29 protein-coding genes are annotated in these 44,614 nt (G+C 44.3%); 19 read left to right on the forward strand and 10 right to left on the reverse strand.

The annotated features are described in order from the left end of the window. Together RH86_RS05170 and RH86_RS05175 are read right to left on the reverse strand one after the other, a co-directional pair. Positions 1-1,177 (reverse strand): diguanylate cyclase domain-containing protein (locus tag RH86_RS05170; protein WP_009385371.1); only part of this gene is annotated, 1,177 nt, incomplete at its 3' end. Positions 1,178-1,387: 210 nt separating this feature from the next. After that, positions 1,388-1,927, reverse strand: coding sequence for a DUF3332 domain-containing protein (locus RH86_RS05175; protein WP_174269665.1), 540 nt, complete (start codon positions 1,925-1,927; stop codon positions 1,388-1,390). A gap of 410 nt (positions 1,928-2,337) precedes the next feature. On the opposite strand from RH86_RS05175, the gene RH86_RS05180 reads away from it, so the two are divergent. From RH86_RS05180 to msrB, 12 genes are all read left to right on the forward strand, one after another. Beyond that, on the forward strand, positions 2,338-3,570 hold the full coding sequence (locus tag RH86_RS05180) for an OFA family MFS transporter (protein ID WP_005598456.1): 1,233 nt from the start codon (positions 2,338-2,340) through the stop codon (positions 3,568-3,570). A gap of 222 nt (positions 3,571-3,792) precedes the next feature. Continuing rightward, complete coding sequence (locus RH86_RS05185) at positions 3,793-4,440, forward strand: AcfA family outer membrane beta-barrel protein (RefSeq protein ID WP_009385372.1); 648 nt, start codon at positions 3,793-3,795, stop codon at positions 4,438-4,440. A gap of 60 nt (positions 4,441-4,500) precedes the next feature. Then, positions 4,501-4,839 carry a YgiW/YdeI family stress tolerance OB fold protein gene (locus RH86_RS05190; protein ID WP_009385373.1) on the forward strand — a complete coding sequence of 113 codons (339 nt, stop codon included), beginning with the start codon at positions 4,501-4,503 and terminating at the stop codon, positions 4,837-4,839. A gap of 174 nt (positions 4,840-5,013) precedes the next feature. Next, on the forward strand, positions 5,014-5,772 hold the full coding sequence (locus RH86_RS05195) for a response regulator transcription factor (RefSeq protein ID WP_009385374.1): 759 nt from the start codon (positions 5,014-5,016) through the stop codon (positions 5,770-5,772). Next, positions 5,769-7,103, forward strand: coding sequence for a sensor histidine kinase (locus tag RH86_RS05200; RefSeq protein WP_009385375.1), 1,335 nt, complete (start codon positions 5,769-5,771; stop codon positions 7,101-7,103). Before RH86_RS05195 ends, RH86_RS05200 begins: the two co-directional genes overlap by 4 nt. A 238-nt stretch (positions 7,104-7,341) precedes the next feature. Continuing rightward, positions 7,342-9,258 carry a TonB-dependent receptor domain-containing protein gene (locus RH86_RS05205; RefSeq protein WP_009385376.1) on the forward strand — a complete coding sequence of 639 codons (1,917 nt, stop codon included), beginning with the start codon at positions 7,342-7,344 and terminating at the stop codon, positions 9,256-9,258. A gap of 13 nt (positions 9,259-9,271) precedes the next feature. After that, positions 9,272-10,177 (forward strand): siderophore ABC transporter substrate-binding protein, encoded by a 906-nt coding sequence (locus RH86_RS05210; protein WP_009385377.1) that lies wholly within the window; start codon positions 9,272-9,274, stop codon positions 10,175-10,177. Positions 10,178-10,391: 214 nt separating this feature from the next. Continuing rightward, the gene (locus tag RH86_RS05215) at positions 10,392-11,591 is read left to right on the forward strand and encodes a sugar efflux transporter (protein WP_009385378.1); all 1,200 of its coding nucleotides are present in this window, start codon (positions 10,392-10,394) and stop codon (positions 11,589-11,591) included. Positions 11,592-11,715: 124 nt separating this feature from the next. Next, positions 11,716-14,073, forward strand: coding sequence for a fatty acid cis/trans isomerase (locus RH86_RS05220; RefSeq protein WP_009385379.1), 2,358 nt, complete (start codon positions 11,716-11,718; stop codon positions 14,071-14,073). Positions 14,074-14,111: 38 nt separating this feature from the next. Continuing rightward, on the forward strand, positions 14,112-14,297 hold the full coding sequence (locus RH86_RS05225) for a hypothetical protein (protein ID WP_005598439.1): 186 nt from the start codon (positions 14,112-14,114) through the stop codon (positions 14,295-14,297). A gap of 269 nt (positions 14,298-14,566) precedes the next feature. After that, positions 14,567-16,333, forward strand: coding sequence for a formate--tetrahydrofolate ligase (locus RH86_RS05230; protein WP_009385380.1), 1,767 nt, complete (start codon positions 14,567-14,569; stop codon positions 16,331-16,333). A gap of 159 nt (positions 16,334-16,492) precedes the next feature. Then, the gene (msrB, locus tag RH86_RS05235) at positions 16,493-17,659 is read left to right on the forward strand and encodes a peptide-methionine (R)-S-oxide reductase MsrB (protein ID WP_009385381.1); all 1,167 of its coding nucleotides are present in this window, start codon (positions 16,493-16,495) and stop codon (positions 17,657-17,659) included. Between the two features lie 87 nt (positions 17,660-17,746). Here msrB and RH86_RS05240 read toward each other — a convergent pair whose 3' ends face one another. Together RH86_RS05240 and RH86_RS05250 are read right to left on the reverse strand one after the other, a co-directional pair. Next, entirely contained in the window at positions 17,747-18,412 is a 666-nt protein-coding gene (locus RH86_RS05240) for a Qnr family pentapeptide repeat protein (protein ID WP_009385382.1), read from the reverse strand. A 365-nt stretch (positions 18,413-18,777) separates the two neighbouring features. Beyond that, positions 18,778-19,179, reverse strand: coding sequence for a cytochrome b562 (locus tag RH86_RS05250; protein ID WP_009385384.1), 402 nt, complete (start codon positions 19,177-19,179; stop codon positions 18,778-18,780). 531 nt (positions 19,180-19,710) lie between these two features. Here RH86_RS05250 and zwf point away from each other — a divergent pair. The 4 genes from zwf to RH86_RS20540 all read left to right on the forward strand — a co-directional run bounded on the left by zwf (position 19,711) and on the right by RH86_RS20540 (position 23,862). Continuing rightward, positions 19,711-21,213 carry a glucose-6-phosphate dehydrogenase gene (gene zwf, locus RH86_RS05255; RefSeq protein WP_009385385.1) on the forward strand — a complete coding sequence of 501 codons (1,503 nt, stop codon included), beginning with the start codon at positions 19,711-19,713 and terminating at the stop codon, positions 21,211-21,213. Then, a complete protein-coding gene (gene pgl / locus RH86_RS05260; protein ID WP_009385386.1) occupies positions 21,210-21,926 on the forward strand; it encodes a 6-phosphogluconolactonase in 717 nt (238 codons plus the stop codon). The genes zwf and pgl overlap by 4 nt, the downstream gene beginning before the upstream one ends. A gap of 51 nt (positions 21,927-21,977) precedes the next feature. Next, on the forward strand, positions 21,978-23,426 hold the full coding sequence (gene gnd, locus RH86_RS05265) for a decarboxylating NADP(+)-dependent phosphogluconate dehydrogenase (RefSeq protein WP_009385387.1): 1,449 nt from the start codon (positions 21,978-21,980) through the stop codon (positions 23,424-23,426). 274 nt (positions 23,427-23,700) lie between these two features. Then, positions 23,701-23,862 carry a hypothetical protein gene (locus RH86_RS20540; RefSeq protein ID WP_009385388.1) on the forward strand — a complete coding sequence of 54 codons (162 nt, stop codon included), beginning with the start codon at positions 23,701-23,703 and terminating at the stop codon, positions 23,860-23,862. Positions 23,863-24,044: 182 nt separating this feature from the next. Here RH86_RS20540 and RH86_RS05270 read toward each other — a convergent pair whose 3' ends face one another. Both RH86_RS05270 and RH86_RS05275 read right to left on the reverse strand, forming a co-directional pair. Then, positions 24,045-24,305 carry a hypothetical protein gene (locus tag RH86_RS05270; protein ID WP_009385389.1) on the reverse strand — a complete coding sequence of 87 codons (261 nt, stop codon included), beginning with the start codon at positions 24,303-24,305 and terminating at the stop codon, positions 24,045-24,047. Positions 24,306-24,504: 199 nt separating this feature from the next. After that, positions 24,505-36,768: an Ig-like domain-containing protein gene (locus tag RH86_RS05275; protein ID WP_009385390.1), complete on the reverse strand. Its 12,264-nt coding sequence runs from the start codon at positions 36,766-36,768 to the stop codon at positions 24,505-24,507. A gap of 362 nt (positions 36,769-37,130) precedes the next feature. On the opposite strand from RH86_RS05275, the gene RH86_RS05280 reads away from it, so the two are divergent. The 3 genes from RH86_RS05280 (at position 37,131) to arsB (ending at position 39,399) form a co-directional block, all read left to right on the forward strand. After that, positions 37,131-37,748 carry an esterase/lipase family protein gene (locus tag RH86_RS05280; RefSeq protein ID WP_009385391.1) on the forward strand — a complete coding sequence of 206 codons (618 nt, stop codon included), beginning with the start codon at positions 37,131-37,133 and terminating at the stop codon, positions 37,746-37,748. A gap of 128 nt (positions 37,749-37,876) precedes the next feature. Continuing rightward, positions 37,877-38,227, forward strand: a complete 351-nt coding sequence (locus tag RH86_RS05285; protein ID WP_009385392.1) for an ArsR/SmtB family transcription factor — start codon at positions 37,877-37,879, stop codon at positions 38,225-38,227. Positions 38,228-38,313: 86 nt separating this feature from the next. Beyond that, the gene (gene arsB, locus RH86_RS05290) at positions 38,314-39,399 is read left to right on the forward strand and encodes an ACR3 family arsenite efflux transporter (RefSeq protein WP_009385393.1); all 1,086 of its coding nucleotides are present in this window, start codon (positions 38,314-38,316) and stop codon (positions 39,397-39,399) included. A gap of 44 nt (positions 39,400-39,443) precedes the next feature. Here arsB and RH86_RS05295 read toward each other — a convergent pair whose 3' ends face one another. From RH86_RS05295 to pepT, 4 genes are all read right to left on the reverse strand, one after another. Further along, positions 39,444-41,474, reverse strand: coding sequence for an EAL domain-containing protein (locus RH86_RS05295; protein WP_009385394.1), 2,031 nt, complete (start codon positions 41,472-41,474; stop codon positions 39,444-39,446). A gap of 293 nt (positions 41,475-41,767) precedes the next feature. Next, a complete protein-coding gene (locus tag RH86_RS05300) occupies positions 41,768-42,613 on the reverse strand; it encodes a mechanosensitive ion channel family protein (protein ID WP_009385395.1) in 846 nt (281 codons plus the stop codon). Between the two features lie 73 nt (positions 42,614-42,686). Beyond that, positions 42,687-43,154: a DM13 domain-containing protein gene (locus tag RH86_RS05305; protein WP_175422550.1), complete on the reverse strand. Its 468-nt coding sequence runs from the start codon at positions 43,152-43,154 to the stop codon at positions 42,687-42,689. 53 nt (positions 43,155-43,207) lie between these two features. Further along, positions 43,208-44,437, reverse strand: a complete 1,230-nt coding sequence (gene pepT / locus RH86_RS05310) for a peptidase T (protein ID WP_009385397.1) — start codon at positions 44,435-44,437, stop codon at positions 43,208-43,210. Positions 44,438-44,614 lie beyond the last annotated feature (177 nt).

Raw genomic sequence — 44,614 nt, forward strand, 5'->3', positions numbered from 1 at the left:
CTTCCGCATAGTGAGAGGCTTCCTCAACCGTACTATTGCGACAAACCGCAGCAAATTCCTCGCCACCTATTCGGCCGATCAAATACGAGCTTTTTGAGACTTGCTTCACCGCTCTACCAACTTGTTGGATCACGACATCACCAACCTGATGACCGTAGGTATCATTGATCGTTTTAAAGTCGTCAATATCAAACAGCAATACACTCACGCTACTACCTTGAGCCACCGTCTTACTAAACTCTTGATAAAAGTGGCGTCGATTACTCAACCCTGTCAGTTGGTCTGTTTCAGACAAACATCTTAGTTCGCTATTGGCCTTCTCTAATTGTCGCGTTTTTGCTTTTACCGCCATTCTCAACATAATCATGTAGCTGATGATCGCGATAATCATCAACATAAGCAGCAGCGGCATTAAATAATTAGGGTAAACAGTTTCGATGTACATCCAACGATTAAATATACGATGCTTATCTTCTTCACTGATTAGGCTCATACCTTCCGCTATCTTAAGTAGCATTTCGCCATTGCCTTCCGCTACTGCGGGCCTCACGATTCCAGAATAGAGGTGAAAAACACTAGCGAATTGATCACTTCGCCCGACGCTTTGAAAATAGAAATTGGCCACTTGTAGATCAGCGACAAAAGCATCGATACGCCCTTCAAAAGCGGCTTTGATCAGTTCTTGGTTGTTGGAATAGTTGACTGTCGCCAATTTGGGAAAGTTCTTACTCGCATATTCTTGTTCAAATCCGCCTTCAACCACGCCAAGTGTAAAGTTATGCTCTCCCGTGATGAGTTCTGAAATTTCAAAACTAAGCAGTTTTTTATTCACAAATAACTGGGTGTCAATGGTCAGAATAGGTTGGCTAAAATCTAAATAGCGGTCTCGCTCTTTCGACAGTAATAAGCCTGCATGGAAATCGGCACGCCCATCAGCCACCGCTTTAAGCGAATCGGCCCAATCGAGTAATAAAAATTCAACGGGCTGCCCTGTGACACGAGAATACTCACGCCAATAGTCAATCAGTATTCCTGTAGGTTGACCGCTACTGTTGATAAATGAAAATGGTTTCCACGCTTTAGAGTTAGCGATGATAAGAGTTTCGCTCTGGTCGGTCTGTTCAGCAGAAGATGCTGATGCAATAACAAATAGAAGCAGTGATAGAAAACGAGACACAACAGCCACCAAAACAACAGACAACGGATCACTAAATGAGACTTAGCAATATGAATAGGAATTATTCCCTCCATGTATATAGTCTAAATACGCTAATCATTCGTTATGCTATTGAGTTTATACGACAGACATCACATACCTTTCTGGGCATTTTCCTGCGGGCACAAAAAAGCCCTCAATTTTTGAGGGCTTGAAATCCTAGCGCTTCAATTAGATTTGAGCGGAAGTAATGTAATCACTTAACTCTTGGTTAGAAACGGTTGTTACTAACTCATCATTCAAGTAAAAGTCTACACTTTCAGCACCTTTGACACCGCGCAACACTTTGTGTTGGCCGTCAATATAGGTAATGTCCATCTGCATGGTGTCTTCATCAATTTGCGACATGGTCGCATTCTCGATGTTATTGGTGCTGGTTAGCGGTACGCCCGTTAATGCAGGATCCAATTGACCATTCACTTTGATGTAGTTTTTGGTTGGCGTATCGACAACCGCTGGAGAGCGACCCGATACCGGGTTAGTACCAGTCCAAAATTCAATTGAGTTGAAGATGAATAGGTCAATCGTACCAGCCAAACCATATACTGGTGATAGAAGTAAGAATACACCTTCACGACCGTAGCGGTTGTCGACAATCTCAAGATTGAATTTCGACACAAGTCCAGTTGTCGCCATTTGACCCATACAGCCCGTTAGAGACGAAACGCTCAGCGCCGTTACCACCGCCATTGTTACTGCTTTTGCTTTCATTATTACTACCAAAATTTCAAATTCGGCGCGCATGCTACTCTCAGTCATCTATCTTGCAAAGAGATATAAGCCTTAATTGACAGAAAACTAACCAGTTTCAAATAGTGCTAACCGCCAGTTAATATCTCTTCATATAGAAATAAATACCGTAACTTATTCCTTTTTAGATGCATTCGTTTGGTTGATGAAACCAAGTCAATTCCACCCAGCCTTTAAAGCACAAAGAGGTAACATAAATACCAAATAGTTAACATACGGAATTAATTTTAAGAATCGCAGAAAAAGAGATTCCAATCACACTTCAATTGGTTATAATTCGCGCCCATTGCGCTTTATGTTGATAAACGCAAACTTATTTTTAATATATCGAGTGTTAACCATCCTCAGAAATGGGGACAAATGAGAAGAATATGAGCAAGATTGATAAAGCTTCACGTATCCTTTTAGCAGGATTCTGTATCAACCTTTGTCTTGGCATCCTGTATGCTTGGAGTGTGTTTAATAAAGCGTTAGTCACTGAATCTGGTTGGAGTGCTGCAGAAGCATCTGCACCATACGCAACAGCAACTATCACTTTCTCTATCTGTCTTCTTGTTGCAGGCATCCTTCAAGACCGTATGGGTCCTCGCATGATCCTTATCCTAGGTACAGTTCTTACTGGCCTTGGCATGATCGCGTCTGGCTTTGTTAATACACCAATGATGCTAAACATCACTTTCGGTGTAATTACTGGTGCTGGTATCGGTTTTGGTTACGCGTGTCTTTCACCTTCAGCGATGAAATGGTTCCACCCATCGAAGAAAGGTATGGTTAACGGTCTAATCGCTGCAGGTTTTGGCCTTGCTGCTATTTACCTAGCTCCAGTGACTTCTGCACTGATCGATAGCATGGGCATTCAAACCAGCTTTAAGATCCTAGGTGTTGGTATTTTGTTGATTGCAGTTCCTCTAGCGGCAACCATCAACAACCCAGCAGCAGATTACACGCCAGCTGAGCCTAAACTAAAAGAAGGCCAAGCACCTAAAGCGGTTAAGAAATCTGAAGACCTAACTTGGAAAGCAATGCTTAAAACACCACAGTTTTACTCACTGTGGATCATGTACGCACTTGCAGCGTCAGTTGGTCTTATGATCATCGGTAACATCACTACAATCGCAAGCGTGCAAGCTAACCTGCCAAACGCAGTTTACCTAGCTTCGCTTCTAGCAATCTTTAACTCAGGCGGCCGTGTTTGTGCAGGTATGCTTGCAGATAAGATTGGTGGTGTTCGCACTCTTCTTCTAGCGTTCGTTCTACAAGGTATCAACATGGTACTGTTCGCAACGTTCCAATCAGAAGTAACATTGATCATCGGTACTGCGGTTGCAGCAGTAGGTTACGGTACGCTACTAGCGGTATTCCCTACTCTAACCGCTGAATTCTACGGTCTGAAAAACTACGGTACTAACTACGGTGTGCTTTACACATCATGGGGTATCGGTGGTGCAATCGGCGCGGCAGTTGTTGGTTTCTCAATGACTAACGGTGACGGTTACGGCCTAGCTTACACAATCTCTGCAGTAATGATGGCTGTGTGTATTGTACTAGCACTTGTAACCAAACCACTTTCAGAAGCAAAAGTTGCTGAGCTGAAAAACGCATAATTGCGAATTGATTTAAAACGAAAGGCTTAACCTAATGGTTAGGCCTTTTTTACGTCTATATCTAGCTTGAACTTCTAACCTATTCATCTGCTGACTGTTTATTTGCGAAAGCATAAATTTCACCTCTTCAGATTATCTCAACAAGGCTTACACTTCTTCCTTCACGAACGCTTCACATTCTTGCACGCATACTATGCGCACAATAACTAAGAGAATGAAATCATGAAGAAAAGTTTACTCGGTCTGCTCGTTATCTGTTCTTTTTCTGCAACGGCAGCACCCTATGTTGGATTGGAATATGGTTTTGGTTCAAGCAATACCGATTTTGACAGCACTTTCAAAGCTGAAGGCATCAAACTCGAACCCAAATCAGATGATAGCATCATGACTGTATTTCTTGGCTACTCCGTTTCCCCTTCATGGGCCGTAGAGCTTGGTTACAGCCAATTTGACCTTGACGATAGCCAGTCGAAAAAACTGGGTATCGCCAACGTGGGAGGTAAAGATTATCACCATGAAATGGAATGGGATTCATCAGTAAAAGCAAAACAGATCTCTCTTGCACCTGTTTTCACCTATGCTTTAAACGATCGCTGGTCGACTAAACTTAAAGCCGGTCTAACCTATACTCAGTACAAGTCGAGTGAAAGCAAATCTGAAGAATACGAGCTGGTTACTAACGACGACATCGAAATGGACAACAACCTATTTCATCGTTCATCAGACAGTAATGAGATTGGAGCAATGTTTGCACTCGGCACCGAATACGCTGTTCTACCGCAATTAACTGTGGGTGCAAATGTTAAGTACCAGCTAGATAACTATGCCAACACGGCCTCATTCAACCTAGGCACAACCTATTACTTCTAAACTGATGCTTCTAAACTAATACTTCTAAATTATTACTTCTGAATAATAAGAGAAATCAAAATGAAAAAAATGCTCACACTCTCTGCTTTATTACTTGCTTCCAGTTCTGCTTTCGCGGCTTTCAACGGCCCTGAAGTTGCCTCAATCAATGCGGTAAACGAAGCTCTCAATGCAAAAGACGATAGCTTTGTCATCCTAACGGGCAATATCACCAAGTCTTTAGGTAATGAAATGTACTTGTTTGAAGATAAAACGGGTGAGATCCAGATCGAAATCGACGATGACAACTGGATGGGCGTTGATGTGACTCCACAAGATACCGTTGTGATTCGTGGCGAAGTCGACGGTGAGTGGACAACCACTACTATTGATGTTGATACTGTTCAAAAGCTCAAATAAGCGCCCACTCCAGCCCTGAACAACCCGCCTAGTGCGGGTTTTTTATGACAAGTTTGCTCAAAGGTGTCATATCACACGCAAAACTCATATTCACACAAGCTATTCTTTTGAGTAAATTGAAAGTTAACTAAATATAATTGATAATGCGAATCATATTCACTTAGGTAAATTATGATGTTTGATGCATTTCACTCAAGCCCGGTTACAAGCTCTTCATTGAGTCACGAGGATAGTACGTCTACCCGAACAATATTATTGGTGGAGGATGATCGTAATCTCAACCATCAGCTCACCGCACTGTTGCAAGCAAATGGTTACACCGTCACTAATCTAGAGTGTGGTGCGCAAGCGTTAACTCTATTGAAAATGCGTCAGTTTGATTTGATCTTATTGGATGTTAACGTGCCCAATGTTGATGGTTTTGGCTTGCTAAAATACGTCCGTTCTCACTCGCGAACCCCCGTCATTATGCTGACCGCATATGGGGCAGAAGAGCATAGGATAAAAGGATTGCGCAACGGTGCGGATGATTACATTAGCAAGCCATGCAATTTTGAAGAAGTGAAACTAAGAATAGAGGCTGTGCTTCGTCGAACCCAGCAATTAGCCGCTCCGACTTCCTCACGTTACCTTGTTTATCAAGAATTAACGCTCGACAAACAATCCTACCAAGTCACCGTGACCAAATATGATGGCGAAGAGCAATTAGTTCTCACCCCGATACAATTCAAATTACTTTGGACTCTGGTGCAGCATAAAGGCGCAGTACAGAGTAAACCTTTTCTCTATCAAGCTGTTTTAGAACGTGAATTTAGCCCTTATGACCGCGCACTTGATATGCATTTAAGCCGCGTGCGTAAGCAACTTTCTTCGCTTGGTATGGCGCAAGGACGCATCCAAACGGTTCATGGCAAGGGATATATCATCAAATGAAACGGACTTTATTTTGGCGCTTATTTATCATTCTTTCTCTTGGCGGAGTGATGTTCTTTTCATTGCTGCACAGCGCTGCATTGCTCTCCAATGAAAAAATGAGCTACATCGAAACACAGCACCAACAAGAAATACTTCAATGGGGAGATACTGCACAACAATTTATAGAACAAGGTGATACGCAAGGCCTGAACCAATGGTTAACGCAACTCGCTAACCAAGAACAAACCTGGGCGACCGTAGTGAAATCGCAAATTGACGTGGTAAGCGGCAATCCTCTCAATCAACGTTTTTGGTCAGGCTACGGCATTGGCCGGAATGTAGAGTGGAAAATCCATCTCGATTTCCCGGACAATCCCATAATGGAAGTGGCACTCTCGCCCAGTAATCATCACTTTTTGATTATATTGCCCGAACGTATGCGCCCAGGTAGTTATATGTCTCACGCTTTTTGGCTATTTCGCTTAGTGATCCCATTTATTGCCCTACTCAGTTTAACCATCTACCTATATCGTTACGTAATGCGTCCTCTGCGTAGCTTTCAAAAAGCAACCGATGCTTTTAGCCAAGGAAACTATCAAGCAAGAGTAAGCCATTACCTTACTCTGGGTAACGACGAGATGAGTCAGGTCGCGAAGACATTTGACATGATGGCAGAACGCACCGAGAACGTCATAGAACACAACCGCAATCTAATTGCTGAGATGTCCCATGAAATTCGTACTCCGCTCGCTCGAGTTGAAATGGCAACAGATTGTGTGGAAAGCCAGATTGATTCTTACACTATGGTTGAACGTATCCGCACCGAGGTTAAAAACATCCGTCATATGGCGGAAGATACCCTAACTCTGGCGTGGTTAGAAAACGAACACCCCAACTTATGCCAAGAGTCTTTCGACTTAGCTGAATTACTTGATGCCATCATTGAAGATGCTCGATTTGAATACCCAGACCGGACGATTTCCTGTCAAATGCCCGCGAGTATGATGTTAACTCACTCGAATCAACGTGCCCTTTCTCAAGCATTAGAAAACATCATCCGCAATGGTCTGCGTTACACACCTGCAGGGGAAATTTTAATGATTACAGCCGACAACTCAGAACACGCTATCAGCATTACCATCTCAGATTCCGGCCCCGGGCTTGACCCTTCACTGACCAAAACCATCTTCCGTCCTTTCTTTAAGGCCAATAACCAGAAAGATGCTCGAAAAGGCTTTGGGGTTGGGTTGGCATTGGCTAAACGCCATATAGAAGCGGTTAATGGTACCGTAGAGGCCAAAAATGGCAGAGGTAAGGGGCTCGATATGGTCGTACTACTACCCGCCTGAAATGATGAGATGAGAACGCTGAAAAGAGTGCCGATTTAACAATTTCACGATCACTCACAAACAGCTTAAACAGGCATTAAAGAACTATTTATCCGGTAATTTGCATGACAAACACAAAAGCTTTATAGCGTTCAGGGCATTGATTTGTAACAGTTGTAAAAGTCATTTACTCGATATGGGCAAATCTTCAAAATCCACAACCGATAATAATTCTCATTTAATTAAGGAGTTTGCGGGAATGGATACCGTATTTAAGTTAAGCCCAGTGGCAATTGCCCTCATCGCATTTTCAACATCCGCTCAAGAAACAGAAATTATTGAAGTCACGGGACAACAACTCATTGGGGTTGATACCATCATCACCGCTGAAGAGCTTTCTCAACGTCAAGCGAGTGATTTGAACGATGTCTTTCGTAACGATCCTGAAGTTACCGTCGGCGGCTCTTCAGGGATCAGTCAAAAAATTTATGTCCGTGGCCTTGAAGATACCATGCTCAATGTCACGATTGACGGCGCACAGCAAACAAGTAATCTGTTCCACCATCAGGGTCGTTTATCGATTGAGCCTGAACTACTAAAACAAGTCGATATCAGTGCCGGAGCAGGCCGTGCAACGAATGGACCTGGCGCGTTGGGTGGTGCAATCCAGTTCAAAACAAAAGATGCCCACGATCTTCTGCACAATGGCGATAAGTTTGGTGCACAAGTTAAAACAGGTTATTACACCAATAACAAAGGTCAAAAATACTCAGCAAGCGTTTACGGCGAAATCACTGAAGGGCTTGGCTTACTCGCAACCTACGGCTATGTCGATGGCGATAACATCAAAGATGGCAACGGCGACGAACAAGACTATACCGCCACAGAGCAGCACGTTGGCCTGATTAAGCTTTCAGGACAAATTAATCCCAATCACTACCTCTCTCTTGCGTATGATTTTCGTGATGACGATGGTACGCGCCTAACGAAACCGCACTTCCAACCTAGCTTTAAAAATACGCCGCTTGAACAAGAAGCCGATCGTAAAACCGCGACGTTAAACTACCGCTACACGCAAGGAAACTATATAGCGATTGACGCAACGGCGTACAATACCCGTTCACGAATTGCGCACCTCGACAATCCTCGATGGGGCACCAGCGATGGCACCATCGAGACCTTTGGCGGAAAACTGTTTAATACGGCAACAGTGCAACAACATACTGTCATCATTGGGGCGGACTACCGCGATGATGAATCAGAATTTGAAACCAACTGGGATGGCAATCGCTTTGACCATGAAAAAGGCAAAGTCTACGGCCTATTCATCCAAGATGATTGGCAGATTAACGACTCAGTGTTACTAAGCGCTGGTGCTCGTTACGATTGGTATAAGCTCACTGATAACATCGACCAAGAGTTTGAATCCTCGGGCTTTAGCCCTAATGTCGCTATCGATTACGAAGTGGCCTCTGGCGTGGTGCTTTTTGCTAATTATGCCGAAGCCTTTCGCGGCCAAACCGCTAAAGAGTTATTTATTATCGATTGGTATGAAAACGATCCTAATCGTGGACCAGAGCGCGCAAAAAACTTTGAGTTTGGTACCCGCGTAATGAAAGATAACTTCTTTGCCGGAATCACCGTGTTTGATAGCCGAATTAAAGATGTCGTCGACAAAGATGCCACCAGCGGTCATTACACCAACGTTGGTGAACTCATTACCACTGGCGTCACCGCCTATGTGGGTGGCCATGTTGGCCAATTTTCGACGCAGCTTGGTTACAATCAATCGAAGCCGGAGCTCAATGGCGTTCCTTTGAGTGATGGTGACAGTACATTGGGTACCTCAATCGGCGACACATGGGTGCTTGATCTCAACTATACCGTATCTCAAGCGCTGCAGTTTGGTTGGACATCCACCTTCGTTGAGCGCCTTTCAGATGTTGCGGATGAATCAACCTATCCGGAAAAGCCTGGCTACGGCGTTCATGACCTCTATGCGCAATGGCAGCCTATCACCAACGAAGAACTCATTCTCACTTTCTCTGTGAAGAATGTGTTTGATAAGCAATACTTCGATCATGGCTCTTACAAGGGCATTATTGGTAGTGAAGTCGCACAAGGCTACGCATCTGCTGGTCGTGATCTTCGATTCAACCTTAGCTACGCGTTTTAGAAAGGTACCGCCCATGTTTAACACAGCCAAGATATGGCTATTGACCGCCCTGATGGCGGTCTCTCCTTTAGCGACCGGCGAGACGATCACTATCGAACATCCTTTAGGTTCAACCTTAGTGACAACTCAACCAACTCGTATCGTGGTGCTTGGAATGGATGCACTCGATGTACTCGATTATCTTGAAATTAAGCCTATCGGCGTAGTCAAAAGGCCTATGCCTGAGTATCTATCCAAATATCAAGATCAAGACTATGCCAGTGTCGGGACGTTGCACGAGCCTGATTTTGAGACAATTTATTCCTTAAAACCTGATTTAATCATCGCCAGCAATCGCAGTTCCTCAGCCTACGAAGAATTATCTAAAATTGCGCCAACCGTTGTTTTCATGGTCGATTCACGTCGATTTTGGCCGACGACTCAACTGGCATGGCGCATGATAGGGGATATTTTTCAGCGCAATGAGGAGATCGAGAAAATCATCACGGCAACCGAGAGCAAAATCAACGCTATTGCCCATGTCGCCTCCGCAAAACAAGCTCGAGCACTAATGGTAATGGCCAATGGCGACAACATTACAACCTTTGGCGCGGGCTCTCGTTACAATGCCATTTTTGATGAATTTGGTTTCAAACAAGTGGTAAACAATAACGTGACTGCGGCTCATGGCGATTTGATCAGCTATGAATTTATCGCAGAAGCCAACCCCGATTATCTATTGGTGATCGACAGAGATAAAGCAATCGGTCGTCAATCAGGCTCAGCAAAACAAGGCTTTAGCAATGCACTGATTAATCAGACCAATGCCGGCAAGCAAAATCGTATCACGGAGTTAAATCCACAAGCTTGGTACATCTCTGCCAGTGGAATCACCGCCACGCAAATCATGATTCACGATATTACGATGGCATTAGAGTAGCAGCGATGCCATTTTTGCCGCGAGCGCCACCTCGCGGCCTTTTTCTTTATCGTTTGAGCACAAAATAAGGATTTGTCAGAACCATTTTATTGTGCGATTGAGTTCAATATTCCAACTAATTTATCAACTAATAAACAACCACTTAGCTTTACACTAGACGTTCTCATAACCTTTATCACTATACCCTACGCGGGTACAATCAGAGAGCACTCCCTTGGGTAATCTTCGCACATTATTACGTGGACAAAGCGGCGTTCTGTTCGCGATCAACTGTGTGACCGCACTTTCGTTTGCGTTTATGTTACCCGTCATGAGCCTATTTCTCATAACGGAACTCAATACCCCACCCGCCTATTTAGGAATCTACACCACTTTAACGTCGATCATCACCATTATGGTCAGCCAAAAACTAACCGGATTAATAGACCGAGGTGTTTCCAGTAAACGTCTGTTTTGTTTCGCGTTGTGCGGCATTATCGTTTCCGCGATCGGCTTTTCATATGCTGAAAACTTCTGGCACGCTCTCTTAATTGGTTGCACCGTTATGCCAATTGCTTCGAGCGCAATCCCACTGATTCTGACCATGGTCAGAAACTATGCCGACGCAAGCGGACAAAATAGCGCCAAAATCAATTCACAGATGCGCTCATCAGTATCATTATTGTGGATATTCGGTCCACCACTGGCCTTTATATCCGTTGATAAATTCGGCTTCACCACCAATTATTACCTATCTATTAGTTTCGCGCTGTTGGTATTACTCATCGTTACCTTAACGCTAAAGACGCCAACAACGAATAGAAGCAATCAGAAACCAACGGCCAATACTTCATTACCAAAACAAGTATGGTTTCTGGCCTTAATTGTATTGCTCGCAAATATTGGCAACAGCACTTATATCAATGGTATGCCGCTACTGGTCACTCGTGAACTTAATTTACCAACATCTTATCCTGGCTTTTTGTTTGGCCTTACCGCTGCGGTAGAAATTCCGGTGATGCTAATGGCGGTTAATTGGGCTGAGCGCTGGGGTAAACCTGCGATAATACGCTGGGGATTTCTCAGTGCCATTTTGTTTTATATTGGCATGTTGCACGCACAAACAATGCCAGCACTGTTAGCCCTCCAAATATTGAACGGCATCTTTTTCGGCATTTTTGTCGGTCTCGGTGTGACCATTATGCAGGATTATGCTCCCGGCAGTATTGGAAAAGCCTCAGCTATCTACACTAACGCCATGCTTGTTGGCACAATGATTGGCACGAGTTCTATGGGAGTTATCTCTCAATATTTTGGTTTTAGAATGATTCTATTTTCTAGCCTGGTAGCCATTAGCTGCGCTTTAATTGCCCTGACCGGATTCATACTAAAAAATCCTCTTCAAGATGATAATCAAGCATCAACAGTGAACTAAATTGTGAATTTGTCAGAAAAAACCTACATTTTCGCTTAAACACTAAACAGTTGTAATCTCATGACTAACCAGTTTGATAATCAGTCGTTATACTTACGATAACTTCAAACTACTACGATATACCATGAGTTTACGTAAAATATTCCTTCTTTGTCTGGTCACCATTTTTTCAGGCTGCGCCACCTATGCTGGCTTAAACTTCGACCAATTATTTGGTGAGCCTCAAGTTCGTGAACGCCGAGCTGATATAGGTAGCGAAGCCAGCAATCAATTTTTGGATGACGTAAAACCCATCATCAATAACCGCTGTGTCGTTTGCCATGCCTGTTATGATGCGCCATGCCAGTTGAAAATGAGTTCTGTCGAAGGGATAGATCGTGGCGCAAGTAAAGCACTCGTCTATGAGGGCACTCGTTTAACGGCCACAACACCAACACGTCTGTTTGAAGATGCTGACACCACTGAGCAGTGGCGAGCGCTTGGTTTTCACCCAGTACTCAATGAGCGTGATCAAAATTCTACCGCCAACATTGAAGCCGGTTTAGTCGCACGCTTGTTAGTACAGAAAGAAGAACACCCTTTACCCGATCAAGTGCAGTTAGAAGGATTTGATTTTGCCACCGATCGTGACCAAGTATGCCCAACCATTGAAGAGCTCGATCAATATCAAAATGATTACCCAACTTGGGGAATGCCTTATGGTATGCCTAACCTTTCTGAGCAGGAATACTCTACGCTAATCAATTGGCTAAATGATGGCGCCATCATGAATAAAGCGATTCCTCTGACGTTTGAACAACAAACGCTGGTTAAGGTTTATGAGACACTATTTAACGGTGATAGTCATAAACATCAACTGGTCGCACGCTATGTTTATGAGCACCTGTATTTGTCTCATCTCTATTTTTCAGAACTTGATGACGCGAAGCCCCGCTTTTTCACTTTAGTTCGCTCGGCAACTCCTCCAGGGCAACCGGTAAAGCGTATCGCCACTCGCCGCCCTTATGATGACCCACAAGTGGCACGTGTGTACTATCGTCTTATTCCTGAGCAAGGCACTATCGTTGATAAAACGCATATGCCGTTCTCTCTTAATGAACAACGCATGCGACACTGGCAAAGCTGGTTTTTCTCCGATGACTATCAGGTAGAAACATTGCCTAGTTATGATGCTGACGTCGCCGCGAATCCGATGACAGCTTTTACTGAACTTCCTGTGAAAGCACGTTTTAAGTTCATGCTCGATAACGCGCAAAACACCATTTCTGCCTTTATCAAAGGCCCAGTTTGTCGCGGACAACTGGCATTGAACGTTATCAATGATCACTTCTGGGTTTTCTTCTTAGATCCAGACAAGTCAGATTTACCAGAGGTCAACGCCTTTTATCGTTCTCAACAAGATAATCTCAAACTGCCAAGCGAGCTGGAAAGCAACACGCTACCGATCACTAGCTGGGTTTCCTATTCCCGTCAGCAAGCACGCTACTTAGCAGCTAAATCTGATTTTATTAACCAGACATTTAAAGATGGTCAGCACCTAGATACTAACCTTATCTGGACAGGCAATGGCACCAACCCTAATGCGGCTCTAACGATTTTTAGACATTTCGATAGTGCGTCAGTAGTACGCGGCATGGTAGGCGAACAACCTAAAACAGCATGGGTTTTAGATTATGCCTTGCTAGAGCGTATTCACTACTTATTGGTGGCTGGATTTGATGTATACGGCAATTTTGGTCATCAACTGATCACTCGCATGTTTATGGACTTTTTACGCCTTGAGGGTGAAAGTAACTTTGTTGCCTTACTGCCACGTGATGTGCGCCATAAAGAACAATCAAGCTGGTACCAAAACCAAAGCTCACAGCTCAGTGATTACTTACAGCGTAATGTAAAACCGTTTGATCAACCTACTCAAGTTCCTTATCACACCAACGATCCTAAGAAAGAGTTGTTCGATATTTTACAGCATAAACTCGAACCCATTCTCACGGATCGCTATGATATCGTTAGCACTGGCTTTAGTGCTGATAACCAAGCATTGCTGCGTCAAATTAGTCATATCCAAGGTGAAGGCTTACGCCCTATTCCGCAGATCATGATGCTAATGATTGAAAGCGATAAGGGCCATCAGCAGCTGTTTACGTTATTGCACAATAATGCGCATACCAACATCTCTAGCTTATTCGATGAGGAGAGCAATCGAGATTATGCGCATGATTCGCTAACCTTAGTAAGGGGAGTGATCGGCAGTTATCCTGCTGCGTACCTATCTCTTGAAGAGAGTCAAATCCCTGCCCTAGTAAATATGTTGAAAAATATGCGCAGCGAAGATGACTACGTTAAGTTATTGGATGCCTTCTCGATTCGCCGAAGTAATCCCGATTTTTGGTCTTTCAGTGACAGTGTTCACCGTTGGTACCAGCAAGATCAACCGATCGAATTCGGATTACTTGACTACAATAGATTTGAGAATAGGTAGAAATCATTAACTCTTCTTTCCTATTTGAGGAGGTGTGTATGAGCAGCCAAGATACGATACGATCTATCGAACAACAGATTTACGTGGCTTGTTCAGAAGGTGACTATGATACCCTTAACATGCTTGAACATCAGTTAGAACGGCTTCGCAGTAAAGCGGAACACCCTTTTGACGATGATCCTTATGCGCCAGAGGGAAAAATCTTCCCCGACGATGAGTGGTAAGTCGCCCTGCATATTTTAAAGCCCCAACTTGGGGCTTTTTGTTTGGGTGGTGTTTATTTGAGCCTATTCCCCACCAATACCCATTTCTACTTAGTACCAAGCACTCCCATTCGCTAAATTTTTCTTGTGGAATTTAACCACTGCGCTCATAGTGACTCTCTTTTGATGAGCTACGTGCTACAAACTATTCCTTTACAAAGCACAAATTGGCGCTATTATGCTTGCGCAAACGTTTGCTCATCCATTTATCTCGCAATATTGAGGGTTTTATGCTGTCGGATATCAACATTTGCCGAAGCGCGAACTTAGCACCAATTGGTGACGTTGCCATTCGTGCCGGCTTAAAAGAAGAAGAATTTCATAGCCAAGGCAAGTACAAAGCGAAAGTATCACTAAATTGCCTTAAACGTCTAAATGACCAGTCAAACACTGCAGCACAAAACAGCGGGAAATTAATCGTTGTGACTGCTATTACGCCCACCCCGCTTGGCGAAGGCAAAACGGTCACCACCATTGGTCTGGCGCAAGGTTTAGCGCAGTTAGAACGCTCAGTCATAGCGTGTATTCGCCAACCTTCGATGGGGCCAGTATTTGGCGTAAAAGGCGGCGCTGCCGGTGGCGGTTACTCTCAAGTCGCGCCGATGGAAGAACTCAATCTACACCTAACAGGTGACATCCACGCGGTTACCGCCGCGCACAACCTAGCCGCAGCGGCGATTGATGCACGTATCTTCCACGAGCAACGCAATGGTTACGACGATTTTGAACAGCGGAGTGGTTTAACCGCACTGCGAATTGATTCAAAACGCGTGGTGTGGAAGCGTGTCATGGATCATAACGATCGCGCTCTACGCATGGTGACTGTCGGCCAAAATGAGCTCGGTAAAACCATCAACGGCTACGAGCGCGAAGATGGCTTTGATATTTCAGCGGCGTCTGAGTTAATGGCGATATTAGCGCTGGCTTCCGATCTTAAAGATCTTCGCGCGCGCATTGGCCGCATTGTCGTCGCTTATAATTTAGAAGGTCACCCAGTCACAACCGAAGATCTCCAAGTGGCAGGGGCAATGACCGTTAGCATGCGTGAAGCGATTGAACCAACGCTAATGCAAACCCTTGAAGGTGTGCCGACGCTTATCCACGCTGGCCCGTTTGCCAATATCGCCCATGGTAACTCTTCAATTATTGCTGACAACATCGCGACCAAACTGGCTGAATTCACTGTGACTGAAGGTGGCTTTGGCTCAGATATGGGCTTTGAAAAAGCATGCAATATTAAAGCGCAAGTATCTGGAAAAGCACCAGATTGTGCGGTCATTGTGGCAACATTACGTGGATTAAAAGCGAATTCAGGTCTGTATGATCTTAAACCGGGCCAAGCAATCCCTGACTCACTATTTAGTGACGATTCTGCGGCGCTTGAAGCTGGTTTTGATAACCTAAAATGGCATATCGACAACGTCAGTAAATATGGCGTTCCTGCGGTTGTGGCAATAAACCGTTTCCCGCAAGACAGCGAACATGAATTGTCCATGCTTAAAACCATGATTGAAGCACTACCAAATCACGTTGAAGTTGCGATCAGTGAAGGTTTTGCCAGAGGCGGTAAAGGCACTCTAGAACTGGCGGAAAAAGTCGTTCAGCAGTGCCAAGTTGCTACGCAATTCAAACCGCTTTATCAACTAGAACAGACGACCGAAGAAAAGCTAATGGCGGTTGCTGAAGTCGGTTATGGCGCCTCAAGCGTCACCCTAAGTTACCAAGCACGCCAGCAGCTTGATGAATATCAGAAGCAAGGATTTGATAATCTTGCTGTCTGCTTAGCCAAAACACCGTTGTCAATTTCGACCGACGGGAGTGTGAAAGGCGCCCCAACTCACTTTAATGTGCCAATTCGAGAGCTCAAATTGTGCGCTGGAGCCGGCTTTATCTATGCTCTGTGTGGTAACGTCATGACAATGCCCGGTTTGCCTGAAAAACCCGCATTTATGAACTTAGACCTTGATGATGATGGAAACATCATTGGGTTGAGTTAGTTAAGAAAGCGAGCTAAGTAGCTCGCTTTTTTTTCGTCTATCCGTGACTGTTCTCTGGCATCATGAACGCATTACTACTCCCCTTTCTGAATATATCCTGTAATTTTTTGCTCGCTTAGCCGTTCTTATCGGTATAAAGGAAAAACAGATGAGGATGGTATGAAGAGAACATTTTCTACGCTATTGCCAATCATGGCTATTTTACTCGTCGTGGCGTCATTTATTGGCCGCGCAAGCAGTGATATGGATAACAACGCGAGTCAGCATAATGCTAAAGCGGCCGTGCCAGCAGGGACGAATATCGAGACAGCAACACTGGCCGGCGGGTGTTTTTGGTGTACGGAATCTGACTTAGAAAAGCTTCCGGGGGTGATTGATGTGGTTTCCGGATATTCTGGTGGCGCACAAGAAAACCCAACCTATAAGCAGGTTTCTTCAGGAACATCAGGCCATATTGAAGTTATTCAAGTCAAATATGACGCCAATGTGGTGAGTTATGAGCAGATCCTCGACCAATTGTTCCGTCACATTGACCCGACCGATGATAAAGGCTCATTTGTCGATCGCGGCGCGCAGTATCGACCAGCCATTTTTTATCATAATGCCGAGCAGCAACAGGTTGCTACGCAATTCATGACGGACATTGACCAATTGGGTGTTTTCAAAAAGCCGCTCAAAACAGAGCTTATTCAATTTGAGAAATTCTGGCCCGCAGAAGAATACCATCAAGATTATTACAAGCGTAATAAGGTCCGCTACAACTACTATCGCTACGCGTCTGGTCGCGACCAATACCTCGATTCAATCTTTGGCGATGACAGAGAAGCCAATTCAATCACTTTGCGTCAAATGATTGATGAGCATAATGGTCTCACCCAAGGTAAAACGTTCACCAAACCGAGCGATGAAGAACTCAAAAAGACACTGACAGAAATGCAGTATTATGTGACGCAAGAAGATGGCACCGAACGCCCTTTTGAAAACGAATACTGGGACAATAAAGAGATGGGTATTTATGTTGATGTCGTGACAGGAGAGCCGCTGTTTTCATCAACCGACAAATATCGCTCTGGCACAGGTTGGCCAAGCTTTACTAAACCAATCAACGACGCTTTTGTGGTGATCACCACCGATTACAAATTGATTTATCCGCGAAAGGAAGTACGCAGCCGATTTGGTGATTCTCACCTAGGCCATGTTTTTAAAGATGGTCCAGCACCAACAGGATTACGCTATTGCATGAATTCCGCATCAATGCGATTTATTCCTAAAGAACAATTGGAGCAGCAAGGTTACGGAGAGTATCTCTACCTATTTGATAGTTAATGGCGAGTCGGTTATGTGATCGACACTGTCACTCCGCCAACCTTAAATCAAAGCCCAATTTTTGTTGGGCTTTTTATATAGATAGAACTAAACAATAATCAGTCCTAAAGGCTCTAGCAATTGAGATTGTTGCCAGCTTAAAATCTTCACACCGGTCAGATCCACTCGCCTTGGATCCAATCCAGTTAAGTCACAGTCTGTCAGGTCACACTCTCGGATGCGCACCCCACTCCATATATCTTCTGAGAACTCTCCGCGACTTAAATCAGAGCCTTGCAATGACGTTCCTTGCAGGTTAGTTCCAATCCAGCGGTTCTCAAACAGCTCGCATTTTTCAATACACAAGCGATCCATGTTGGCATAAGAGAGGTTACATGCAGTGATATACGCTGAACAAAAATAGACATTATGGCTAATTTGGTTAGCAAAACGCGCCTGAGAAAAATTGACGCCTTTTAAATCACACTCTCGCATTTCAATGCCAAAGCAATTTGCACCCACAAATTGACTCATTGAGAGTTGGCACTGTTTAAAACTGGCATCGTGTAAATTGGCATAGTGGAAGTCGCAGCCTTCAATTTCACCTTGCTCGATAAAAGTGCAATGCTCGAAATGCGCTTCCACCATTTCGGCTCGGCTAAAATCACAACCATAAAATTTACAATGACTGAACTTGGCATAACTCAAGTTTTCACCAGCAAAGCTGTGATTTTCAAAAATCTGATGTTCGAATACGGTATCTTGGTAATGCATGAATAACTCCTTGATTTGATGCAAGGCTATCATTTCATTCCAAATTAGGCATTAAATAAAATTCTTTTAAAATCAACATGATAAAAACTCCATTTTCGCATTCAAAATGGAGCTTAATACCACCAACATAACGTAAAAATAAAACACGCCTACGCGAAGAAGGGAAAAATAGTTTTGCGCCGTTGTGAAGCGATTGAAGACTTATATGGACTAAATTAAGCAAGAGGCCTAAGTTGGCTTTTTCAAACCTAGTAATCATGTTCGGATACCGGTTTCTGTTGATCGTGCTTTGGCGATAAAAAAACACCGCCCTAAGGCAGTGTTCTTTCTCGATCGCATCGTGGCGAAAAACCGATTTAAAACGATCAGCCAAATAGCTTACTCCAGATACTTGGATTGCGTTTATCGTGGAATTCAACTCGCAGATCATCGATAGCTTTTAATTGTGCTTTGGCTTGTTCAAGGTTGCCCTGTTCAAGTTGTTTTTCGACGCCCTCAACGACCAAGTCTAGTTGTTCAAAACCTTCGGTATAAAGTGCTTGTTTTTCCGCTGGGAAACGAGCGTTTTGCAGTTGAACGAGCACTTGATTGAACGAAGTCATCGCCGTAGTCATCTCTTCTACGCTTTGCGCCTCCGCTGCATGCTTAAAATTCAGTTTCATTTCATTCATTGCCGATTTCATATCAAAAGATGAAGCAAACGATTGAGCGGCGAATATCGTCATAACGAACAACAAAGTACGTCTTAACACAGTGCGTATTAACATAGGGTTCTCTCAATTAGGCTAAATTTTGTGCATAGGGTTTGCAGCCAAACAGTGGCTTAAACATCGTTGTGTTTGCCCTTTCGCGTTCAGCATACTAAACATCAAGGTTAATGCAGAGTAATATTCGTCAACAAATTGTTTCAAACAGCCTGCCTAATGGATCCATAACATGGCCAATATCACCTATACTAACGAGCAAAATCTTAAGCTGTCATTCTTAACGCAATCGTTAACTATAAGTGTAATTGTTTGATTCTCTGGCTTATATTCGATACCCCGTGTTCAAAGCATGTAAAAAACAAGTCATATATTAAGCAATTAAACACTCGGGAGTTGATGTGAATCAATTTGTCGTAGACAATACAGCGCCGTATTGAGTGTTAACTCAACGAGCTTCGATTTTATCTATCAATGAAATAGGTAGCATCGATTATCTATTTTGAGGTGTCGTTGATAGGGTTGCTTTCCTACTATATAAGTGAAAAGCCAAACCTAGGCACGCAATCACTACCTCGTTTTAAGGGAAAGATGATGGTAATTCCAGAAAACAGCAGCATCGTTATTTTTGGTGCTTCGGGCGACTTAACATATCGTAAGTTGGTCCCTGCTTTATACCACCTCTACGCGAACAAACAACTTCCTGAAAATTTCGCGATTTTAGGCGTGAGCCGCACTGAATATAGTGATGAATCATACCGTGACAAGCTGAAGCATTCTCTTCAAGAAATGGAGAAAACTGAGCCAGCAACGTTGGATGCCTTTATTGATCATCTTCACTACCAAGCGATCAACACTTCTGATACTGCAGATTACAATAAACTTACCGCTCGCCTTGATCAGCTAGCCGACAAGTATCAGTTTGAACAGCGCAACACCCTATTCTACCTCGCGACACCGCCAAGCTTGTACAGCGTCATTCCCGCGAGCCTTGCAGCTCATGGTCTTAATGATGAACAAACCGGTTGGAAACGTCTAATTGTAGAAAAACCTTTTGGCTATGATTTAGCATCAGCACGTCAATTGGATAAAGATATCCATGAGCATTTCCAAGAACATCAAATCTACCGTATTGACCATTACCTAGGTAAAGAGACCGTACAAAACCTGTTGGTGTTCCGTTTTTCTAACGCAATGTTTGAACCCCTATGGAACCGCAACTTCATCGATTATGTTGAAATCACTGGAGCGGAATTCCTAGGTGTTGAAGAGCGTGGCGGATACTACGACGGCTCTGGTGCGATGCGTGATATGTTCCAAAACCACCTGCTACAAGTGTTAGCAATGGTGGGCATGGAGCCACCAGCACAAATCAACGCCGATTCAATCCGTGATGAAGTAGCCAAAGTACTGCAATGCTTAAAACCATTGGAAGAAGATGACCTGCGCAACAACCTTGTGCTTGGCCAATACACCGCTTCTGATGTTCGTGGACAACATTTACCGGGTTACCGTGAAGAACATGGCGTTGCTGAAGACTCACGTACTGAAACTTACGTTGGTCTTAAAGCCTATATCAATAACTGGCGTTGGAATGGTGTGCCATTCTATGTACGTACCGGTAAACGTTTACCAACTCGTGTGACGGAAGTAGTGATTCACTTTAAGAACACACCGCACCCAGTATTTGGTCAAGATGCGCCAGAGAACAAACTGATCATCCGTATTCAGCCTGATGAAGGCATTCAAATGAGCTTCGGCCTTAAACAGCCAGGGGCTGGATTTAAAGCCAAAGAAGTGAAGATGAACTTCCACTACGCTGACTTGCTTGAAACGCAGATGTTAACCGCTTATGAGCGTTTATTGCTTGATGCACTAAACGGCGATGCGACTCTATTCGCACGTAGCGATGCAGTTGAAGCGTGTTGGAAATATGTTCAGCCGATTCTGGATTTCAAACAAGACCCTCAGTCGCTATTTGGTTATGCCTGTGGTACATGGGGACCAAAAGAGTGTGACGATTTATTACAACGCGATGGACGTGCATGGCGCTTCCCTTGTAAAAACCTAACCGATACGGATTACTGCGAACTATGATCAATCATAAGATCTTTGATACGGCAGATCAGGTTGTTGAAAGCCTGGCGAAGGATATGCAAGCCTACAGCGAATTAGGCCGTGCTGTGCATATTTCTCTATCTGGTGGTAGCACGCCAAAAATGCTGTTTAAACTGCTCGCTAGCGAACCATTCGCAAGCGCGATTCAATGGCAACACCTTCACTTCTGGTGGGGTGATGAGCGTTGTGTGGCGCCGGATGACGCAGAAAGCAACTATGGTGAAGCCAACACGCTTCTGTTCAGCCAAGTGGCAATTCCTGCAGAAAACATCCACCGTATTCGCGGAGAGGATGAACCGCAAGCTGAAGCCGTGCGCTTTGCCAAAGAGATGGCCGATGTCATTCCATGTGAAAACGGCACACCGGTATTTGATTGGATTTTGCTTGGCGTGGGTGCAGATGGCCACACCGCTTCGCTATTCCCAGGAGTGACGAACTACGCAGACGAAAATCTGTCTGTACTGGCTTCTCATCCGGAGTCGGGTCAGATCCGCGTATCAAAAACAGCCAAAGTATTACAAGCGGCGAAACGCATCAGCTACCTCGTACTTGGCGCAGGTAAGGTTGCCATCGTCAACGAAATTTCCACCACTCCTGCTTCTGAGCTGCCTTACCCGGCAGCAAAAATCCAGTCTACAACTGGTGAAACAGAATGGTACTTAGATTCAGACGCGGCAGCACAGATTGCTTAACGTTATCGTTAGCACAATAGCCCGTCCTTTAGCGTAATTTGGAGAGAAACAATGAAAGGTGATATCGGTGTAATCGGCCTTGCTGTAATGGGTCAGAACCTTATCCTAAACATGAACGACCATGGTTTTAAAGTGGTTGCACACAACCGTTCTACTGACAAAGTAGACGAGTTCTTAGCAGGTCCTGCAAAAGACACCAACATCGTTGGCGCATACTCGCTTGAAGAGCTAGTAGAGAAACTAGAATCACCACGTAAAATCATGCTAATGGTTCGTGCTGGTGACGTAGTTGATATCTTCATCGACAAACTGGTACCACTGCTAGACAAAGGCGACATCATCATTGATGGTGGTAACACCAATTTCCCTGATACCAACCGTCGCGTTGCCGCACTTCGCGAAAAAGGCATTCACTTCATCGGTACTGGCGTATCTGGTGGTGAAGAAGGCGCTCGTTTTGGCCCTTCAATCATGCCTGGTGGCGCTCATGAAGCTTGGGAAGCTGTTAAGCCTATCTTCCAAGGCATCTCAGCAAAAACTGACGCTGGTGAGCCTTGTTGTGATTGGGTGGGTAACGATGGCGCGGGTCACTTCGTTAAAATGGTTCACAACGGCATCGAATACGGTGACATGCAGTTGATCACTGAAGCATACCAATTCATGAAAGATGGCCTTGGTCTATCTTCTGACGAAATGCAAAAAGTATTCGCTGAGTGGAATACCACTGAACTAGACAGCTACCTAGTAGAAATCACCGCTGATATCCTTGGCTACAAAGACGAAGACGGCGAAGCTCTAGTTGAGAAAATCCTAGACACAGCAGGCCAAAAAGGTACAGGTAAATGGACCGGTATCAATGCACTCGATATGGGTATTCCGCTGACGCTAATCACCGAATCGGTATTCTCTCGTTGCCTTTCAGCATTGAAAGACCAGCGTGTTGAAGCTGAGCAACTATTTGCTAAGACGATCGCACCTGTTGAAGGCGATAAGCAAGAATGGGTTGATGCACTACGTCAGGCTCTACTGGCTTCTAAGATCATCTCTTACGCGCAAGGTTTCATGCTAATGCGTGAAGCGTCGAATGAAAACGGCTGGGATCTTAACTACGGTAACGTGGCACTTATGTGGCGTGGCGGCTGTATCATCCGTTCTGCATTCCTAGGCAACATTCGTGATGCTTATGAAGCGAACCCAGAGATCGCATTCCTAGGCTCAGATGCTTACTTCAAAGGTATCCTAGACAACTGCATGAGCGCTTGGCGCAAAGTGGCAGCGAAATCTATGGAATCAGGCATCCCAATGCCTTGTATGACATCTGCTCTAACCTTCCTAGATGGCTTCACCACGGCTCGCCTACCTGCGAACCTGCTGCAAGCACAGCGCGATTACTTCGGTGCTCACACTTACGAGCGTATCGATCGTCCACGTGGTGAATTCTTCCACACTAACTGGACAGGTACAGGCGGTAATACTGCTTCTACAACTTACGACGTATAATTTTTGTCACACGCCATTCAGCCTTCACAGGAATGAGTAGCGTTAGATAAGCCAATAATTTCAAGCCGATAGTTATGCTGTCGGCTTTTTTCATCCCCCTAATAACGCAAGCAAGGTAAGTAAGCCTTGCATCTACGCCTATAATAAAATGTAAGCGGATGAGGTTAAGCCCATGAAGCTACCTTATTATCCAAATCCGAATTTATCCACCAGCGAATGATTCGCTCGGTTAACATGAAAACCAGGAAGGCGAACACGAACAATTGAGGTTCTCATGACTATTAGTTCTCACTTTGTGTATGTCCCTGAAAACGATATAACAGAACAAACACAGCCAGCGTCTCAACAACCACAAAAATCAACCATTTGTGAAGCTGAGGCCCATCGCCAAGCGCTAGTAACACAGGCTCAGCAACGTGGTGGTCTCGTTGACTAAGAGAGCCACACAGTTACAACGCGAAAAATGATGTGTTATTTCAAAGTATTGTTTCAAGGTGCAGTTTCGAGGTGCGGTGCCAAGAGTATTGGTTGAACACCAACAGATAGATAAAAGCCCAACAATCAGGTTGGGCTTTTATCTAATGAATACTCATCTAGCTTTTAAATAATCCGCTTGTTCTACTCACGCCAAATAAGATTAGCGAATTTTTGCCCAATGACGTAACAAGCAAAAGTGACTGCACCCAAAATAACAATGCCAGCCAAATAGGCAAGATACTTGGGAAAACCTAATCCCCAAGCAAAAGTAAAAGCGAGACCATGCAAAGCTTCAATTGGCCATTGATAAACAGGGATATTTGCGCCGATAGAGAAAACAGAAACAAATAAACTTACGCCAACACATGCTGTGATCACAGCAAGCAAAATTGCTTTATTCATAAACGAGCAACGATAGTATTAAAAGCAAATTTTATTCCCGAGCTTTGTTTCTTACTAGTAAAAAATTTATACTGAAAGGCATTCTTTTAGGATAAAGCAACGCTATCACCTAAAATGATCTTTGGATAATCATCACTAACTCCATTAGCTCTTAGTGTATGTACACTAAGAACAAAAGGGCCTTTCGGCCCTTTTAGTATTATATTTCAGCGGGTTTAATCAATTCATTGAGCAAGTTGGTCAACTCATTACCTGTTATGTTACCACTACCACTGTTGATGCCATCAATTTGATCAACCACACCATCCACCTGTATCGTTTGGGTGCTTTGGCCATTATCCCGACTAATCGTCAATTCAACATGATTACTGTCTACCACCGTCGCTGTGATGCTGTTAAACAGATCATCCATCGTCTCGTTTTGTCCTAACAAGTCAGAGATATCGATCTTATCTTCGTTGACGGTAAAGTCTTTAATCACATCTAACCCGCCATCAAGATCGCCATTCATCCAGAGGAAGGTATCATCACCTTCACCACCGGTTAGGACATCATTACCAAGACCACCAATCAAGACATCGTCGCCTTCACCACCGAAGAGATAATCATCGCCTAGGCCACCATCAATAACATCATCGCCTTGATGACCAAGTAGAACATCATCAGCATCACTACCCGTGATGACATCATCACCAGTAGAACCATTGAGGCTTGGTGAATTTGCTTTCACGTTCCCACTTTGGCTGATATTCAATGTCGCTAGATGTTGTGACTCTACTCCGTTAGTATCAAGCACGGTATAAAGGATGTTGTAACCAACGGCTTCACCTGCTCCAAGTTGTGGGGCTGTCGGATCGGGTTGGAAGAAGTATGAACCATCTTCTTTAATACGCAGATCACCATAGTCTGTTTCGATCACCAGATCGTCTATATCAACTCTAGTGGTAACAGACGCTGGGTTGATCGATCCATTGACATCGATCTCTTGCAATACTTCAACGCTCGATGCATTAATGACAATCTCTTCAACATCCATCCCTGTGATCATCGCAAGTAACGTACCCGGTAGACCGATGGTTGGACGCAGTTTTGGTAGCTCAGTTTTGATCTTAGAATCGGGTATATAGAGAATATTCCCCGAACCTGCGACCTCTTCTAAGCCCTCTTTAGGAATCGATGATGGGACACCTACCCCGACAGAGGTGACCTCTTTACCAACAATAAAGGCATCCCACTCACTGTTGGTTGTTGAATCCCAGCCTCGGTTATTACTACCGTCACTAAGGAAGAAGATCACATCATTGGTATTGGTCAAATCAACACTATTAAGTGCAGCATCGTCATAGCCATTCATTACGCCATAAACCGCTTCTTCGTAATCCGTGTAACCTGAAGGGTCAAACACACCGGTATAACTACTATCAGCGACACTACTCAAGGCCGAGCCTAACATTGAAATGGCTTGATTAACGGTCATCCAGCCTTCACTTTGAGCATTTCGATCGGCATTATCATTGGCTTGTCCATCATTACCGTCACCGAGTTGGTCATCAAAATCGATGAGCTGCACCAAGACATTTTCCGATCCTTCTTGCACATTTACATGCTCAAGCATCTCTATTGACGCCTCAAGCACCAATTCCATTCTCATTTTGTTTTGATCCGGATTTCCTGAATCATTATAGAATGGTCTGCTACGCATACTGCCAGACGAATCGATAATCAAGCTCATCAAAGTCATTGGCGTTTCACCGCCTTGATCGGCATAGATATCTTGTTGTGATGCGGCATTTTCGGTACTAGTTGCGGTATCATTATTGGCCGCTTCAATGCTGGTCGCAGTAACATCAATATCTAAAACTGTACCTTGAGGATGGGTAATCACAAGGTTATCGAACGTTTCCGACACAGATCCTGTTACTGGCAGCACCCAATTCACACCATCTTGATATCCAGCAGAGACCACCGCGGTTGCAGGCAGGCCTTGAATAATGACAGATTGAATCTGTTCACTGCCATCTAAATCGGTGACTGAAGCCGTAATATCTACTTCGGTTTCAATCTCCCCTTGGCCGTTCACAGTTGACTCACCAAACACAATTGATACTGTTGGGTCATCAGCGACTGGGGTGATATTGATGGTTAAAGTGTCGCTAGCGCCAGTATTGGTGGTATAGGTTACAACTGGTAACATACCTGACCAATCAGCATTAGGTTCAAAGCTGTAGTCACCATTGGCATCAATTAACAATGCCCCTGAGGCTAAATTAATTGTTTCTCCGACGTTATAACTCACGTTATCAATGCTAATGGCTGCAACTTCCAGTAAGTTGTCTGCATCGGTTGCACTGGCCAGTAAATTACCTGACACCGAATTATCTTCATCAACGGTTTGTAATTCAGAAACGGTAACTGTTGGTTGATTTTCATGAACGACAACATCAATCGTCGCCACCGAGTCGGCTTCACTGGTTGAGTACTGCTCTTTCGTTGTTGAGGTAACAGTGATGGTAAAATCACTGTCATCACCCGAGGGTGGCAACACGGTTAGCTGCGTTAAATCCCAACCCGTCACGTCCACGATACCGCTGGCATCAACATCAATACTATTTGTTCCATCGCCTAACGTCGATCCTTGTGGCAGGCCGCTCAGCTCAATGGTTAAATTCTCGGAGCTGTCCGTATCGACCAAGGCCGTGGTTATTTCAGACAATGGAATTTCGGTATCTTGTAAGCCTTCGTTGTAACCATAGTGCTGATACACTTCGACACCATCGACAACTTTAAGATCCGAAGTTCGTAAGCCTGAATTGTCTAACGCGGTTTCATTAGGCAGCACTGAAAGCGCACTATTGGATAAGTCCACTGCGGTACCACCATTAATGGCAACATTCACATCAAAACTGCCGTTACCACTTTGATTATGGTGGTGAATTTCAATCGGATAATAACCGCTCACAGGGGGAACAAACGCACTACCGGTGATTTCGCCGCTATTCACACCCCAGCGCCCTTCATCGACTAACTGTCCTCCAACTTTAATGGCGATACTATCATCCGCTTGACCAGTAAAGTCATAGCTATTACCCGCCTCAAGATAAACAAGACCAGTCACTAATACCGCGGTACTGGCAGGGGTCGCCCCATTACCCGTATCTTCGACATTATCCGTGGTAGAGAGCGTCGCCTGAGTTGGGTCAAGTGCACTGATTTGTGCTACCAAGGTATCACCATCAACACCGTAACCTAAGCCATAAGTTGGATCGATGACGATATTATCCCATTCTGAGACGGTAAAGCTTTGCTCTGGCAAAACAATGTTCGGGGTGACAATGGTTAGGGTCGGCGCATCAGCGATCGGCGATACATCTATCGTGAGCGTTTGCTCTTCACTACGGGCATCGCCTTTCTCCAAAATAAAGCCCAGACTCGAGTAATCTTGATACTGGTTACCCTCTCCCGCATCTGGATATTGATCGTAACCCGTTTCATGCTCTGCTGGCACAAATCGAACATTGCCGAAGCTAATTTCTGATGCATCCACTCTGTCGCGTTCTGAGATTGGTTCCCAAGTGTCTAGCGACGTTTGCAACTCATACTGACCGTTGCTCGATAAATGCGTAATGAACAAGGTGGTATCAGGGTCGGTAATGCCAAAGTCATTCAAGCTCAGAATATGCGTGGTATCTTCGACAATCTCAATTTGTTGGCTAACCGCATCCAAAATCGGCAAGACAGTCACGTTGATCACTTTATCAACGCTTTCTTCGACACCAGGGGCATTATCTTGAGCAGTGGTTGTCACAACTAATGGGTAGTTACCTGGCTCAGATACATTAATAAACAGCTCGGCCAAGTCAGATTGCCATGCGGTGATATCAATAATGCCATTACTGTCCGGGGTGAGATCACCACCATTGGGGGCTTTAACTACCGTACCCGATGGGAACGCACTCAAGTCAAGGTGGGTTGTTAACGATTCCGAACCATCAGTATCCACCAAGCCAACGACAATATCGCTAAGGGCGATATAGCTGTCTTCATAACCGATGTTGTCGAGTGTTTCTAGCTTAATGTCATCGAGCAATGCTCCATAACTATTGGCGGAGGTTTCTGACTCAAACACCACCTTATATTGACCATCGTCTGGTGTTTGGAAATTGAGCGTTTCACTACTCCATTGCTTGCTTTGCTGATCGGTGTATTCAAACAATATCGTGCGATTACCTTGACTATCCTCTAAGAATACTGTCATAGGCGAATCATCAAGTCGGCGAGCAGCGACATCAAATGATAATGCGTAAAACTGGCCTGCTTCACCATCAAATTGGGTGTAAAGTTGATCGTCACCATGACGACCTTCTAACTCATAAACCTGATTGCCTTGCTCTCCTGCATTACCACGATAAACGGTTTCCTTACCAACCTCATGATAATCTTTGTTTCCTGTATTGTTGTCTGTTCCCCAAACACCCTCGGCACCATCACTAATGCCAGAAACAACGTTGGCGTCGGTGAGCTCTTGTGAGTCAATATCACCGCGCCATGAACGACCATCCAGATCGATTGTATCGAAATTATGGAACGATAAAATTTCCGCCCCTTCGATATCGATCGTTGGTGTATCCGTGACCGCTTCAACATCGACCTCAATAATATGGTCTTCAATCACCGTGTCATTCGCTGTATAGCCTTCAACTCGCAGACTGAAGTTCACGTCACTATGTTCTGGTGGCGTTATCTCCAGAGTATCCAACTGACTTGGCGAGACAGAAGCCATACCATTGGCCACACTAATCGCATTACCGTTTGAAGCGAGAACTGCACCATCAGGAATATCTTTAATGACCACTTCCACAACAGAACTGTCAGCGGGTAGGGAAATATCAAGCGCAATCGCGGTATCTTCTTTACCCGAGGCACTATCAATAACATCAAGATCAGACACTTCGATTACTTTAATCGTTGTCGTTGCAGTATTGGACGTTTGTCCAGCATTATCAGTTACTTGAACTGTAACTGTACGATCAGTCTCATCAGGGTTGTCACTCGTATTCTCAAAGCCAATTTGTTTCAAGAAGGCTTCAAAGTCAGCGGCAGATAGGCCGTTAGGATCATCAGCGGTCACAGTGAGTACTATCGATGAAGCAAGTACACTTTGACCGATGGTATAACCGGTTGTATCAGCAGGTAGCACCAAAGTATCGCCGTCGAGCTTGTTGACTAAGGTCACTTCCATACTGCTAATACGGTCATGGTCATCAAAAATGTCAGCATCGATATCAGCAATGGATACTGGTGAATCACCTTCGGTAAAGGTGGTCTGATAGTCAACATTCGTGTCAACTTTCGATACTTTGATAACCAAGTCATCATAATCATCGTCATCGTTCGGATGTACTAGCTGATCATCAAAACTCAATACGGTGTTGCCGTCGTTATCTTCAGAGATTCGAATGGTTGAATTTTCACCGTGCGTCGAGAAAACCGTTTGGTTTGGAACGACGGCGCCATTGATCAGTAATTCACCATCGTCATTCATAGTGAATTCAGCATTGTTCGGAGCATTGTTGATAACATCAGCGCCATCCGGGATAAGGAAATATCCCACATTATCCAGGCTATCGAGCTGCCCCAGTACAGGATCCACCACATTGCCTTGATAATCATGAGAATCAGCGATCAGAATCATCAATTCCTGAGTATCACTCGCGTCATCATAGACGTAGTAACCAAACACATTTTGATAACCTGCATTTTCACTAACAAACTCGATTTGATATTGGCCTCCATCCAGATCTAACGTCGGAGCTTCATTATCGGTAATGGTCGCGCTGCCTTGCTCTGTTCCTTGTTGATACTCGGTTGCAGCAGATAAGGTAAACATTTCGTTGTTATCGGATATGGCATCATCTGTTGTTTGCACCAATACATCAAATGCGGACTCACCTGCTGGTAAAACAAATTGAGCGGTACCATCATTTGCGACGGCGAGAACTTGTGTAGTAGCACCAAATTGCACCGTCAGTTCTGCACCCTCAAAATCTTCCGGAGTTGTTGCACTCAACTCCGATAGCGTCAATGTGATGGTCGTATCTGTTGTGCTACTTGATGAAAGCGTCACATCAAAGGTCGCAATGCCCCCCTCTTCGACTGTCGGCTCACTCACCGCGGTCACTACTGGGCGATCATCATCCTCTGGAGTTGGGCCTTGTGGATCAACACTGCCATCATCAAAAATGGTCGCCGTTCCAGTATCACTGCCTTGCACGCCTACCACTCCAACAGCGGTCAGCTCAAAGCTCTCAGGGCCTTCATACACTGGCGCATTGTTGTCATCTACCGTCGGTATCGTTACGCGAATTTCATTCACACCAGCGGGTAAGATAACATCACCATTATTAGCGACCGTTAAAGCTTCCCAACCACTATTGCCTTCGAACTCAACCACCATCGTGCTGATATCATCACTTTCCGTGGTCACGTGATTGATGCCCAAATTAATGGTGGTTGGCGCTTCTGTTGGCATCGAAAGAGAGACGGTAAAGACCGCTTCTTGGCCTTCACTCACATCCACATCGGCAGACACTTCAACTTGCGGAATATCGACGTTTTCAATATTCCCTTCACCACTCACACCACCAATGCTGAGTGTGTAGTCTTCCGTAATTTCATAAATCCCATCGACTAGCGTTGGAATGACAATGCTGAAATTGCTGATACCAATTGGCACCACAATTTCGTTAGTATTGGCGTCGTAAGTCACACCATTGGTGAACTGAACATTGCTTAAATCAACATCGTTATCGCTTGCGGTGTCTCCATTCGCGCCAAACTCAATGCTATAGCGGGTTTCCTCAAGTACACCGTCTTCAAGTGCCACTTGATAAACCAAATTATCGCCTTCCACCACGGTGGTATCGAGCATCTCTATGGATTCAACCTCCACCGGAGTCGGCAGTGGGTTGACGATAATGGACACTTTGGCTTCATCAAAGCCGCCTTTATCGTCGGTGATCACATAATCAAAATGGGTATTCCCGATGAAGTCATCATCTAAATCGATGTAGACGATGCCATCTTCTATCCAAATATTGGCATTGTTGGCATCTGACACATGCGTAAAGCGGATATTATCGCCGTCTGGATCGGCATCGTTGCCCAACAACTCAGCGACAGGAATTTGCAACACATCCCCTTGGTTTGCGGCGTAAGCACCATCACTGGAGGCTTTAAATCCGGTGAGGAAGTAATCGGAAGAATCAGAGCCGCGACTCGGCTCATTAACAAAGTCGACCGACTCAAACACGATGTTATCAAAAGCGACACCGCCTAAAGCGGTTTCATCGAAGCTGTAGGTACCGTTGCTATTGCCTTCATTCGCAATGAACAAGCCACTCGCGACAGCATTATCACCGAGATAAGCGACCCATTTACCTTGCTCATGGTTGCCAGAGCCACCTTCATTTTTAAACAGGTTAGAGACGGAGAAACTAAATTCAGTCACGGGCTCATCCAGATCAATTCTAAATTGCTCTGATTCGCCCTCTTCACGATTGTATTGGATTTGCGCACCCGGTCCGCCGTTTTCATCGCCTTCCACACCGCGTTTCACGCCACTTTCGGTAATTCCTTTGTCATCGCCTTGATAGCTCGCGCTGATTTGCGCATCAGGATGGCTCCAATCGTCACCATTAAATTTACCCAATGCCACTTCAAATTCCACCGGATCATCGGTCGCAATCGGTGGCGCATTATCGGCCTCCACAAGGCTAACGGTGCGCTCTTCACTGACATTATCGTCACTGTCCACGGCGCGATAATCGAAGGTATCGTCTGCAGGGCTCGCTTCAAAGTAACGCAACTCCCAGTTACCGTTACCGATCGTCGAGACTTCGACACTGGTGATTTGTGCGCCTTCTTGGCCTTCCGATGCAAAGATTTCTATCTCTTTGAACAAGTCCGTATTGCCCGAGGTTTCTTTGGTTACCTCTTTAACAATAGGACCACCTTCATCAAGGTAAACCGTAATAAGCACGCTGGTTGGGTTGGCTTGCTGTTCTTCATAGAACCAGCCACCAAGGCCATCAAGCCCCAAGGTAACTGAATCTGAAGGTCGATCAGACATATCAATGGTAATTGACTCGTTGGCTTGAATACCGTTACCACCGCCAACACCTAAACCATAACCAACATGATTTTTGTCACCGTAATATTGAGTAAGCGCTTGGTCATTATCAGAATTAGCGGTGATACGAATCACATCATCACTACCTTCAAAAGTCAGTACTCGCTGAGTTGAGTCTCCCTCTACTGGCTCACCCCAGTTTAGGAAGTTTGTTGTACTTCTATCCCCTTCAAAGCCTTCCGGCTCCTCTTGAACACCAAGGAAGAACCCTGTCGATTGGTTATCGTTTTCATAGGTGAATAGCGTTGGATCGAAGGTTTTAAGCTCACCAATCACGTCACCATTGTCGTCAAATTGCGTCAAATCACTCTCATCGAGTGGTTGACCATCGTAGAACAGTACTCCTGATTCTGGCAGACTGGTGATGAGCACCTCTAGTGGTGTATTGGCAGGGTCATCTTCCGCATCGGAAATATGGTCGTTATTTGCATTGACGTCGTCATTGAAAACAATGGCAGCGGCGCCACTTGAGTCGAGTGCAACATCAAAGTCCTCGGCTTCTGGTGGGTTATCTTTGCTGTCATCAATCAACACATGCTGGCTGGCATTACTTAAATCCAACGCTTCGAAGATGTTGTTGTTTTGGTCATCGGTTACCGAAAGCGCGGATACCGTAAAGGCTTGGCCTTCTTCATAGACATCATCTTGTACCGTATCAATGGTAAAGTTCGCGGTATAACCATCTGGATTGACTATCGCCTGCGCAACTTCAACAATGTCATCACCATCTGCATTAACGTAGCTGTAACTCAACGTAATGATGCTACCGACAGGCGCAAGTGGTGTACCATTAGGTTTCGCTGGATCGCTCAACGTAATGGTAAAGGCTCCTGTTGTATCGCCTTCCATCACTGACTCTGGGCCTGTTAATGTCACAATCGCGGCGTCAACATCATCGATAATGGTGGCATCACCATCAACATCGCTTTGTTGATATTCGGTTGTTGCCGCTAGATTAAACGTCTCATTATTATCAACAATAACGTCGTCGTTAGTCTGCACCAATACTTCAAATTCAGATTCTCCCGCAGGTAAATCGAATTGCACGCTACCGTCATTGGCAACAGATAAAACTTGGGTTGTAGTGCCGAACTTAACCGTCACTTCACTACCATCAAAATCATCTGGGTCTGAAGCTGTACCTTCAGAAAGTGTTAAGGTAATCGTTGTGTCTGTTGTGCTACTTGATGAAAGCGTCACATCAAAGGTCGCAATGCCCCCCTCTTCGACTGTCGGCTCACTCACCGCGGTCACCACTGGGCGATCATCATCAGGTGGAGTTGGGCCTTGTGGATCAACACTGCCATCATCAAAAATAGTCGCCGTTCCGGTATCACTGCCTTGCACGCCTGCCACTCCAACAGCAGTCAGCTCAAAGCTCTCAGGGCCTTCATACACTGGCGCATTGTTGTCATCTACCGTCGGTATCGTTACGCGAATTTCATTCACACCAGCAGGTAAGATAACATCACCATTATTGGCAACCGTTAAAGCTTCCCAACCATTATTGCCTTCAAATTCAACCACCATCGTGCTGATATCATCACTTTCCGTGGTCACATGATTGATGCCCAAATTAATGGTGGTTGGCGCTTCTGTTGGCATCGAAAGAGAGACGGTAAAGACCGCTTCTTGGCCTTCACTCACATCCACATCGGCAGACACTTCGACTTGCGGAATATCGACGTTTTCAATATTCCCTTCACCACTCACACCACCAATGGTAAGTGTGTAGTCTTCCGTAATTTCATAAATCCCATCGACTAGCGTTGGAATGACAATGCTGAAATTGCTGATACCAATTGGCACCACAATTTCGTTAGTATTGGCGTCGTAAGTCACACCATTGGTGAACTGAACATTGCTTAAATCAACATCATTATCGCTTGCGGTGTCTCCATTGGCGCCAAACTCAATGCTATAGCGGGTTTCCTCAAGTACACCGCCTTCAAGTGCCACTTGATAAACCAAATTATCGCCTTCCACCACGGTGGTATCGAGCATTTCTATGGATTCAACCTCCACCGGAATCGGCAGTGGGTTGACGATAATGGACACTTTGGCTTCATCAAAGCCGCCTTTATCGTCGGTGATCACATAATCAAAATGGGTATTCCCGATGAAGTCATCATCTAAATCGATGTAGACGATGCCATCCTCTATCCAAATATTGGCATTGTTGGCATCTGACACATGCGTAAAGCGGATATTATCGCCGTCTGGATCGGCATCGTTGCCCAACAACTCAGCGACAGGAATTTGCAACACATCCCCTTGGTTTGCGGCGTAAGCACCATCACTGGAGGCTTTAAATCCGGTGAGGAAGTAATCGGAAGAATCAGAGCCGCGACTCGGCTCATTAACAAAGTCGACCGACTCAAACACGATGTTGTCAAAAGCGACACCACCTAAAGCGGTTTCATCGAAGCTGTAGGTACCGTTGCTATTGCCTTCATTCGCAATAAATAAGCCACTCGCGACAGCATTATCACCGAGATAAGCGACCCATTTACCTTGCTCATGGTTGCCAGAGCCACCTTCATTTTTAAACAGGTTAGAGACCGAGAAACTAAATTCAGTCACGGGCTCATCCAGATCAATTCTAAATTGCTCTGATTCGCCCTCTTCACGATTGTATTGGATTTGCGCACCCGGTCCGCCGTTTTCATCACCTTCCACACCGCGTTTTACGCCACTTTCGGTAATTCCTTTGTCATCACCTTGATAGCTCGCGCTGATTTGCGCATCAGGATGGCTCCAATCGTCACCATTAAATTTACCCAATGCCACTTCAAATTCCACCGGATCATCGGTCGCAATTGGCGGCGCATTATCGGCCTCTACAAGGCTAACGGTGCGCTCTTCACTGACATTATCGTCACTGTCCACGGCGCGATAATCGAAGGTATCGTCTGCAGGGCTCGCTTCAAAGTAACGCAACTCCCAGTTACCGTTACCGATCGTCGAGACTTCGACACTGGTGATTTGTGCACCTTCTTGACCTTCCGATGCAAAGATTTCTATCTCTTTGAACAAGTCCGTATTGCCCGAGGTTTCTTTGGTCACCTCTTTAACAATAGGACCACCTTCATCAAGGTAAACCGTAATAAGCACGCTGGTTGGGTTGGCTTGCTGTTCTTCATAGAACCAGCCACCAAGGCCATCAAGCCCCAAGGTAACTGAATCTGAGGGTCGATCGGACATATCAATGGTAATCGACTCGTTGGCTTGAATACCATTACCACCGCCAACACCTAATCCATAACCAACATGATTTTTGTCACCGTAATATTGAGTAAGCGCTTGGTCATTATCAGAATTAGCGGTGATGCGAATCACATCATCACTACCTTCAAAAGTCAGTACTCGCTGAGTTGGATCGCCCTCTACTGGCTCACCCCAGTTTAGGAAGTTTGTTGTACTTTCATCCCCTTCAAAGCCTTCCGGCTGCTCTTGAACACCAAGGAAGAATCCGGTCGATTGGTTATCGTTTTCATAGGTGAATAGCGTTGGATCGAAGGTTTTTAGCTCACCAATCACATCGTCATTAGATTGAGAAAGGCTATCGGATGCTGAGAGGTTGTTGAATACGGTTAGATCATTTTCAGTCAGTGCGACACCATCATAAAGCAGCACTCCCGATTCAGGCAGACTTGTGATCACGACCCTTAGCGGTGCATTAGCGGCATCATCTTCGGCATCGGAAATATGGTCATTCGTTGAATCAACATCATCATTGAAAATGATTGCGGCTCTGCCACTTTCATCAAGTGACACATCGAAACTGCGAGCTTGTGGCGGCGTATCTGGTTCGGGAATAGGTTCATTCAGTAAGGTAATAATACGTTCTATTAAGCCTAGGCTTTGCGTTCTTGATAGGCCGAGACTTTCAAAACCTTGCGTTTCAAATAACGTTTGAGCAATCGCCTCATCACCAGTACGTTGCACTGAATCTAAGCTTGTACCGCTGGAACCATTTTCTTCACCAGCAGCGGGATCAAACTCTACATCAACTTGAGTTGGGTCTTGCCCTTCTTCAACGGCCGCGATGATTTGTTGAACATCATCGCTGACATCACGAAGCGATCCATCTTGTTCTGCGATAGCAGCGTTTACAACAGGAGTCCCCGCTTCCGTAAATGTGCCATCAGGTAACATTATTATATCACCTGGTAGAGGGCTTTCCCCTTCCTTAAGGTTTCTTACATTCCCATCAGCACTAACAACAATAGCACCCGCAACATTCGCAATTGATAGATAAGCCCCAAGTCCCATAACACCACCTGTCCTACTTTATACAATAATAAACTCGCCGTATAACTCGGCTCATTTAATAGTAGTCCAAATGGCAATTTTGACAGGGCATGGCGCACATAATGGACACATAACTCATCGAGATCTGACCATCGTTCAATACGCTATAATCTCGCTGAATCCACACTAACGTGTCCAATTAAAACCTAAATAAGATCTGGCGGGGCCGATAGCGGCTTGATCATAAGAGATAAATCAAAAATACAATTTGGGATATATTTACCCGCGGCTGTATAAACCAAGTAAATGAACATTGTTTTATTATGAAAAATCTGGCAATTTACTCTTTAGTGGAAATAAGTGTATTTGGGGGGGACAAATCGATGAAGATTCTCATTTTGCATGGGCTGTATATGCATAGCATTGTTATGCAGCCACTAAGCCGCAAACTTCGCCAGATGGGCTTTAATACTCAAACGATTACCTACAACACTGTTGCGATTGATGACAATGCTATTTTCAGTAAACTCGATGACGCCTTATCCAGCAGCGAAACGAATATTCTCGTTGGCCATAGCCTTGGCGGGATTATCATCAAACGTTATCTCGCCTCTCGTAAACCCACTATTCAATCTATTAGCCATATCGTCACTATTGGTACCCCAATTAAAGGCGCTTCCATCGTCGGACGAATAAAACAGTTAGGTTTCGCCTCTATTCTCGGCAACTCACCGCAGCACGGATTAGATCCACATGATGACCGTTGGGAGTTTCCACAAAGGCTAGGATGTATTGCAGGAACACTACCCATTGGTGCGAGAGCATTGCTCATGATGGACAGAAGTATTCAATCTGATGGCACGGTGACAGTAGAAGAAACCATGATTGATGGGATGACCGATCATATTCTGACACCTCGTAGTCATACGAGTTTGATCTATAGCACGTTTGTACCTAAGCAGATCCACCACTTTACGCAATACCATAAGTTCGAGCATTAAGTGAAAATCGTTTGGCAAACTTGATCAGCAAATCTTCAAGTGGGGGTGGGGGAAGAAACAAATATAATCGGTAAAACTTGATCGTCACAAAATAACACGATAGGATAATCGTCATTCGACGATACACTATGCAAAGTGATATGAATAAATGTAAAGAGATAACCGCTAAAGCATTAATGACCGATCCAACGCAACTGGAAAAAGAGCAACAATTTGCAACACTCGCAAAAGCACTCTCTCATCCAGCTCGCGTTCGTATACTCAAGATTTTATTTACACTCGATAATTTGGGTGGCTGCCTAAACAGTGACTTGGTTTCTGAGCTTGGCCTTGCCCAATCGACGGTCTCTGAACATCTACGCATCCTCAAACAAGCCGGGTTTATTAGTGCAGAACCGATGCCGCCTAAAATGTGTTATCGCATCAACCGCCAAACAGCGGAAACTTTTTCATCCTTGTTCAGTCAGCTATTAGACTAATACTGATTGAACAAATATAGGTAGCTTGTGCTACCTTTTTATTAACTCAATCAATCGCAATTCGACGATAAACGAAAGGTTTTGCTATGAATAATACAACTCCACCTCTCACACCACCAAGCATGAGTTTCTTGGATCGCTACTTAACACTGTGGATCTTTTTAGCGATGGCTATTGGTGTTGCAATAGGTGCACTATGGCCGCAAGTTGCACACTGGAACGATGCTATGTCTGTCGGGAGTACCAATATTCCATTAGCAATTGGCCTCATTCTTATGATGTATCCACCACTTGCTAAAGTCGATTACCGCCTACTGGGTAACGTGCGCAGAGATAAGCAAGCAGTAAAGCTCTCTTTGATTACGAATTGGGTTGTCGGACCTATCCTAATGTTTGTTCTCGCGATTACCTTCTTGGCAGATAAACCAGGTTACATGGTCGGCATCATTTTAATTGGCTTAGCGCGTTGTATTGCAATGGTTCTCGTATGGAATGATCTGGGTGGTGGCAATAAAGAATACGGCGCTGCTCTCGTTGCCGTGAATAGCGCATTTCAGATTGTCACTTATAGCTTTATGGCATGGCTGTTTATCAGTGTGTTACCGCCGTTGTTAGGATATCAAGGCTTTGATGTTGATATATCAATCTTTACTATCGCAGAAAGCGTACTCATTTATCTTGGTATTCCATTCCTTGCTGGCTTCCTCAGCCGTAAATTATTAGTAAAAGCGAAGGGAGAACGTTGGTATAACGAGGTTTTCATTCCCCGAATCTCGCCAATTACCTTAGTTGCGCTACTGGCGACTATCGTGCTGATGTTTAGCTTAAAGGGAGAGATGATTTTAGAATTGCCAATGGATGTCGTGCGTGTGGCTATCCCATTAGCGATCTACTTTGTCGTCATGTTTTTCGTTAGCTTTTATGTGGGAAAACGTATGGGGATCGAATACGACAAGAATGCATCAATCGCTTTCACTGCGACAGGCAACAATTTTGAACTCGCGATTGCCGTTTCTATTGCTGTATTTGGCTTAAATTCTGACCAAGCTTTTGCTGGAGTCATTGGGCCATTAATCGAAGTGCCTGTACTAATCGCGCTGGTTAACGCGGCATTAAAACTAAAACAGAAATACCCTATTCAAGCTTCAATATCCCCAACAACAAGTCGCTAAATCATCTAGCAGAACTAGAAAGAGGGCCTGCGCCCTCTTTCTAGTTAACAAAATATATCTTGCTCAATGATCTCACTCAGTGGCATTGGCTTATAGAAGTAGTAGCCCTGAATCAAATGGATATCTTGCTGCTGCATGAAATCGATTTCCTCTTGTTCTTCAACCCCTTCAACCACGATTTCTGCACCGATAGTACGAACCAATTGAGTTGTGAGGCTAAACATCTCTTTACCGTTTTTCTGCTTCAAATTTAAAACAAGCGAGCGATCTATTTTCACTTTATCGAATTCATAGCGGCTCAGGTAACCAATCGATGAATATCCAGCGCCAAAATCGTCCAACGCAATTTTAATGCCTATGCTGCGCAGTTCTTGCAATACATTCCAAGTTGTTTCTTCATCTTGAATCAGCAAATCTTCGGTGATCTCAAATTCAATCTGATTGAATGCCAAATTACTTTGCTCAATCATCTTAATCACAATTTTTGCGAAGTTTTCAATCAAAAATGTATCAGGTGATATGTTAATCGATACCTTAAATTTTGGATCAACCGCTAATGGGCTCACTTCATGCAAAGCTTGTTTAACCACCCACAAATCCACTTCAGAAGATAAGCCTAACTTCGCGAAGCTTGATAAAAAGGTCGGTGGGGTAATTTTACCATCGTAGCTTTTATGGCGAATCAGTACTTCCAACGAGTTGATGCAGTTTCGCTGCATATCAACTTGTGGTTGGTAAAACAGGACAAAATCACCTGTCGTTTGCAATTGACTAATATTTCGCTGCGCTGCCAGATTACCACTCATCTGCGGTAACATCCCCATCACTGCACGGTTGTTACCCATATCTCGATAATTGAAGAAGTTATCAGACAAACCTTTGGTAAAGATCGCATTAGTACCGATTACTTTATCCATTTGTTTAAAGAATGGGTAATAAATCAAAGTACATACCATGATGATCACCAGCTGTAATATCACTGCTGCTGGATCATTACCGGTAGCGTTATAACCACTCAATAGTGCAGGCGTCATCCAGCTGACGAAGGTTTCAACTGGCGAAACTAAACCTAACGCGGTTGCGGTATAGGCCAGTACCAAACCTGCAATTGGAGCAAGCAAAAACGGCACAATCAATAGTGGATTAAAGATTACCGGTAAGCCGAATAAAATCGGCTCGTTAATATTGAATATACTAAGCACTAAAGTAGCGGCAGCAAGTGCTCGATAGCCTCTATTTTGGGTAAAAAACAACATGCACAATACAAGGCTTATGGTGTTGCCAGAGCCCCCCATTGCGGCATAGATGTCGTAAAAATTACTGGTTAATATTGGGAGTTGTACGCCAAAGTCCGCATATAAGCGATAACTTTGTGCCGTAAATTCGTAAAGCTCACTCTTTAAAGGTGCAAGTACAATATGACCATTGATCCCTATGCTCCAAAACAAGTTGCGCACAAGCTCATAGATAACTGCATCGCCTAAAGAATACTCATCTAAGGTTGGAATGAGTCTAAAAAACTCACTGCTTGCAATAATCCAATCTTTTAAGAGAGTGCCTGCTCCGACATAAAGCACAACCATAAAAACGGCTGCTCCAACCAAATTAATGGTTTGATCGACAACATTTGGCAATTCAGATTCAACAAACAATCGTCTCTTTTCGATAAGTTGTGTCGTCTTACTCACCAAAAAAGGAATAATAATCGCCAATGGATAGTTAGTTGGTATCACTGACCCCGGCTGTAACATGCCCCATTCATGGCCTAAGATGACATAAATAAGCAATGCAGGCGTAATGACATTAGCACGCGATGTTTTATGTAGCGTGGCTAAAAATTGCGAATAATAGACAACTAATAAAATCGGGAAAAGCTTCCAGACTAACGTGCTCGTTAGCTGAATTTTTTGAGCCCAGTCTGCAAAACCGAGCATAGATAGACCAGTGCCAATCAACATACAAAATGCAGATAGTAAACTGATAGGTAATAGCATCAGAAATACATTACATAAGCCATTAATGTATTGGTTTTCTGATATTTTTGAGAGTACACAATAAAGTGATTTTGTGTTCATTGAGGCTAAATTTCCAATACTTGCTTTACGCAATATGTTCAGAAAAACTGCCGCACCGAATCTGTCCTTGTAACTTCTAACCCTATGGGTCGTTGATCTATCAACAGTTGCGCCATACTAACTGCTCACTCTGAGCACGCTTGCTAATTTTATTAAATGTTATGAATAGCAAGCAGGCGCACGTTACCTGCTATTGGCTGAAAGATCTATCGGGATATTTTATCGTTTCGATTTGTGCTATTTTTTTGACGCGTCAAATTTTACTCAAAAAGCAATCACTTACGATTTTCCTTTCAGTTAATCGTTGGCGCAAACCTTTGCTCGTACATTTCCATGAAATCTTGGCGAATTAACTGCTCAAGATGGTTGGCTTGTTCGGTGGGACAAAACAGCATTACGTGGACGGCTTGTTCACCCGTAGAGGTACTATTGATATGAATATGTGGCTCCGAACCAGGTAGATCGACCCCGGCATGTTTCTCAATTACTGAGTTATAGCGACGCGCAACTTCAATAAATGATAAACAGTGTTCTTCAACCTTAACATTAAGCTCTGGCAACAATGGGTAGAGGTTAACAAAGTCACGTACAACGATACTAAAGTCATGATAAACATAACGCTTCATAAAATTGAGGTTTTTTACCGGATAAGTAAAAAACATACTGTTCGGTAATGTCGCTGTTTTACCCGTGAAATGGTATTGACCATGATAAAGATCGATCTCTTGAATCACCGTTGCCATCATATTGTGTTCGATCACTTCACCACACAATTTCCCCACTTCAATCCAGTCCCCAATTCGGAAAGAGCGTGAGCTGGCACGCTGTATAGATCCTGTGAAACAAAGAATAATTTCTTTACTTGCCACAACGACCGCCACAGCAATGGCCGTTAAAGACAATGCGAACTCATTGATCTCCGATTGCCACAGAATAAACAGAGACAGTACCATCATGGCAAACGCGCCATTTTTGGTGCGTGACATCCAGTTGCGCTGATCTTCTGATAAAAAGGCGACATCACCACGAATCTTCGCTAAGGTGACACGGCGTACAATTGAAATCAGCAAGATAATCAATGCCGAGAATGCCAACTTATGAGTTAGAAGAAAATCGATAACAACTTGTACTTTCTCCACGCTCTACTCCTATCAATAATTCAAACGCGTTGCTTTAACCATAAACTTCCCACACTAAGCGCAGAAAATCCAGCTAGTTATATCGTGCGGAAGTGATAAATTGGCCAAAACTTTCACACCAAACGATCACTGTATTAAATTCTTCCACTTTTATATCGACAGGAAGATCAATAGAAAAACGGTCAAAAGTTCGGATGTCACCTACTTGAGCCATACGATTTTTATGCTGATGAAACTCAGCTTCTGTTTCTATATAGATAGGCGATAGATAGAGTTTATAGTCAGGCCCTGGCGCCAACTCACCGATGAATACAACCTGGCTATCCGTTAACGAGACGGAACCTTCTCCCCAGTGCAGAAAATCACTGTCCTGCCGCTCACGTTGAAATGTTCCGCTAAATAGCGCGTGATTTGAGATTTGTTCAACCGACGTCATTTCCGGTGACGCTGGTTGAGTAAGGATGGGCAATGCGTAAATACCTAACGCAAAGCCCACCCCTCCGATAAACAGATGAGAAAATAATAATAGAGCACCTTTAATCATCACTTACTCCAGAGTTAAGGGGACTCCTTAATCCTAGAACAATCAGAGAATTATCGGTAATTGAGCGCGGTTTTTTCTGACAACTTCACAATAACGTTAACCGCATCTTGCATGCCTTGTACGGTGATAAACTCATGGATACCATGAAAGTTATAGCCACCAGTAAAGATGTTTGGGCAAGGCAAGCCCATAAACGACAAACGAGCACCATCTGTTCCACCACGGATGGGAGTAATGTTTGGTTTAATATCGCACTCAATCATTGCTTGTTTGGCTAATTCAATGATGTGCGGGTAAGGCTCAACCATTTCCTTCATATTGAAATAGCTGTCAGTGAGTTTCAGTTCCACATGACCTTTATGTAGCTCGGCATTCAATCGATCGACATTACGCTGCATGACAACTTTACGCTCTTCAAGCCCCGCTCGGTCAAAATCACGGATGATGTAACCAAGCTCACTGCGAGCAACCGACATTTCTGCCGATTTAAGATGATAAAAGCCTTGATAACCATCGGTGCATTCTGGTGTTTCGTCCGCGGGCATCATCATTTGAAAACGTGCCGCAAGATTAATGGAATTAACCATCTTATCTTTCGCCGTGCCCGGATGAACATTGATGCCATGGAAGATTACATCTGCGTTAGTTGCATTGAAGTTTTCATACTCCAACTCACCTACAGGCCCACCATCAATGGTATATGCCCACTCTGCACCAAATTTTTCAACATTAAATAGATCGGCTCCTCTGCCAATCTCTTCATCAGGGGTAAAACCAATGCAAATATCGCCATGGGGAATATGAGGGTTATTTATTAAGTGGGCCATCGCTGTAATGATTTCAGCAATACCGGCTTTATTATCTGCCCCCAATAAGGTGGTACCATCCGTGCAGATGATGTCGTGACCATGCAGATTATGCAGTTCAGGGTAATGAATGGGGGAAAGCACTTCATCGCCTTTGCCGAGCGCGATGTCACCGCCTTGGTAATCTTCAACGATTTGCGGTTTTACATTGTAACCCGACGCATCTGGAGCAGTATCCATATGGGCAACAAAGCCAACCGCAGGCACTGAGTAGTCAACATTGCTCGGTAAGCGAGCCATCAAGTAGCCATTATCGTCGAGAGAGACATTACTCAAACCTAGATCGATCAGTTCCTGCTTTAAAGCTTGAGCAAAGGTATGCTGGCCTTCACTACTTGGGCAACGCAGATTACTAGGGTTAGACTGAGTGTCAAAAGTTACATAACGCAAAAAGCGATCAACCAAATTATTCATATTCAATACGTTCCAAGAAAAGTTCCCGCATTGATACTACGCCTTCAGCCATGGATGTTTTTGCTGCAAATCATAAATTTCTCATTAACTGCAATCGACACTCTGCTTAACTAGGCATTAAAAAGCAAAATTTTCACTTTGTAGCAAAAATTAGTAAAAAAAACGCCTCATCATAGA

The organism is Vibrio sp. N418 (genome assembly GCF_000222565.1).
Taxonomy (GTDB): Bacteria; Pseudomonadota; Gammaproteobacteria; order Enterobacterales; family Vibrionaceae; genus Vibrio; species Vibrio scophthalmi.

Bases quoted from the DNA above. Each gene is read 5' to 3' on its own strand.
- RH86_RS05175 (WP_174269665.1), bottom strand. From the start codon at position 1,927: ATGAAAGCAAAAGCAGTAACAATGGCGGTGGTAACGGCGCTGAGCGTT.
- RH86_RS05180 (WP_005598456.1), top strand. From the start codon at position 2,338: ATGAGCAAGATTGATAAAGCTTCACGTATCCTTTTAGCAGGATTCTGT.
- RH86_RS05185 (WP_009385372.1), top strand. From the start codon at position 3,793: ATGAAGAAAAGTTTACTCGGTCTGCTCGTTATCTGTTCTTTTTCTGCA.
- RH86_RS05190 (WP_009385373.1), top strand. From the start codon at position 4,501: ATGAAAAAAATGCTCACACTCTCTGCTTTATTACTTGCTTCCAGTTCT.
- RH86_RS05195 (WP_009385374.1), top strand. From the start codon at position 5,014: ATGTTTGATGCATTTCACTCAAGCCCGGTTACAAGCTCTTCATTGAGT.
- RH86_RS05200 (WP_009385375.1), top strand. From the start codon at position 5,769: ATGAAACGGACTTTATTTTGGCGCTTATTTATCATTCTTTCTCTTGGC.
- RH86_RS05205 (WP_009385376.1), top strand. From the start codon at position 7,342: ATGGATACCGTATTTAAGTTAAGCCCAGTGGCAATTGCCCTCATCGCA.
- RH86_RS05210 (WP_009385377.1), top strand. From the start codon at position 9,272: ATGTTTAACACAGCCAAGATATGGCTATTGACCGCCCTGATGGCGGTC.
- RH86_RS05220 (WP_009385379.1), top strand. From the start codon at position 11,716: ATGAGTTTACGTAAAATATTCCTTCTTTGTCTGGTCACCATTTTTTCA.
- RH86_RS05225 (WP_005598439.1), top strand. From the start codon at position 14,112: ATGAGCAGCCAAGATACGATACGATCTATCGAACAACAGATTTACGTG.
- RH86_RS05230 (WP_009385380.1), top strand. From the start codon at position 14,567: ATGCTGTCGGATATCAACATTTGCCGAAGCGCGAACTTAGCACCAATT.
- msrB (WP_009385381.1), top strand. From the start codon at position 16,493: ATGAAGAGAACATTTTCTACGCTATTGCCAATCATGGCTATTTTACTC.
- RH86_RS05240 (WP_009385382.1), bottom strand. From the start codon at position 18,412: ATGCATTACCAAGATACCGTATTCGAACATCAGATTTTTGAAAATCAC.
- RH86_RS05250 (WP_009385384.1), bottom strand. From the start codon at position 19,179: ATGTTAATACGCACTGTGTTAAGACGTACTTTGTTGTTCGTTATGACG.
- zwf (WP_009385385.1), top strand. From the start codon at position 19,711: ATGGTAATTCCAGAAAACAGCAGCATCGTTATTTTTGGTGCTTCGGGC.
- pgl (WP_009385386.1), top strand. From the start codon at position 21,210: ATGATCAATCATAAGATCTTTGATACGGCAGATCAGGTTGTTGAAAGC.
- gnd (WP_009385387.1), top strand. From the start codon at position 21,978: ATGAAAGGTGATATCGGTGTAATCGGCCTTGCTGTAATGGGTCAGAAC.
- RH86_RS20540 (WP_009385388.1), top strand. From the start codon at position 23,701: ATGACTATTAGTTCTCACTTTGTGTATGTCCCTGAAAACGATATAACA.
- RH86_RS05270 (WP_009385389.1), bottom strand. From the start codon at position 24,305: ATGAATAAAGCAATTTTGCTTGCTGTGATCACAGCATGTGTTGGCGTA.
- RH86_RS05275 (WP_009385390.1), bottom strand. From the start codon at position 36,768: ATGGGACTTGGGGCTTATCTATCAATTGCGAATGTTGCGGGTGCTATT.
- RH86_RS05280 (WP_009385391.1), top strand. From the start codon at position 37,131: ATGAAGATTCTCATTTTGCATGGGCTGTATATGCATAGCATTGTTATG.
- RH86_RS05285 (WP_009385392.1), top strand. From the start codon at position 37,877: ATGCAAAGTGATATGAATAAATGTAAAGAGATAACCGCTAAAGCATTA.
- arsB (WP_009385393.1), top strand. From the start codon at position 38,314: ATGAATAATACAACTCCACCTCTCACACCACCAAGCATGAGTTTCTTG.
- RH86_RS05295 (WP_009385394.1), bottom strand. From the start codon at position 41,474: ATGAACACAAAATCACTTTATTGTGTACTCTCAAAAATATCAGAAAAC.
- pepT (WP_009385397.1), bottom strand. From the start codon at position 44,437: ATGAATAATTTGGTTGATCGCTTTTTGCGTTATGTAACTTTTGACACT.